This window comes from Sphingomonas sp. M6A6_1c, assembly GCF_053345135.1.
The window spans coordinates 1-56,101 of record NZ_JBKEZO010000003.1; the positions used below are offsets into that span (position 1 = coordinate 1).

The 56,101-nt window shown below is 68.3% G+C and carries 52 protein-coding genes and 1 pseudogene (1 of these 53 cut by a window edge); 22 read left to right on the forward strand and 31 right to left on the reverse strand.

All coding sequences use genetic code 11. The annotated features are described in order from the left end of the window. Together ACLBWH_RS06080 and ACLBWH_RS06085 are read right to left on the reverse strand one after the other, a co-directional pair. Positions 1-1,704 (reverse strand): glycoside hydrolase family 3 protein (locus ACLBWH_RS06080; protein WP_447797509.1); only part of this gene is annotated, 1,704 nt, incomplete at its 3' end. 71 nt (positions 1,705-1,775) lie between these two features. After that, on the reverse strand, positions 1,776-4,130 hold the full coding sequence (locus tag ACLBWH_RS06085; protein ID WP_322850790.1) for a TonB-dependent receptor: 2,355 nt from the start codon (positions 4,128-4,130) through the stop codon (positions 1,776-1,778). 252 nt (positions 4,131-4,382) lie between these two features. Here ACLBWH_RS06085 and ACLBWH_RS06090 point away from each other — a divergent pair, with 252 nt between their 5' ends. The 3 genes and pseudogenes from ACLBWH_RS06090 (at position 4,383) to uxuA (ending at position 9,596) form a co-directional block, all read left to right on the forward strand. Continuing rightward, entirely contained in the window at positions 4,383-7,076 is a 2,694-nt protein-coding gene (locus ACLBWH_RS06090; protein ID WP_447797511.1) for a glycoside hydrolase family 2 TIM barrel-domain containing protein, read from the forward strand. Then, positions 7,073-8,356: an MFS transporter gene (locus ACLBWH_RS06095; protein WP_322850792.1), complete on the forward strand. Its 1,284-nt coding sequence runs from the start codon at positions 7,073-7,075 to the stop codon at positions 8,354-8,356. The genes ACLBWH_RS06090 and ACLBWH_RS06095 overlap by 4 nt, the downstream gene beginning before the upstream one ends. 22 nt (positions 8,357-8,378) lie before the next feature. Beyond that, positions 8,379-9,596 (forward strand): annotated as a pseudogene (gene uxuA / locus ACLBWH_RS06100) (mannonate dehydratase). Here the strand turns inward: uxuA and ACLBWH_RS06105 are convergent. Next, a complete protein-coding gene (locus ACLBWH_RS06105) occupies positions 9,553-11,013 on the reverse strand; it encodes a PAS domain S-box protein (RefSeq protein WP_447797514.1) in 1,461 nt (486 codons plus the stop codon). The pseudogene uxuA and the gene ACLBWH_RS06105 sit on opposite strands and share 44 nt — an antisense overlap. Positions 11,014-11,173: 160 nt before the next feature. On the opposite strand from ACLBWH_RS06105, the gene ACLBWH_RS06110 reads away from it, so the two are divergent. The 3 genes from ACLBWH_RS06110 to ACLBWH_RS06120 all read left to right on the forward strand — a co-directional run bounded on the left by ACLBWH_RS06110 (position 11,174) and on the right by ACLBWH_RS06120 (position 12,543). Then, positions 11,174-11,443, forward strand: a complete 270-nt coding sequence (locus tag ACLBWH_RS06110) for a GlsB/YeaQ/YmgE family stress response membrane protein (protein ID WP_038658230.1) — start codon at positions 11,174-11,176, stop codon at positions 11,441-11,443. Between the two features lie 144 nt (positions 11,444-11,587). Beyond that, positions 11,588-11,890, forward strand: a complete 303-nt coding sequence (locus ACLBWH_RS06115) for a hypothetical protein (RefSeq protein ID WP_447797515.1) — start codon at positions 11,588-11,590, stop codon at positions 11,888-11,890. A gap of 23 nt (positions 11,891-11,913) precedes the next feature. After that, complete coding sequence (locus ACLBWH_RS06120; RefSeq protein WP_322850796.1) at positions 11,914-12,543, forward strand: hypothetical protein; 630 nt, start codon at positions 11,914-11,916, stop codon at positions 12,541-12,543. Between the two features lie 505 nt (positions 12,544-13,048). Here the strand turns inward: ACLBWH_RS06120 and ACLBWH_RS06125 are convergent. From ACLBWH_RS06125 to ACLBWH_RS06135, 3 genes are all read right to left on the reverse strand, one after another. Beyond that, positions 13,049-14,869, reverse strand: a complete 1,821-nt coding sequence (locus ACLBWH_RS06125) for a DUF885 domain-containing protein (RefSeq protein ID WP_447797517.1) — start codon at positions 14,867-14,869, stop codon at positions 13,049-13,051. A gap of 130 nt (positions 14,870-14,999) precedes the next feature. Beyond that, a complete protein-coding gene (locus ACLBWH_RS06130) occupies positions 15,000-16,340 on the reverse strand; it encodes a PQQ-dependent sugar dehydrogenase (protein WP_447797519.1) in 1,341 nt (446 codons plus the stop codon). Then, a complete protein-coding gene (locus ACLBWH_RS06135) occupies positions 16,337-16,819 on the reverse strand; it encodes a DUF2231 domain-containing protein (protein ID WP_447797521.1) in 483 nt (160 codons plus the stop codon). Before ACLBWH_RS06135 ends, ACLBWH_RS06130 begins: the two co-directional genes overlap by 4 nt. A 251-nt stretch (positions 16,820-17,070) precedes the next feature. Here ACLBWH_RS06135 and ACLBWH_RS06140 point away from each other — a divergent pair, with 251 nt between their 5' ends. The 3 genes from ACLBWH_RS06140 (at position 17,071) to ACLBWH_RS06150 (ending at position 21,141) form a co-directional block, all read left to right on the forward strand. Then, complete coding sequence (locus ACLBWH_RS06140) at positions 17,071-17,874, forward strand: hypothetical protein (protein WP_447797523.1); 804 nt, start codon at positions 17,071-17,073, stop codon at positions 17,872-17,874. A gap of 97 nt (positions 17,875-17,971) precedes the next feature. Further along, entirely contained in the window at positions 17,972-18,970 is a 999-nt protein-coding gene (rsgA, locus tag ACLBWH_RS06145; RefSeq protein ID WP_447797525.1) for a ribosome small subunit-dependent GTPase A, read from the forward strand. 560 nt (positions 18,971-19,530) lie between these two features. Continuing rightward, positions 19,531-21,141, forward strand: a complete 1,611-nt coding sequence (locus ACLBWH_RS06150; protein WP_447797526.1) for an FAD-dependent oxidoreductase — start codon at positions 19,531-19,533, stop codon at positions 21,139-21,141. A 225-nt stretch (positions 21,142-21,366) separates the two neighbouring features. On the opposite strand, the gene ACLBWH_RS06155 is transcribed toward ACLBWH_RS06150, so the two are convergent. From ACLBWH_RS06155 to ACLBWH_RS06180, 6 genes are all read right to left on the reverse strand, one after another. Then, a complete protein-coding gene (locus tag ACLBWH_RS06155; protein ID WP_447797528.1) occupies positions 21,367-22,365 on the reverse strand; it encodes an EthD domain-containing protein in 999 nt (332 codons plus the stop codon). Positions 22,366-22,404: 39 nt separating this feature from the next. Next, complete coding sequence (locus ACLBWH_RS06160) at positions 22,405-23,268, reverse strand: NAD(P)-dependent oxidoreductase (RefSeq protein WP_447797530.1); 864 nt, start codon at positions 23,266-23,268, stop codon at positions 22,405-22,407. Continuing rightward, positions 23,265-24,104: an SDR family NAD(P)-dependent oxidoreductase gene (locus ACLBWH_RS06165; RefSeq protein WP_447797531.1), complete on the reverse strand. Its 840-nt coding sequence runs from the start codon at positions 24,102-24,104 to the stop codon at positions 23,265-23,267. The genes ACLBWH_RS06160 and ACLBWH_RS06165 overlap by 4 nt, the downstream gene beginning before the upstream one ends. After that, positions 24,101-25,087, reverse strand: a complete 987-nt coding sequence (locus ACLBWH_RS06170; RefSeq protein WP_447797533.1) for an aldo/keto reductase — start codon at positions 25,085-25,087, stop codon at positions 24,101-24,103. Before ACLBWH_RS06170 ends, ACLBWH_RS06165 begins: the two co-directional genes overlap by 4 nt. A gap of 109 nt (positions 25,088-25,196) precedes the next feature. Beyond that, the gene (locus tag ACLBWH_RS06175; protein ID WP_447797534.1) at positions 25,197-27,737 is read right to left on the reverse strand and encodes an ATP-binding protein; all 2,541 of its coding nucleotides are present in this window, start codon (positions 27,735-27,737) and stop codon (positions 25,197-25,199) included. An 89-nt stretch (positions 27,738-27,826) separates the two neighbouring features. Beyond that, positions 27,827-29,245 carry a M20/M25/M40 family metallo-hydrolase gene (locus ACLBWH_RS06180; protein ID WP_447797535.1) on the reverse strand — a complete coding sequence of 473 codons (1,419 nt, stop codon included), beginning with the start codon at positions 29,243-29,245 and terminating at the stop codon, positions 27,827-27,829. A 176-nt stretch (positions 29,246-29,421) separates the two neighbouring features. Between ACLBWH_RS06180 and ACLBWH_RS06185 the strand changes: the two genes are divergently transcribed. The 6 genes from ACLBWH_RS06185 (at position 29,422) to ACLBWH_RS06210 (ending at position 36,742) form a co-directional block, all read left to right on the forward strand. Further along, a complete protein-coding gene (locus ACLBWH_RS06185) occupies positions 29,422-30,369 on the forward strand; it encodes a DUF6607 family protein (RefSeq protein WP_447797536.1) in 948 nt (315 codons plus the stop codon). 207 nt (positions 30,370-30,576) lie between these two features. Further along, the gene (locus ACLBWH_RS06190; protein ID WP_322850810.1) at positions 30,577-31,026 is read left to right on the forward strand and encodes a DUF2721 domain-containing protein; all 450 of its coding nucleotides are present in this window, start codon (positions 30,577-30,579) and stop codon (positions 31,024-31,026) included. After that, on the forward strand, positions 31,023-31,580 hold the full coding sequence (locus ACLBWH_RS06195) for a DUF4337 domain-containing protein (protein ID WP_447797539.1): 558 nt from the start codon (positions 31,023-31,025) through the stop codon (positions 31,578-31,580). Before ACLBWH_RS06190 ends, ACLBWH_RS06195 begins: the two co-directional genes overlap by 4 nt. A gap of 52 nt (positions 31,581-31,632) precedes the next feature. Next, positions 31,633-35,640, forward strand: a complete 4,008-nt coding sequence (locus tag ACLBWH_RS06200) for a Pls/PosA family non-ribosomal peptide synthetase (protein ID WP_447797541.1) — start codon at positions 31,633-31,635, stop codon at positions 35,638-35,640. After that, on the forward strand, positions 35,637-36,212 hold the full coding sequence (locus tag ACLBWH_RS06205; protein WP_447797542.1) for a 4'-phosphopantetheinyl transferase family protein: 576 nt from the start codon (positions 35,637-35,639) through the stop codon (positions 36,210-36,212). Before ACLBWH_RS06200 ends, ACLBWH_RS06205 begins: the two co-directional genes overlap by 4 nt. Next, positions 36,209-36,742, forward strand: coding sequence for a GNAT family N-acetyltransferase (locus ACLBWH_RS06210; RefSeq protein WP_447797544.1), 534 nt, complete (start codon positions 36,209-36,211; stop codon positions 36,740-36,742). The genes ACLBWH_RS06205 and ACLBWH_RS06210 overlap by 4 nt, the downstream gene beginning before the upstream one ends. Here the strand turns inward: ACLBWH_RS06210 and ACLBWH_RS06215 are convergent. Further along, on the reverse strand, positions 36,739-37,467 hold the full coding sequence (locus ACLBWH_RS06215; RefSeq protein ID WP_447797546.1) for an ion channel: 729 nt from the start codon (positions 37,465-37,467) through the stop codon (positions 36,739-36,741). The two genes, ACLBWH_RS06210 and ACLBWH_RS06215, sit on opposite strands and share 4 nt — an antisense overlap. 280 nt (positions 37,468-37,747) lie before the next feature. Between ACLBWH_RS06215 and ACLBWH_RS06220 the strand changes: the two genes are divergently transcribed. Next, positions 37,748-38,830 carry an XRE family transcriptional regulator gene (locus ACLBWH_RS06220; RefSeq protein WP_447797548.1) on the forward strand — a complete coding sequence of 361 codons (1,083 nt, stop codon included), beginning with the start codon at positions 37,748-37,750 and terminating at the stop codon, positions 38,828-38,830. Positions 38,831-38,879: 49 nt separating this feature from the next. On the opposite strand, the gene ACLBWH_RS06225 is transcribed toward ACLBWH_RS06220, so the two are convergent. The 8 genes from ACLBWH_RS06225 to flgC are packed head-to-tail and all read right to left on the reverse strand — an operon-like array spanning position 38,880 to position 43,652. Beyond that, entirely contained in the window at positions 38,880-39,302 is a 423-nt protein-coding gene (locus tag ACLBWH_RS06225) for a flagellar export chaperone FlgN (protein ID WP_322850817.1), read from the reverse strand. Next, positions 39,299-39,598 (reverse strand): rod-binding protein, encoded by a 300-nt coding sequence (locus tag ACLBWH_RS06230; protein WP_447798192.1) that lies wholly within the window; start codon positions 39,596-39,598, stop codon positions 39,299-39,301. Before ACLBWH_RS06230 ends, ACLBWH_RS06225 begins: the two co-directional genes overlap by 4 nt. Beyond that, positions 39,598-40,719, reverse strand: a complete 1,122-nt coding sequence (locus tag ACLBWH_RS06235; protein ID WP_447797550.1) for a flagellar basal body P-ring protein FlgI — start codon at positions 40,717-40,719, stop codon at positions 39,598-39,600. Before ACLBWH_RS06235 ends, ACLBWH_RS06230 begins: the two co-directional genes overlap by 1 nt. A 44-nt stretch (positions 40,720-40,763) precedes the next feature. Further along, positions 40,764-41,831 carry a flagellar biosynthesis protein FlhB gene (gene flhB, locus ACLBWH_RS06240; protein ID WP_447797552.1) on the reverse strand — a complete coding sequence of 356 codons (1,068 nt, stop codon included), beginning with the start codon at positions 41,829-41,831 and terminating at the stop codon, positions 40,764-40,766. A gap of 1 nt (position 41,832) precedes the next feature. Then, positions 41,833-42,585: a flagellar biosynthetic protein FliR gene (locus ACLBWH_RS06245; RefSeq protein ID WP_447797554.1), complete on the reverse strand. Its 753-nt coding sequence runs from the start codon at positions 42,583-42,585 to the stop codon at positions 41,833-41,835. 7 nt (positions 42,586-42,592) lie between these two features. Beyond that, entirely contained in the window at positions 42,593-42,859 is a 267-nt protein-coding gene (locus tag ACLBWH_RS06250; protein ID WP_447797556.1) for a flagellar biosynthetic protein FliQ, read from the reverse strand. Positions 42,860-42,864: 5 nt separating this feature from the next. Continuing rightward, on the reverse strand, positions 42,865-43,227 hold the full coding sequence (locus ACLBWH_RS06255; RefSeq protein ID WP_447797558.1) for a flagellar hook-basal body complex protein FliE: 363 nt from the start codon (positions 43,225-43,227) through the stop codon (positions 42,865-42,867). A 17-nt stretch (positions 43,228-43,244) separates the two neighbouring features. Then, a complete protein-coding gene (gene flgC / locus ACLBWH_RS06260; RefSeq protein WP_447797560.1) occupies positions 43,245-43,652 on the reverse strand; it encodes a flagellar basal body rod protein FlgC in 408 nt (135 codons plus the stop codon). Positions 43,653-43,780: 128 nt separating this feature from the next. Between flgC and ACLBWH_RS06265 the strand changes: the two genes are divergently transcribed. Genes ACLBWH_RS06265 through fliP form a run of 3 tightly spaced genes read left to right on the forward strand, consistent with a single transcriptional unit; the run spans position 43,781 to position 45,074 of the window. Beyond that, a complete protein-coding gene (locus ACLBWH_RS06265; RefSeq protein WP_447797561.1) occupies positions 43,781-44,014 on the forward strand; it encodes a FliM/FliN family flagellar motor switch protein in 234 nt (77 codons plus the stop codon). A 3-nt stretch (positions 44,015-44,017) separates the two neighbouring features. Next, entirely contained in the window at positions 44,018-44,323 is a 306-nt protein-coding gene (locus ACLBWH_RS06270) for a flagellar biosynthetic protein FliO (RefSeq protein WP_447797563.1), read from the forward strand. Then, on the forward strand, positions 44,316-45,074 hold the full coding sequence (fliP, locus tag ACLBWH_RS06275) for a flagellar type III secretion system pore protein FliP (RefSeq protein WP_447797564.1): 759 nt from the start codon (positions 44,316-44,318) through the stop codon (positions 45,072-45,074). Before ACLBWH_RS06270 ends, fliP begins: the two co-directional genes overlap by 8 nt. On the opposite strand, the gene ACLBWH_RS06280 is transcribed toward fliP, so the two are convergent. The 5 genes from ACLBWH_RS06280 to motA all read right to left on the reverse strand — a co-directional run bounded on the left by ACLBWH_RS06280 (position 45,071) and on the right by motA (position 48,428). Next, positions 45,071-45,703: a PilZ domain-containing protein gene (locus ACLBWH_RS06280; RefSeq protein ID WP_447797566.1), complete on the reverse strand. Its 633-nt coding sequence runs from the start codon at positions 45,701-45,703 to the stop codon at positions 45,071-45,073. The two genes, fliP and ACLBWH_RS06280, sit on opposite strands and share 4 nt — an antisense overlap. A gap of 31 nt (positions 45,704-45,734) precedes the next feature. Continuing rightward, positions 45,735-46,160: a hypothetical protein gene (locus ACLBWH_RS06285; protein WP_447797568.1), complete on the reverse strand. Its 426-nt coding sequence runs from the start codon at positions 46,158-46,160 to the stop codon at positions 45,735-45,737. Positions 46,161-46,173: 13 nt separating this feature from the next. Continuing rightward, positions 46,174-47,034 carry a flagellar motor protein MotB gene (locus ACLBWH_RS06290; RefSeq protein WP_447797570.1) on the reverse strand — a complete coding sequence of 287 codons (861 nt, stop codon included), beginning with the start codon at positions 47,032-47,034 and terminating at the stop codon, positions 46,174-46,176. A 62-nt stretch (positions 47,035-47,096) separates the two neighbouring features. Further along, positions 47,097-47,486, reverse strand: coding sequence for a response regulator (locus ACLBWH_RS06295; protein ID WP_447797572.1), 390 nt, complete (start codon positions 47,484-47,486; stop codon positions 47,097-47,099). Positions 47,487-47,543: 57 nt separating this feature from the next. Beyond that, complete coding sequence (gene motA / locus ACLBWH_RS06300) at positions 47,544-48,428, reverse strand: flagellar motor stator protein MotA (RefSeq protein WP_447797574.1); 885 nt, start codon at positions 48,426-48,428, stop codon at positions 47,544-47,546. Positions 48,429-48,605: 177 nt separating this feature from the next. Between motA and flaF the strand changes: the two genes are divergently transcribed. Next, positions 48,606-48,959 carry a flagellar biosynthesis regulator FlaF gene (gene flaF, locus ACLBWH_RS06305; protein ID WP_447797576.1) on the forward strand — a complete coding sequence of 118 codons (354 nt, stop codon included), beginning with the start codon at positions 48,606-48,608 and terminating at the stop codon, positions 48,957-48,959. Positions 48,960-49,283: 324 nt separating this feature from the next. Here flaF and ACLBWH_RS06310 read toward each other — a convergent pair whose 3' ends face one another. From ACLBWH_RS06310 to ACLBWH_RS06330, 5 genes are all read right to left on the reverse strand, one after another. After that, entirely contained in the window at positions 49,284-50,093 is an 810-nt protein-coding gene (locus ACLBWH_RS06310; RefSeq protein WP_447797578.1) for a sigma-70 family RNA polymerase sigma factor, read from the reverse strand. Positions 50,094-50,248: 155 nt separating this feature from the next. Continuing rightward, on the reverse strand, positions 50,249-51,214 hold the full coding sequence (locus ACLBWH_RS06315) for a peptidoglycan-binding protein (RefSeq protein ID WP_447797580.1): 966 nt from the start codon (positions 51,212-51,214) through the stop codon (positions 50,249-50,251). Then, positions 51,211-51,633: a hypothetical protein gene (locus ACLBWH_RS06320; RefSeq protein WP_447797581.1), complete on the reverse strand. Its 423-nt coding sequence runs from the start codon at positions 51,631-51,633 to the stop codon at positions 51,211-51,213. The genes ACLBWH_RS06315 and ACLBWH_RS06320 overlap by 4 nt, the downstream gene beginning before the upstream one ends. Further along, the gene (gene fliI / locus ACLBWH_RS06325) at positions 51,617-52,963 is read right to left on the reverse strand and encodes a flagellar protein export ATPase FliI (RefSeq protein WP_447797583.1); all 1,347 of its coding nucleotides are present in this window, start codon (positions 52,961-52,963) and stop codon (positions 51,617-51,619) included. The genes ACLBWH_RS06320 and fliI overlap by 17 nt, the downstream gene beginning before the upstream one ends. A gap of 16 nt (positions 52,964-52,979) precedes the next feature. Further along, on the reverse strand, positions 52,980-53,384 hold the full coding sequence (locus ACLBWH_RS06330) for a flagellar biosynthesis repressor FlbT (protein ID WP_447797585.1): 405 nt from the start codon (positions 53,382-53,384) through the stop codon (positions 52,980-52,982). Positions 53,385-53,557: 173 nt separating this feature from the next. On the opposite strand from ACLBWH_RS06330, the gene ACLBWH_RS06335 reads away from it, so the two are divergent. Both ACLBWH_RS06335 and ACLBWH_RS06340 read left to right on the forward strand, forming a co-directional pair. Next, complete coding sequence (locus ACLBWH_RS06335; protein ID WP_447797587.1) at positions 53,558-54,835, forward strand: flagellar hook protein FlgE; 1,278 nt, start codon at positions 53,558-53,560, stop codon at positions 54,833-54,835. 49 nt (positions 54,836-54,884) lie between these two features. Further along, positions 54,885-56,101, forward strand: the 5' portion of a protein-coding gene (locus ACLBWH_RS06340; RefSeq protein WP_447797589.1) for a flagellar hook-associated protein FlgK. It continues 898 nt past the right edge of the window; only the first 1,217 of its 2,115 coding nucleotides appear in the window; its start codon is at positions 54,885-54,887; the stop codon falls past the right edge of the window.

Genomic DNA, 56,101 nt, shown 5'->3' on the forward strand with positions numbered 1-56,101 from the left:
GCCCATCGGGAAGGTGATCGGCAGGCGGCCCGAGGGATTGATCTTGCCGGTCAGCACGTCGGCAATGGCCTGCGCGCCTTCCTGTCCCGGATACCAGGCGGCGAGAATCGCCTTCACCTGGTCGCGCCACGGCATCGCGATGGGATTTCCGGTCTCGAGCACGACGATCGTATTGGGATTGGCCTTGGCGACCGCCGCGACGATCGCATCCTGCCCACGGGGGAGCGCCAGATCGGGCGAATCGAATCCCTCGACCTCATATTTGTTGACGAAGACGATCGCGACATCGGCGCGCGCCGCGACGGCGGCCGCCGCGTGCTGAGAGAGACCGGGATCGAATTCCACCTTCGCCTGCGGTGCGGCGGCGGCGAGCGCGTCGGTCGGGGCGCCGGCGAACCAGCGTGCGATACGCCAGCTACCCATCTGGCCGCTGCCGCCGATCGGATCGCTCGCCGCCCAGCCCTTGGGCGGCAGGCCCTGCGATGAACCGCCGCCGGATAGAACGCCGATCTGCGCCTTCTCGCCGATCACCGCGATCGTTCGTGCGGTCGCCGCGATCGGCAGCACGCCGTCGTTCTTGAGCAATACGATGCCCCGCCGCGCGACCTCGAGCGCGGTGGCGGCGTGCGCGGCCATGTCGACCGGCGCCTGCTGCGACCAGTCGGTGACACCGACCGCCTTCATCGAGCGCAGGATGCGCCGCACCATGTCTGAAAGGCGCGTCCGGTCGAAACTGCCGTCGGCGAGCTTCGCCTTCAGCGGCGCGCCGAACCAGATTTGCTTGTCGAGCTGGTCGCCGGATTGCTGGTCGAGGCCCTTGATCGCGAAATCGGCCGCGGAAACCGCGCCCCAATCGCTCATCACCCAGCCCTTGTAGCGCCAGTCCTGTTTGAGCACGCGATTGAGCAGGAAGTCGTTGCCGCATGCCTTGGCGCCGTTGACGAGGTTGTAGGCGCACATGATCGATCCGGGCTTGCCGGTCTCGATCGCGATCTGGAACGCGAGCAGGTCGGATTCGCGCAATGGCGCCTCATCAATCGTCGCGTTCCAGGTGTGGCGGTTCGTCTCGTTCGAATTGAGGGCGAAATGCTTGGCGGTGGCGATCACCCCGGCCTCTTGCGTGCCGCGGATCGCCGCGCCGCCCATCAGACCGGAGAGCAGCGGGTCTTCGGAGATATATTCGAAATTGCGGCCGTTGCGCGGATCGCGGGTCAAATTGATTCCGCCGCCCAGCAAGACGTTGAATCCGCGCGCACGTGCTTCCTGGGCGACGAGGGTGCCGCCGCGGCGCGCCATTTCCGGGTCGAAGGTCGCGCCCAGCGCCAATCCGGCGGGAAGCGCGGTGGCGGTATCGTCCTTGCGGATCCCGAACGGATTGGTGACGCCGAGGCTCGCGTCGGTTTCGCGCAATGACGGCACGCCGAGCCGCGCAACGCCGGGAACATAGCCCGCGCCGGGTACGACATCGTCGGGCCAGACGAGATTGGGATCGCCGAAGCCGGGGATACGCAACGCCATGAAACCGTGGATCAGCGAGAACCGCTCGTCGTCGGTCATCCGCGCTTCGGTCTCCGCCGCCCAGCGATCCGCCGCCGCTTCGGCGGGCGCGACGGCGCGCGCCGCCGATCTGGCGGACAGGGGGGCGTCGCAGCTTCCGACGACGGCAGCGCATAGCAGCAACAGCGTTCGCATCTTCGTCTTCATCGGGGCACCTGTCTGCGAAACGTGGATCATAAGGGCCGGTCCCGCGACGCCGCCGCGGGACACGGGCGGCATCAGAAGCGCGCGCGCGCGCGAATGCCGGCGTAGCGGCGGGCGTTGCGCGAGAAGGTCTGCGCGACCAGCCCGGCGGTGCCACCCGATGCGATGCCGAGCGCGCTGGCATAATGTTTGTCGAACACGTTGTTGACGAACAGCGCGACGCGCACGCCGCCGCGATCCTTCTGGTCGATGCCGATGCTGCCGTTGACGATCGCATAGGCGCCCTGCACGAGCGCGGGGTTGCTGAAGTCGAACTTCACCGCGCTCTGATAGCTGACGTCGGCCTGGACGAAGCCGTCGAACGGCAATTGCGGCATCGGTACGTCGTAATTGCCGCCGACGTTGAACTTCCAGCGCGGCGCATTGGCCAGGCGCTGTCCCGCCAGATTCTGGAATCCCGTCGCCGATCCTGCCACCGGCAGGCAGCCCTGCGCCGCGGTCTGGCCAGTATAGCATTGCGCGTTGGGATATTCGCGGATCTTGGCATCGGTGAAGCTCGCGCCGCCGTCGATCGTCAGCATCTCGGTCGGTCGTGCCTGCCACTCCGCCTCGATGCCGCGGGTGCGCACCTTGCCGACGTTGTTGAGCTGCAACTGGATCGTCTGATCCGGCAATTGCACGCCGGACTGTGCCTGGAAATCCTTGAAGTCGGTCCAGAAGGCGGCGACGTTGAGCTGGAAGCGATTGTCGAGGAACCGGCTCTTGAGACCAAGCTCATAGGCGTTCGACGTTTCGGGCCGCACCGGCACCGCCGCACGCGCGGCGGTGAAGCCCGTCGAGATATCGTATCCCTGCCCCTTATAGCCGGTGGAATAGGACGCATAGGCCATGATCCGCTCGGCAAGATCCTGACGCAGCGCGATCTTGCCGGTCACGACGCTGTCCTTCGCCTTGCCGAGGCATTGGGCGAGGCAGGTGGCATTGTTCGCCGGCACCGTCGCGGGCGTCACCAGATTGATGAAACGGGCCGAAACATCCTCGTGATTGGCGCGCAGCCCGACATCCAAATGCGTCGCGCGGGCGAGGTCGTAGGAGGCTTGGCCGAACACCGCATAGGTCGTCGTGCCACTGGTCGAATTCCACCGGGCGACGACGGGACCCGAAGGGCCGCGGTCGAAGTTGCGATCGGTCTTGCCGTCGGAATAATAGAAACCGAAGACATAGCTTAGCGGATCGGAGCCCTTGGAGGCGATACGCAGCTCCTGCGCGAACTGGCGGGCATGGAAGCCGCTCTGCGCGACGATGCCGTTGGCGAGGCCCAGCACCGGACTGGCGATATAGTCGAAATCCTCCATGAAGCGGAAGCGCCAGTCCTGATAGCTGGTGATCGAGACCAGGTTCGCCGCGCCGAGATCGACGGTGACGCGGCCGCTGCCGTTGGTCTGCAGGCTCTTGTTGAACAGCGGGCCGTTGAAGGCGGTGCTGAAATTGTCCTCGCCGGGGGTGATCCCGGTCAGCGTCGCGGTGAGCGGCGTGCCGTAGACCGCGGCGCCGGCGGGCACGGTGCGGAACGTCCGCGCCGTGCCACGGCTTTCGGACATCGAATGACCCGCGATCAGGTCGATGGTGAGGCCGGGCAGGGGATCGATCGCCAGGCGGCCACGCAGGCCGTAGCTGCGATCGTTGTTGAGCCGGCGGCCGTCGTAGACGTTCTTGATGAAGCCGTCGCGATCACCGTAGAAGCCGTTGAGGCGGAAGCCGACATGCTCGGCGATCGGCCCGGATATCACCGCATCGACGCGATATTCGTCATCCGTCGTCGCGGTGCCGCTGACCGCGCCGGTCAGCGTGGCGCTCGGGCCCTGCGACACGATGTTGAGCGCGCCGGCCGACGCGTTCTTGCCGAACAGCGTACCCTGCGGACCACGCAACACCTCGATCCGCGCTATGTCGCTGAGGCCCGAGAAGGCCTGCGCTTGCTGCAGCAGGGCGACGTCGTCGACGATGACGGCGACCGATGGCTCGATCGCGGTCGAAAAGGCGACCGTACCGATGCCGCGCAGGTTGATCGAATTGTTGGTCGGCACCGCGCCCGTAGTGACGGTGAGGCTGGGGGCTAGCCGCGTCAGGTCGCTGACCGTCGCGACGTTGCGATTGACCAGAGTATCGGCGGTGATCGCGGTGACCGCGACCGGCACATCCTGCAGATTCTGTTCGCGCTTCTGCGCCGTGACGACGATGTCCTCCAGGGCGCCGGTGTCGGTGGCCGATGTGTTCGAACCCTGCTGGTCGCCGGGCGGCGAGAGCGGGCTGGCCGCGCCGTTACCGGATGGGGTGTTGGCGGGGGCGATGCCGCCCTCCTGGGCCAACGCCGGGTGCGCCAATGCCAGCGTCGCGACGCCACTCAGCCAAACGATACCTTTGCGCATGCTGTCCTCATCCCTGATGTAACGCCGCATGGTTGCGGTCTGGTAAGGCCACATTAGGTGACTGGTCTGTAGAGTCAATATCACCTTATCCGACCACGGGTTGCCCGACGGTGTTCATGGTCACCATGGGCTCGGCAAGAGGTGGTTTAAGGCCGCAGCGGGCAGGCGGAACGCGTATCGCCTGATAAGTGGACGAGCCACTGGTAAGGCCGATATTTTGATGTTATCGCCGATCGGACAGGAGAGACAATCATGATGACTGACCGTTTCATGCGGCTGCTCGTCGCTGGCACGCTGGTATCTGGCGTGCCGATCGCCGCGGCACGGGCGCAGGTATCGACGCCTACCGCGCAGGGCGACGCCCGCGCCAGCCAGCCGCTGACGACCGGCTGGCGTTTCCACCAGGGCGACGCGCCCGCGGACGTCACCGCCGAGAGCTTCGACGATGCGGGCTGGCAGGCGGTCACCGTGCCGCACAGCTGGAACCGCGTCGGCTTCTACCGCCCCGATCCGCAGAACCACATCCACCGTGCCGAAACGGTCGACAAGACGCAGGGGCTCGGCTGGTATCGCCAGCGCTTCGCCGTTCCGGCGGCGATGCGGGGCAAGCGTATCTGGCTGGAGTTCGACGCGGCGAGCCGGACCGCCAGCGTCTGGCTCAACGGCAGGAAGCTCGGCGATCATGCCGGCGGCTTTTCGCGGTTCCGGCTCGATGCCACCGATGTGTTGCGCAAGAGCGGCGACAACGTCCTGGTGGTGCGCACCGACAATAGCGTTCCCGCCGGCAAGGATGCGGCAACCGCCGACATCCTGCCGCTGACCGGCGATTTCTTCGTCCACGGCGGGTTATACCGTCCGGTGCGGCTGATCGCGGTCGATCCCATCCATGTCGATCTCTCCGATTTCGGCGGTTCGGGCGTCTTCGCGACCACCGCCAGCGCCAGCGCGACCGCCGCCCGGATCGATGTCCGGACGCGCGTCGCCAACGCCGACCGTCGCGCCGGTGCCGCCCGGATCACCGCCAGCCTGATCGATGCCGAGGGACGCGTCGCGGCATCGGCCCGGTCGTCGCTGAAGCTCGCCGGCGGCGCCACGCAGGAGGGCGCGCTGGTCCTCGACGTCGCCGATCCTCACCGCTGGCAGGGGACCGACGACCCCTATCTATATACGCTGTCGGTCGATGTCACCGATCCGCGCGGTCGCCTGCTCGATCGCGTCCGCCAGCCGTTCGGCATCCGCACGATCCGCATCGACCCCGATCAGGGTCTGTTCCTCAACGACAGGCACGTGTCGCTGCACGGCGTCGGCTATCATCAGGACCGCGAGGGGAAGGGCTGGGCGATCGACGCCGCCGATGTCGCCGCCGATGTCGCGATCATGCGCGAGATGGGCGTCAACGCGATCCGCCTGACGCATTATCAGCATGGCCAGACGATCCACGATCTCGCCGATCGTTACGGCCTGCTGGTGTGGGACGAGATCCCGCTGGTGTCCGCCTGGACGCGGCGCGGCGAGCTGGAGCCGCGCGCGGCGCTGGTCGACAATGCTCGCCAGCAGATGCGCGAACTGATCCGCCAGAACGGCAACCATCCCTCGGTCGTCACCTGGGGCATCGCCAACGAGGTCGATTTCGGCAATTCCTTCCCGGCCTTCCTGACCGGCTTCGCCGACGGCCGGACGCCCGATCCGATGCCGCTGCTCAAGACGTTGCAGGACGTCGCACATGCCGAGGATCCCAGCCGCCGCACCGCGCTCGCGACCTGTTGCGAAGGGCGGCTGTTCGACGACAAGGTGACCATTCCGACCACCGCCAATGCTGCCGATCTGGGCGGCGCGAACCGCTATTTCGGCTGGTATTTCGGCATTCCAGGCGATCTGGGCCCGCATCTCGACCTGCTCCACGCCAAACGCCCGCAACAACCCTTGTCGGTAACCGAATATGGCGCGGGCGGTGCGACCACCATTCATACCGACGACGTCCACGGCGGCCCGATCGACTCGCGCGGGCGCGTCCAGCCCGAGGAATATGAGAGCTATATCCATGAGGAGGCGTGGAAGACGCTGAAGGCGCGACCTTATCTCTGGGCGACGTTCCTGTGGAATTCGTTCGACTTTGCAACGACGATCCGGGCCGAAGGCGATGCGCAGGACATCAATACCAAGGGGCTGGTCACCTACGACCGGGCGATCCGCAAGGACGCGTATTACTTCTACAAGGCCAATTGGAGCCAGACGCCGACGGTCCATATCAACGGGCGGCGGTATGTGGACCGCGCCTATCCGGTCACCGACGTGCGCGTCTACAGCAACGCGGTCTCGACCGACCTGCTGCTCAATGGGCGCTCGTTGGGAACGCGCAGCGGCTGCCCGGATCGCATCTGCGTCTGGCAGAACGTCGCGCTCGCGGCGGGAAGCAACGCGCTCGTCGCGCGCGGCGGAACCACTGAGGACCGCGTCGACTGGACGCTCTCCGCTGACGCTGCTGCCAACGTCCGCATCGACGCCGGCGCGATCGTCGCTGCGCCCGCGACGCGGCGGTTCGGGTCCGACGCCTTCTTCACCGGCGGGACGGCGGGAACGCTGACCAAGCCCGCCGATTACGGCAAGCCTGCGGTCGCGGCGGTGATCGCGGGCACGGCGGATGCCGCGGTGGCGGCGACCTATCGCGAAGGCCGCTTCGCTTATGCGATCCCGCTGGCCGATGGTCGCTACACGGTGACCCTGACCTTCGTCGAACCGGCGCTGGCGGCGGGCGCACGCGTGTTCGACGTCACCGCCGACGGCAAGCCGATCGTCAAGGCGCTCGACATCGCGCGCCAAGCCGGCGGCACGGCGAAGGCGCTGACCCGCAGCGCTGTGGTCACGGTGCGCGGCGGCAAGCTCGATCTCGCCTTCGTCCCCGCCAAGGGCGACGCGATCGTCTCCGGCATCGAGATCGTGCGATGAGCCAGGCTCGGCGTAGCTGGCGCGACATTCCCTTACGCTGGCGGCTGATCGGGCTGGTGACGTTGGGGACGATCCTCAACTACCTCGCCCGCTCGACGCTGTCGGTCGCGGCGCCGCAGCTCAAGACCGAATTCGGCATGACGACCGAGGATTACAGTTGGGTCGTGCTGGCATTCCAGGCGAGCTATACCGTGATGCAGACCGTCGCGGGCGGGGTGCTCGACGCGCTGGGCACGCGGCTCGGCTTCTTCCTGTTCGCGATCGGTTGGGCGCTCGCCAACATGGCGCATGCGCTGGCGACGGGATGGCCGAGCCTCGCGCTGTTTCGCGCGCTGCTCGGCGCCAGCGAAGCGGCGGCGATCCCGGCAGGCGCCAAGACGGTGTCCGAATGGTTTCCGCCGCGCGAACGCTCGCTGGCGACCAGCGTGTTCCAGATGGGCACCAGCGTCGGCAATATGATCGCGCCGCCGCTCGTCGCTTTCTGCATCCTCGCCTGGAACTGGCAGGCGGCGTTCGTCGTCACCGGGGGGCTCAGCCTCGTCTGGGCCTTGCTCTGGTATTGGGCCTATCGCAGCCCCGCGGATCATCCGGCACTGAGCGTCGCCGAGCGCGATGCGATTTCCGCGGCGCGTGACGAGGACGTCGGTGGCAAGCCGGCGACGCGCCGGGATCTGCTCAAAAGCCGCGCGTTCTGGGGTATCGCGGTCCCGCGGTTCCTCGCCGAACCGGCGTGGCAGACGTTCAACTTCTTCATCCCGCTGTATCTCGTCTCGGTCTGGCAGCTCGATCTGAAGAGCATCGCGCTGTGGGCATGGATGCCGTTCCTCGCAGCCGATTTCGGCAGTCTCGCCGCGGGCGTGCTGCCGAACTGGCTGATGCGGCGCGACGTGTCGCTGGTCGCGTCGCGCAAGATCACTATGACGGTCGGCGCGATCTGCATGATCGGGCCGGCGTGCATCGGTCTCGCCGCCTCGCCGGGGGTCGCGATCCTGCTGTTCTGCATCGGCGGATTTGCGCATCAGATGTTGAGCGGGGCGCTGATCACCTTGTGCGCGGACATGTTCGACAGCCGCACCGTCGGGACGGCGAGCGGCATGGCGGGCACCTCTGCCTGGGTCGGCGGCATGCTGTTCACCTTGCTGATCGGGCAGAGCGCGGATGCCTGGGGCTATGATCCGTTGTTCGCGGCACTGGCCGGCCTCGACCTGCTCGCCGCCGCCGTTCTGTGGAGCCTGCTGCGCGCCAAACCGCGCGCGGCCACGACGATTGTGGAAGACTGATATCGTGTTGATGACACAGACGATGCGCTGGTTCGGGCCGGCCGACCCGGTACGGTTGCGCGATATCCGCCAAGCGGGCGCAGGCGGTGTGGTGACCGCGCTGCACGAGGTGCCGAACGGCGCGGTGTGGCATCGCGACGCGATCGCCGAGCGCAAGGCGATGGTGGCGGCCGCGGGGCTCGACTGGACCGTGGTCGAGAGCCTGCCGGTCGACGAGCGGATCAAGACGCGCTCGGGCGATTGAGACATGCTGATCGACCATTACCGGCAGAGCCTCGTCAACCTCGCCAGCTGCGGGATCGATGTGGTGACGTATAATTTCATGCCGTTGCTCGACTGGACGCGGACCGATCTCGACTGGGAACTGCCCGATGGCGCGCGCGCGTTGCGGTTCGAGGCGGTGGCAGTCGCGGCCTACGACCTGCACATCCTGCAGCGGCCGGGCGCGGAGGACAGCTATGACGCGCCGACGCGCCACGCGGCGGCGGCGCGTTTTGCCGCGATGGACGCGACGGCGCGCGCAAAACTGGAGCGGACGATCATCGCCGGTCTGCCGGGAAGCGAGGAGGGGTTCACCTCCGCCGAATTCCTGCGGGCGATCGGCACCTATGCCGACGTCGATGCGGCGCGGTTGCGCGATCATCACGTTGCCTTTCTCGAGGCGGTGTGTCCGCTGGCGGACGAACTGGGGATCAGGCTGGTCGTCCATCCCGACGATCCGCCCTTTCCGATCTTCGGCTTGCCGCGCGTCGTCAGCACGGAGGCGGATGTCGCCGACCTCTTCGCGCGCGTGCCCAACGCATCGAACGGGCTGTGTCTGTGCACCGGATCGTTCGGGGTGCGGGCCGACAACGATTTGCCGGGCATGGTCGATCGGCTGGGCGATCGCATCGGTTTCCTCCATCTGCGCTCCGTCCAGCGCGAGGCGAACGGCGCGTTTCACGAGGCCGAGCATCTCGGCGGCGACGCCGGCATGACGGCGGTCGTCGCGGCGGTGCATCGCCTCTCGGTCCGCGAGGGGCGCAGCATCCCGATGCGACCCGACCATGGCCATCAGATGCTCGACGATCTCGGCCGGACGACCAATCCCGGCTATTCGCTGCTCGGGCGGATGCGAGGCCTCGCCGAATTGCGCGGACTCGAACGCGGCATCGCGCACGGCGCCGATGACTGTCGATCCGCGCCGGGGCCGCGAGCTACGAGCCGTGCGAGCCCATGCCGCGTTCCCGACCCCAGATAACCGCGCCGCTGCGCCGGCTCACCCCCAATTTGGCGTAGATCCGCGCGACGTGGTTGCGCACGGTGTTGCGTGACAGGCTCAGGCGTTCAGCGATGCCGGTATCGTCCAGATCGTCGCAGATCAGGCCGAGCACCTCCCGCTCGCGGGGGCTGAGGTCTTCGGCGGGAGACTGCGTCTGCGGGCGGCGGAGCGTGGCCAGCTTGTCGAGGATGGAGCGGCTCAACCAGCTCGTATCCTGCATCACCTCGTCGATGGCCTTGGCGAGTTCGAGTTCGTCGCGGCGGCGCTCTGTCACGTCCTGATAGACCCACAACACGCAATCCGTCCCATCGACGTTGATGGCCTCGCCCGACACGAGGCAGTCGATCAATCCGCCCGTGCGCGACCGCAGCCGCGCTTCATAGTGGCGCAGCGTGCCGTGTTCCGCCACGAGCCGGTCCGCTGCGTGATAGGCGTCGCGCACGTCCCACACGCCTTGGCCGTCCGTCGCGGGCCCGGTGAGCTCTGCGCCGTCATATCCCGTCAGTGCCCGGAACGCCGCGTTGACGCGGGTGATCGAACGGTCGGCGCCTTGCGTCACCGCCATGGCGACGGGGGCCATCTCGAACACGGTCAGAAGATGCCGTTCGCTGGCGGCGAGCGCCTGCTCGGCCTCGCGGCGCGGCTGAAGGTCGGCAAAGGTGAGCAGCAGCGCGTCCTCTTGCGTGACGTCGATCGGCTGGCCGGCAAACAAGACCAGCCGCCGCGATCCGTCCGCCGCGAGCAATTCGGCTTCGGCCTGGGGCACGACCCGCCCCTCCTCGATCAACGTCTTGACCTTTTTCGCGTCCGCCAAGCCGCCGAGCAGATCGAGGCCGAACAGCGCCTTGCCCCTCAGGTCGTCTTCATTGAACCCCGTCAGCGACTGGAATCCCCGATTGGCCCGCATCACGCGCAGATCGGACAGGCGCACGACCAGCGCCGGCGCCGGGTTCGCCTGGAACATCGCCTTGAACCGCGCTTCGGCATCGAACCGCGCGGAGACATCGCAGAGAACGAGGGCGAGATAGTCCGGCTCTCCGCCATCCACATCCATCGTGACGTCGCGAACCTGATGCACCCAGCGCACCTCGTCCTCGCCCGCCGGCATCACCTCGACGATCTCGTCCGGAAAGCTGTCCCCGGCGAGCAGCCGGAACAGCGGATAGTCGCGGCGCTTCAGCCGCCGGCCGGTGCCCGAGCGGAGCGTGAAGCGTTCGGCATAGCCTTCGGCGGTCGCACCCAGATCCTCGAGCTCTTCGATGCCGTGCATGCGCAAGGCCGCGGCGTTGGCACTCAGGATCATGCCGGTGGCATCGAGCAGGATCACACCGTCGAGCAACTGCGCCATAAGCTGTTTGAGGTGGCGGAGCGTCGGCGAGGAAGCGGGTGTCGGCATGGTCCTACAAGCGCGCGGGCGGCGCCGACGTTCCCGATCGATACTAGTCCGATTAGTGCTGGTGCACCAATGGTCCCGGCCCGCGATCCGGTGCCGATCTGAACATCATCGTGCCGTCGCCCGTTGAGCGACCACGAATTCATGATGTGAAGGAACCACCATGGGACTGATTGTACTTCTTATCGTCGGCGGATTGATCGGCTGGGTGGCGAGCATGATCATGCGCACCGACGGCCAGCAGGGGATTTTCCTCAACATCGTCGTCGGCATCGTCGGCGCCATGCTGGCGGGCTTCCTGATCACCCCGTTGATCGGCGGCGCACCGATCACCAGCGGCGTGATCAGCATCCAGTCCGTGGTGGTATCGCTGCTGGGCGCGGTGGTGCTGCTGGCGATCATCAACCTCTTTCGCCGCGGCGCGGTGCGCTGAGCGACAGCTCGGCCGTGCGTCCCGCCCGACCGGGCGGGGCGATACGGCCGGGCCGACGCGCGAGCGACATCGCCGGCCGGTCCCGCGAACGCGGGCCGTTCGCAGACCCGGCGAGCACACGACAACATCAACCCAGGAGAGTTTATGGTTCGATATCTGCTGGCCGTCTCGGCCGTCGCCCTGTTCGCCAGCGCCGCGCCGGCGCAGACGCAGGCCGGCTCCCATAACCCGGCGGTAAAGAACGGCGCGCCGCACGGCGTCGCGGCGCCCGCCAAGGGCGCCAATTCGTTCACCGAGGACCAGGCGCGCGGTCGCTTTGCGAAGGCGGGCTACACGCTCGCGTCCAAGCTCACCAAGCAGAACGGCCTTTGGCAGGGTGCGGCGACCAAGGGCGGAAAGCAGCTCACGGTGATGCTGGACTACAAGGGCAACATCACCACGCGCTGATCGAATTCACCAGGAGAGATTTCATGTCACAGACCATCACGCGACTGTTCGACAATTATGCAGATGCCACCACCGCAGTCCGCGATCTGGAACAGCTCGGGATCGCGCATGGCGATCTGAGCATCGTCGCGAGCAATGCCGACGGCCATCACGACGACCGTACCGCGCACGATCATGACGGTGTCAACGATCACGGCGATGTCAGCCGTGGCGTATCGACCGGCGCGATGCTGGGCGGGGCTGGCGGTCTGCTCGCGGGGCTCGGGCTTCTCGCCATCCCCGGGCTCGGACCGATCGTCGCTGCCGGATGGCTTGCGGCGACGGCCGCCGGCGCCGGGATAGGCGCAGCGGGCGGCGCGGCGACGGGCACGATTGTCGGCGCGCTCAAGGACGCCGGGCATGACGAGAACGACGCCCACGTCTATGCCGAGGGTGTCCGTCGCGGCGGGTCGCTGGTGAGCGCCAAGGTGCCCGACGCGTTGGTCGGCGAGGCCGAAGCCGTGCTCGACCGGAACGGTTCGGTGACGGCGGCGACGCGCGGCGCCAGCTATCGCGAGAGCGGCTGGAGCTCGTTCGATCCGGATGCGCCTGCCTATACCGCCGATCAGGTGCGCGAGGAGCGCACCCGCTACGCCCAGCCGGCGCGCTTCTGACCGCAGCCTCCGCTCCCGCCGACCGGCGGGAGCGGAGGGGCGGCGTTGATGTCGCAGGTCTTTGGATCGTCACCCCGGACTTGATCCGGGGTCCCGCTGTGGGCGGGATCGACATTCATCGTCGGAGCGTAAGTCCTCCCCCGCCAGGGGGAGGTGGCATGCCGCAGGCATGTCGGAGGGGGAGGAAAGGGAAACGTCGGTTCCGTGTCCTCCCCCTCCGTCACGGCTTCGCCGCGCCACAGTGCCGGGTCGGTCATGCCCCCGGCATGACCTTGAACGGCCGGGGGCCGTTCAACCCGGCACTCCCTGGCGGGGGAGGAATTACAATAGCCCACAAGCTGAATGGCGATCGGCCTTGGGCTCCGGCCTCGGGAAAAGCGTCACCCCGGCTCAGGGCCGGGGTGACGGTTGAAGTTCCGTTCGGATCAGAGCGATACGGTTTCGGCGCGTAACCCTGACCGTCGATCGGCCATGGCGCGATCGGCAATTCCTTCCCCGCCGCCGCTCATGCGCGGCCGCCGTTGGCGATGAAGGCGTCGACGCGGGTTTCCAGTACCTTGAGCGGCAGTGCGCCGGCCAGCAGGATCGCATCGTGGAAGCGGCCGATCGAGAAGGCGGCGCCGAGGGCCGCTTTCGCTTTTTCGCGCAGGCGCAGGATGGTGATCTTGCCGACCATATAGCTGCTCGCCTGGCCGGGGGAGACCGCATAGCGTTCGATCTCCTGCGTCGACAGCGAGATGGGGTCGCCGTCGATGCCGCTGAGCGTCGCGATCGCTTTCTCGCGGCTCCAGCGCTTGGCGTGGATGCCGGTGTCGACGACGAGCCGGCCGGAGCGGAGCAGCGCGTCGTGGATATAGCCCAGCTCCCACGCCGGCTGATCCCTGTAGAAGTTCATCTCGTCGGCGAGCTGTTCGGCATAGAGCGCCCAGCCTTCGATATAGGCGCCGAAGAACAGGATCTTGCGGTACATCGGCAGCGCCGATTCACGCTGCAGCGTGATCTGGAGATGGTGGCCGGGGACGCCTTCGTGGAAGGTCGTCGTCGGCATGTCCCAGAACGGCGCCTCGGCCGTGTCGCGCAGGTTGAGCCAGTAGATGCCGGGGCGCGTGCCGTCGAGGCTTCCCTCCGTATAATGGGTCGAGGAGGCCGCCTCGGTCGCTGCGGGGATGCGGCGGATTTCGAGCGGCGTCTTGGGCAGCGTCGCGAAATAGGCCGGCAGCCGCAGCTGCATCGCCTGGACCAGCGCGTTGAGGTCGGCGATCTCCTTGGTCTTGCCGGCGTCGGTGTTGGGATAGAGGTAGCGCGGGTCCTTGAAGAGGCCGGCGTACCGTTCGGCGACGGTGCCCTTGGTCATGCCGAGCTTGCCGAACAGCATGTCGGCGCGCGCACTCAATTCGCGCGTGACGTCGAGCCCCATCTGGTGGACCTCGTCGGGCGACAGGTCGCTTGTCGTCGCGGCGCGCAGCGATGCGGCATAATAAGCGTCGCCGTCGGGCAACCGCCAGACGCCCGCGTCGTGCACCGCCTTCGCCCGCAGCGTCGTGAGCAGCGCCATCTGCCGGTCGAGCGCCGGAACCACTTTCTTGTCGTAGATCGCGCTGGCACGGGCCTGCCAGTCGCCGACGATCCCCTTCGCCTGCGCGCGGGTCGCGAGCGAGGTGACGAGCGTCGAGGATGCGGCGGGTTGGCGCAGCACCTTCATCTGCCCCAGCGCGCCGTCGATCGCGAAATCGGGCGGGACGACGCCGAGGCCGGCATCGTGGCGGACGCGCTCGATCTCCTGATCCATGACGACGGCGAAGGCGTCGAGGCGGGACAGATAGGCCTCGCAGTCCGCCGCGGTCGCGATCGTATGCTGGCTGTCGAGGAAGTCGGGCGTACCCGAATAGGCGCCGCTCAGTTGCGACAGGACATACGGGCTGCCCGCACCGGTGCCGCCATACGCGAAGCGGCGATCGGCGGCGTCGGTCGCTTCGGTGTCGTAGAGGACGGCATCATAATTGATCGCGGCAGGGGCGCTCAATTGCGCGCGGTCGATGCGGCGGAGCTGGCCGAGCTGCTCCGTCACCAGGCGCTTGCGCCGCGCGAGCGCGGCCGGCGACGCGTCGTCGAGGCGGCGCTTCGCCGACGCCCGCGTGCCGGTATCGACGCCGAGCGAAGTCGCCAGCGTCGGGCTCTCGTCGAGCGCGGTCTTGTAGAAATCGTCAAGCAGGCGCGCCAATGCCGCATCGGCAGGTCCGGCCGCCGTGGTCGCCGCGGCAGACGCGCCCCGCGACAGGGCCAGGGTCGCGGCGGAGCCCAGACAGAACAGACGGCGATCGAGCATCCCTGATTTCCTTTGTCGCGCAACGGCTTCGGCCAGAATGCCGGGCGTTTCGCAGGCGCCGCTATATCGAGCGGACCCAGGATAGAACAGTCGCGTAAGACCTATCGTCGCACCCCGGCATGTCGCCTGTTCATCGCGCCGCGGACACCCGCCACACGACGTTGCCCGCATCGTCGGCGACGAGCACGGCACCGGTGCGATCGACGGCCACGCCGACCGGACGGCCGCGCACCTTGCTGCCGTCCGCGGTCAGGAAGCCGGACAGGAAATCCTGTGGCTTGGCGGAGGGGCGGGCATTGGCGAAGGGGACGAAGATCACCTTGTAGCCGTTGAGCTCGTCGCGGTCCCAACTGCCGTGTTCGCCGATCAACGCGCCGCCGCGGTATTTCGCGGGCAGGCTGCTGCCGGTGTAGAAGGTGAGGCCGAGCGCGGCGACATGGCTGCTCAACGCGTAATCGGGCGGGATCGCGCGCGCGACGAGATCGGGGCGCTGAGGCATGACGCGGGGATCGACGTGCTGGCCGTAATAACTGTACGGCCAACCATAGAAGCCGCCATCGCGCACCGAGGTCAGATAATCGGGGACGAGGTTCGGGCCCAGTTCGTCCCGCTCGTTGGCGACGACCCACAAGGTGCTGGTGCCGGGATAGAAACTCGGGCTGTTCGGATTGCGCAACCCCGAGGCGAAGACCCGCGACCGGCCGGTCGCGCGATCAATCTCCCAGACTGCAGCGCGGTTCTTTTCCGCCTCCATGCCGTTTTCGGTGATGTTGCTGTTCGAACCGACCGTTGCGTACAACAGGGTGCCGTCGGGGCTGAGCGTCAGGCTCTTGGTCCAGTGATGGTCGATCGGGCCGCCGGGCAATTCGGTAAGGCGCACCGGCGCCGCGGTGATCCGGGTCTGGCCGAGTGCATAGGGATAGCGCAGCACCGCGTCCGTCGCCGCGACGTACAGATAGCCATCGGCGAAGACGACGCCGAACGGCGAGTTGAGATGGCCGAGCAGGACGGTGCGCAGTTCGGGTACGCCGTCGCCGTCGGCATCGCGCAACAGGGTGATCTGGTTGGTCGCGCCCTTGGGCTTGGCGCCGCTCTGGCCGGTCGCACGCTTCTGCACCCAGGAGACGATCGGGTTCTTGGGTCGGGTGATCGGATCGAGATTGGGACCCTGCGATTCGACGACGAGCACATCGCCATTGGGCAGCGCGAGCATGTTGCGGGGATGGTTGAGATCGCGCGCCAGCGCCTGCACGCGCAGCCCGGCCGGTGCGATCGGCGTCTCGTTCGCGCCCCAGCCGACGACTTCGGCGACATGGATCGGTGGCACGAGATATTGCTGCGGGGCGGGCAGGACCGGATTGGGGCCGATCTGGCTGTTGCGATCGAATTTGGCACCGCCGTCGTTACAGCCGGCGAGGGCCAGCACCAGCGCGGAGGCGGCGCCGGCGAGGATCTTACGGGTCACGGTCATGACCGAACCCCGACGCGATGCTTGTAGACGAGCGAACCGCCGAGCCACGCGCTGACGCCAAGCAGCAGCACCGAGATCGCCGACAGCGTCAGCCCGGTCGGCACCACGGCGGTCCAGCCGTCGCGGCTGTGGACGAAGGCGTTGACGATCTCGATCACGAAGACGCTGAGGTTGATGATCATATGCGGGGTCGCCGGGCGCGCGGCACGGACGCGGCGATCGCCGGCGTAATCGATGATCCCGGTCAGCGCGGCGAGGCCGCCCATCACCAGTCCGGCGGTGATCAGCCAGATCGAGAAATTGCTCCACTGGACGTTGGCCGAGCCGAGATAGGCGAGATCGGTGATCAACGCGCCGATGAAGCAGACGATCGGGAACGGCACCAGCATCGGATGCAGGGGGTGACCGAACAGCTTCGCCGTCGATCGCGGGTTGCCCTCGTCGCGCGCGGCGCGATCTGACGGTGTGTTGGCGCTCATCGCATTAGAGCGCAACGTACGCCGATCCGTTCCCTGATCGCGAAAGATATGGCCGCGACGTTCTTCTGTATAAACGTCGATCAAGAGTGTCGGGGGCAGGCGACGAATAGTCCGGATTATTTGCCGCCGGCGCAACGGACCCCGATCCTGCTTGTTACGAGCCGATGATGAGACGGATATCCCGAGGGGCAGGCCGCTGTGCCTGGATCGTCTGCGCCGGGCTGGCGGGTACCGGAGCGAGCGCGCAGTCGGTGCCGACGATCGATACCGAAGATGCCACGCTGGGCAGCGCCGATGTCGGCGACGGCCGGGTCCACCCGATGCTCGCATTCGATGCGCGCAACGGCGATTTCGCGCGCGGCAATTACGACGACGATCGCGCCGATCTCGCGCGCCTGCCCGTGCACGCGCAGATCGGCGCAGCGATCGACCTGTCGCACGGCGCGGACGGCGAGACGACGAGCTGGCTGGTGCTGCGCTCGTCCAACGGCGTCCACGCGCCGGGCCGAAGCGAGAGGCGCGCGCCGCGCGCCTGGTACGAGAGCAACACCCTCGCCGCTTTGGTCTTCGCACCGTTGAAGGGGCTGCGGACCGCCGCGGTCTATACGATCAAGACAAGCCCCAACCACGTATCGGGCACGACGCACGAAGCCAGCGTGTCGCTCGCCTATGCCGGGAAGGACGGCTTCGGCAGGATCGCGCCGACCTTCGTCGTCACGACGCGGACCAGGGGGGACGGCGGCGTCTATGCGCAGGCGGCGATCGAGCCGGGCGTCGACCTCGGCAAGAGCGAACGCGCGCCGCGGTTCAGCCTGCCGCTCGCGATCGGGACGGGTTGGCACGGCTTCTACGGCACACGCAGCGGCAACCGATCATTCGCCAGCGCCGGCGCGGCGCTGGAGGCGCCGTTCCTGCTCGGCGCGACGCATGGGACGATGCGCTGGGAGGCGCTGGCGCTGGTCCGCGACGACCGTCTCGCCGCGCTCAGCGGGCCGGGCGGCGAGACCGCGACGGTGATCCCGCTGGTGACCTGGTCGCTGTCGGTGGCCTATTGATCGCCGGGTCGCGACGACGATGGCGCATGACGGCCCGGGCAAGATCGTGCATGACCGGCGACGGGTCCGTGCTCAGAAAGATGCTGCTGCGAACATTATGAATTCGACCGACCAGACATTGCGCGACCTCGGCTGGGACGATCATTTCGCCGCCCAGTTGACGCCCGAGGAGGCGACGCAGACCCATGCCGTGCGGGTGATGGCGGTGCATCGCGGTCAGGTCGAAGTCGTCGGAGCGGGCGTCGACAGGCTCGTCTCGCCTTATGTGCAGGGCGCCAGACCGACCGACGATCATCCGACCGTCGGCGACTGGCTGCTGATCGCCGACGACACGCTGCTGCCCGTCCGCGTGCTCGCCCGCAAGAACCTGTTCAAGCGGCGCGCGCCCGGTGATGCCCGCAAGGAGCAGATGATCGCGGCGAACGTCGACACCGTCTTCATCGTCGCCTCGTGCAACCAGGATTTCAGCGTCGCGCGGCTGGAGCGCTATCTCGTCCTCGCCCGCGAAGCCGGGGTGCAGGCGGTCGTGGTGCTCACCAAGATCGACCTGACCGAGACGCCGGCGGACTACGTCGCCGCGATCCGCGCGATCGAGCCCGATCTGGCGATCGAGACGGTCGACGGGCGCGAACCGGCGCAGGTCGCGCGGCTCGCCGGCTGGTGCGGCGTCGGCCAGACGGTGGCGTTCCTCGGTTCGTCGGGGGTCGGCAAGTCGACCCTGGTCAACAGCCTGCGCGGATCGGACAGTATCGCCACCCAGGCGGTTCGCGCGAACGACGACACCGGCCGGCACACGACGACGGTACGCCGGATGCATCGGCTCGACCACGGTGGCTGGCTGCTCGATCTGCCCGGCATGCGCGAGCTGCAATTGTCCGAAGCGGCGGAGGGCATCGCCGACGTCTTCGACGATTTCGCGCTGGCGGCGGCGGATTGCCGCTTCTCCAATTGTTCGCACGGCAACGAGCCGGGGTGCGCGGTACGTGCGGCGATCGAGGCGGGAACGCTGACCCGCGAGCGGTTCGACCGCTGGCGCCTGCTCGCCGCCGCCGAGAGCGCCAACGCGGCGCCGGTCTACAAGCGACGGCCGCGCTAGGCCGGGTCGACATTCAAGTTGTGGAAGATGACAATTCCTCCCCCGCCAGGGAGTGCCGGGTTGAACGGTCCCCAGCCGTTCAAGGTCATGCCGGGGGCATGACCGACCCGGCACTGTGGCGCGGCGCAGCCGTGACGGAGGGGGAGGACACGGAACCGATGTTTCCCTTTCCTCCCCATCCGTCATGCCTGCGGCATGCCACCTCCCCCTGGCGGGCAGGGCGATCGCATATGGCCATTGGGGTGTTGCAACGGCTTTCCCATCCCCGTCATGCCGGACTTGATCCGGCATCCCGCTTCTTCGCGCCGTCCAAAGAAGCGGGACCCCGGCGCAAGGCCGGGGTGACGAAGTGGATTTGGAGGGCGAACGACTTACCGTGAGGGCCATATGCGATAGCCCTGCCCTGGCGGGGGAGGAATTCGGCTGATTATCGATCCCGCCTAGCGAGGCGTCGAGCGGGGGCGATACGGTAACGAACCGGCGTTCCGCGCCACGGACGACGACGGCGTTGCGGTGCGGTGATCGCGTCCTTAGCTTGGGCGCGATTGGGGAATGGGTCGATGGAAACGATTGGACGCGATCTCAACGAGATGCAGCGCATTCCGTTGGAGCCGGCGCATGTCCGCGCGATTCGCGCGACCAGCAGCGAGAGATGCTACCGCAAAGGTGAGCTGCTCGCCAAGATCGGCGATCCGGCGGACCGGTTCGTCTATGTCGAGACCGGCGAGATCGAGGTGGTCGATCCGTTCACCGGCGACCGTCTGGTCCCGTCGACGCTGGGACCGACGCAGTTCATGGCCGAAATCTCGCTGCTGTCGGGCGGCAGCTGGTCGATGACGATGCGCGCCGCCGCCGACACCCGCGTCGTCGAAGTGCCGCGCGGGGACATGCTGCGGCTGATGTCCGAAATCCCCGAAATGTCCGACATCGTCATTACCGTGCTGGCGGCGCGGCGGCGGCGGCAGCTGGACGAGGGCACGGGCATGCTAGTGCTGGTCGGCGAGGAGGTCGACCGCGACGTGCGGCGGGTGGCCGAGTTCGCCGCGCGCAACCGCATGCCCTACCGCTCCTATCCGCTTGGCAGCGCGGATGCCGCGCGGGTGGCGGTGAGCTGCGGGACGCCGGACGACACGCCGGTGGTGCTTTACGGGCGCGACCTCATCGTCACCGATCCGACGCCGGAAAAGGTCGCGCGGCTGCTCGGGCTCGATCGCGACCTGCCCGAGCACGAGGCGTTCGACCTGCTGATCGTCGGTGCCGGCCCCGCCGGCGTCGCGGCGGCGGTCTATGCCGGCGCGGAAGGGCTGCGCGCGCTCGTCGTCGACGAGACCGCGATCGGCGGCCAGGCGGGCACGTCGAGCCGGATCGAGAATTACATGGGTTTCCCGACCGGGATATCCGGTGCCGATCTGGTCTGGCGGGGCGAGGTGCAGGCGATGAAATTCGGCACGCGCTTCGTCATGCCGCGGCGGGTCGCATCGCTGGAAACACTGCCCGACGACCAGTTCTGCGCGACCTTCGCCAATGGCGAGCGGGTGCGCGCCAATGCGGTGGTGGTCGCGACCGGGGTGCAATACCGCCGGCTGCCGCTCGAAAGGCTCGCCGAATTCGAGGGCGTCGGCGTCTATTATGCCGCGACCGAGACCGAGGCGCGCTATTGCCGCGAGGCGGAGGTGGTGGTGATCGGCGGCGGCAATTCGGCCGGGCAGGCGGCGATGTTCCTCAGCCGCAGCGCGCGACACGTCCGGCTGCTGGTGCGCGGCGACAGTCTGGCGACGTCGATGTCGGACTATCTGTCGAGCCGGTTGCAGGCCGATCCGGGAATCACGATCGAATATGGCGCGCATGTCGCCGCCTTGCACGGCGCCGACCGGCTGGAGGCGGTGACAATCCGCGACAAGGCCGGCGACCGGCGGGTGGAAACCTGCGCGATGTTCGTGATGGTCGGCGCCGCGCCCAACACCGGCTGGCTGGCGCAGCTGGTCGCGCTCGACGACAAGGGGTTCGTGCTGACCGGCGCGGACGCCGGTGCCGCCTCGCCCTATGCGACGTCGCGCCACGGCATCTATGCCGTCGGCGACGTGCGCGCAGGGTCGGTCAAGCGGGTCGCCTCGTCGGTCGGCGAAGGCTCGGTCGTCATCTCCAAGGTGTGGGAATACGTCCGCCGCTGATCCGCCGCCGGTGGAGGGTTATCGGCTGTAGCTGCTCCACAGTGTTCCTGCGAAAGCAGGAACCCAAGGCCAGGCAGAACGATGATCTGCGGCGTTCCGGGCTCCTGCGTTCGCAGGCGCATCGGTGGGTTTACAGACGTCTCGGATCAGCCGGGGCTGGCAGGTTCGATTCGGAGGGCGCCGGCAGGGGCGCGCATATGCGTACCCCTGCTCGCCGACGGAGGGTCAGAACTCCGTCGCGCGCTCCGGGTGGAGGCGGTTGATGACGCTGTAGTTGATCGCCGTCCAATATTCCGAGCCTTCGCCGAGCAGATCGGCCTCCGCCGCGGCGATCGTCGCGCCATCCTTGCTCATCAGGAAATCCTCGACGTCGTTCATCGAGGCGAAGGCGAAGATCGACACCGCATCGATCTTGCTGCCCTCCGGGTCCTTCTGCGTCGAGCCGATATTGTGGAGCTGCGCATAGCGGCGGACGAATTCGCCCGTCGCCGGCTGCGCCATCACCAGCCGCGCATGCTCGCGCAACAGCCGCTCCTGGAACGCCTCGCGCGACAGATCGGGGCGGCGCATGTGGATCTTGACCAGGCTGACCGCGTCGCGGTGCCGCTCGCTGGGGATCAGGATATATTCGCGGGTGATCTCGCGCGTCACCATGCGGAAGGCGGTTTGTTCGTCGGCGATGATCCGCTTGGCGAATTTGTCCTGACTGAGCGTGCGCTCGATGTCGGCTTCCTCAGCATAAGCGATATAGGCGAGGCCGTCCCAGCGCGGGCGGACGAAGGCGGGCACCCGCTGCCAGGGATCGGCGGGCAGCAGACCGTGCTCGTCGACCATCGCGCGATAGGGCGGCGGGAAGGCGGAGGAGGGACCGCTCGCGACGCGGTGGATCTGGTCGTAGCGCACGACCCGCTCCGACGAGCTGCCCGGCTCGTCCCAGGCGAATTTCGGGCCGTGGACCTTGCGCCAATATTCGTCCCAATGTTCGAACGCGAGATTGGGGTCGCTCTCCAGCGCCAGTGCGTGCGGGCGCCAATTGGGCAGATGCACCTCATGCCCGTGACGGCTCTTCGCGGAGCCCGAATCCTGCGGGCGGTCGCCGCGCGCAGTATCGTCGACGCGGCTGACGAACGTCGGGGTGACGATCAGCGGCTTGCCGGTGGGGGTGTGCGTCTGGCCGAGGGGCGGGCGGTGAAGCGCGTCGCTGCGGTCGAAATCGATGGACATGAACGTCTCCGGATCGGGATAGGGGTGAAGTCGGTGGCGTCAGGGCAGGCCGGCGGCGCGGCGCACCGCCAGCCCGGCGGCGGCCCAGTCGATATCCTCGCCCTCGGTGGCGATCGCGCTGCGCAGATGGTCGCGGACGATGCCGAGCAGCGGCATCGGCACGCGCGACGCGGTCGCCGCGGCATCGACCAGCCCCATGTCCTTGAGGCCGAGCGGCGCGGTGAAGCCGGCGGGGCGGAAGCGATCCTCGACCAGGAAGTCGCCATAGGTCTTGTAGATCGGCGCATTGAACAACGTGCCGGTCAGCACGTCGAGCAGGGTACGCCGATCGACGCCGCCCTTGTCAGCCAGCGTCATCGCCTCCGCCATCGCCTCGACCGCGGCCATGATCATGAAGTTGCCCGAGAGTTTGACGAGGTTGGCGGCGGACGGCGTATCCCCGACGCGGAAGGTGCGCTGGCCGATCGCCTCGAACAATGGCGCGCAGCGGTCGAGATGCGCCGCCGCGCCGGCGGCGACGACGAACAGCTGCGCGGCCTCGGCGGCGGCGGGACGGCCGAAGACGGGCGCCGAGACGAAGCCGCCGGCGCCCGCCTCCGCGGCGAGCCGCTCGGCCATCGCGACGCCGATCGTGCTGTGCGAGACGTGCAGCGCCGGGCCGCCGGCGATCCCGTCGGGACCGAAGGTCACCGCCGCCAGCGCATCGTCGTCGGCGAGCATCGACATCACCACCTCGCCCTGCGCCGCATCCCGCGGGCTGGCGGCCAGCGTCGCGCCCGCGGCGACCAGCGGACCGGCCTTGTCGGGCGAGCGGTTCCACACCGCGACCTCGTGTCCGGCGGTGACGAGGTTCTGCGCCATGGCAGCGCCCATCCTGCCGAGCCCGATGAAACCGACCTTCATCGTCCGTCCTCCATATATGCGGCGAAGGCCGCGGCGTGATCGGGGTGCCAGCGCGACAGCGCCGGTCGGTTTTCGATCAGGTCACCCGCCGCCCAGGCGATCCGGCGGCGGTCCTGTTCGGATGTCGTCTCATTGTCCGGGCAGATCAGGTAGAAATCGCCGGCGGCGATGCCGGTCATCATGAAGTCCACCACCTGATCCGGCGACCAGGCGCCCGGCGGCTGTTCGCTGCGGCCGCGCGCGGTCATGCCGGTCCAGGTGAAGCCGGGGACGAGCAGATGCGCGGCGACACGGTCGCCGGTCTGCGTGCGCAACGTATGCGCGAGGCCTTCGGTGAGCGCCTTCACCGCCGATTTGCTGACGTTATAGGCGGTGTCGCCCGGCGGCTGCGTGATGCCCTGTTTCGAGCCGGTGTTGATCACCACCGCCGGTCCGCCGTGCGCGATCATCGCCGGCACGAACGCCTGCACGCCGTTGAGCACGCCGAACAGATTGACGCCGAGCAACCGGTCCCAGCCGTCGCGACTGGACAGCGCATCGCCGCCGCCGCCGACGCCGGCATTGTTCATCAGGACCGACACCGCACCGAACCGCGTCGCGACATCCGCCGCCAACGCCTCGACCGCTTGCTGGTCGGACACGTCGCAGGCCATGCCGATCGCATCGCCCGCGATCGTCGCCACCGCCGCGTCGAGCGCATCCTGTTCGCGGTCGACGAGGCATAGCCGCATGCCCTCGCGGGCGAAGCGCCGGGCGGCGGCGAGGCCGATCCCGCCCGCCGCGCCGGTGATCACCGCGACCGCACCGGGTGCGAAGGCGCCTGCCGCGGCGCTCATCGGCCCAGCGACGCCATCTGCGGCGCGGCATAGCGCGTGCCGGTCGCCGCGCCCGGCGGCAGGATGCGATCGATCCGCGCGCGGTCGTCGTCGGTCAGCGTCACGTCGAGCGCGCCGATATTGTCCTCCAGATAGCGGCGCCGCTTGGTGCCGGGGATCGGCACGATATCGTCGCCCTGCGCCAGCACCCAGGCGAGCGCGAGCTGCGCGGAGGTGCAGCCCTTCTCCTGCGCCATCGCTTCGATCTCCTGCACCAGCGAAAGGTTCTTGGCGAAGGCCTCGCCCTGGAAGCGCGGATTGTCGCGGCGGTAATCGTCGGCGGGGATATCCTCGGGGCGGCGGAACTGGCCGGTCAGGAAGCCGCGGCCGAGCGGGCTGTAGGGCACGAAGCCGATGCCGAGCTCGCGCACCGTCGGCAGGATCGCGTCCTCGGGATCGCGCGTCCACAGCGAATATTCGGTTTGCAGCGCGGTGATCGGATGCACCGCATGCGCGCGGCGGATCGTCTCGGGCGCGGCTTCCGACAGGCCGAGATACTTGACCTTGCCCGCGCGCACCAGCTCGGCCATCGCGCCGACCGTCTCCTCGATCGGCACCTCGGGATCGACACGGTGCTGGTAATAGAGGTCGATCACGTCGAGTCCGGTGCGTTGCAAGCTCGCGTCGCAGGCCTGACGGACGTAATCGGGGCGCCCGCTGATCCCCCGGAAGCTGCCGTCGGCGCCGCGCACCTTGCCGAACTTGGTCGCGACCACGACCCATTCGCGCCGTTCGCGCACGACGCGGCCGACCAGTTCCTCGTTGCGGCCGACGCCATACATGTCCGCGGTGTCGAGGAAGGTGAGGCCGAGGTCGATCGCGCGGTGGATCGTCGCCGCCGATTCGGCGTCGTCGCGACCGGCGTAGAATTCGGACATGCCCATGCAGCCGAGGCCGAGGGCGGAGACTTCGAGCCCTTGCGAGCCGAGCTTGCGCATTTCCATTGCCGAACATCCTATCTGGGGGTGCCCCCAAAGCGGATGAGGCGCGGCCATGTTCCCCGCGCCATGCGATCGGGCGACAGACAGACGCCGCCGCGATGCGTGCCGTCGATCAGCCGCCGAGCGCGGAGGCGGTCAGCGCCGACATGCTGGCGGCCAGCTCGGCGTTGCGGAACGGCTTGGTCAGCCGGGGAATGTCGGCATCGATCCCGTCCTCTTCGGCATAGCCCGAGACGATCAGCACCGGCAGGCCGGGATGGCTGTGCTTGAGCGCGCGGGCGAGCTGCGCCCCGCTCATCCCGGGCATCAGGTGATCGGTGACGACGATGTCGGGGGTGAGGCCGGCGTCCAGCAACTGCAACGCCTCCTCGGCGGAGGCCGCCTCGACCACCGTGTAGCTCATGTCGGCGAGCATGTCGGCGGTGCTGAGGCGGACCAGTTCCTCGTCGTCGATCAGCAGCGCGGTGCCAAGACCCTGGATGGCGGGCAGGGGCTCGGCGGTCGCATCCTCCTGGCTGACCGCGATCGCGCTGATCGGCAGCCACAGGCTCATCGTCGTGCCGCGACCCGGCGCGCTCTCGATGGTCAGCGCGCCGCCGAGCTGCGCGGCGAGGCCGTGGACCATCGACAGTCCGAGGCCGGTGCCCTTGCCGACGCCCTTGGTCGAGAAGAACGGCTCGATCGCGCGCCGCTGCGTCTCGGCATCCATGCCGACGCCGGTATCGCGGACGCTGAGCCGCACATAATGACCGCGCGCCAGCCCGCGCGCATCGCGCTCGCGTACGCTCTCCCGCCGCGCGGAAATGGTTAGAACGCCGCCATCCGGCATCGCATCGCGCGCGTTCACCGCGAGATTGAGCAGCGCCATTTCGAGCTGGTTCAAATCGGCCCTCGCCGGCGGCAGGTCGGCGAGATCGACGCGGACCTCGATCATCGGACCGATCGTCGAGCCGATCAGCCCGGTCATGCTGCCCACCACCCGCGCGACGTCGACCGCGGTCGGCTGCAACGGCTGGCGGCGCGCGAAGGCGAGCAGGCGCTGCACCAACGTCTTGGCGCGTTCCGCCGATTGCAGCGCGCCCCCGATCAGCCGCTGCTCGCGATCGCTGCCGATGCCCTTGCGCACCAGCATGTCGAGCGACCCGACGATCGGGGTGAGCAGATTGTTGAAATCATGCGCGACACCGCCGGTCAGGCTGCCCATCGCCTCCATCTTCTGGCTCTGCCGCAGCGCCTCACGCGCGACCTCCAGATCGGCCTCGCGTGCCTTGCTGTCGCTGAGGTCGCGGCCGACCGCGACGAAATTGACGCCGTCCGCCTCGGGCGCGACGGTCCATTCGATGTCCTTCCAGCCGCCCTCGCGCGTCGCGATGCGGTTCTCGAAGCGCGTCGGCTGCCGCGTCTCGGCCATCCGGCCGATCGCCGCGAGCGTTTGCGGTTCGTCGTCGGGATGCATGAAGCTGGCATAGCCGCGCGCGAGCAGCTCCGCCTCGCTCCAGCCGAGCACCCGCGACCAGGCCGGGCTGACCGCCGACATCATCCCGCCGTAATCGGCGCGCGCCAGCATGTCCTGCGACAGGTTCCACAACCGATCGCGCTCCGCCGAGCGCAGCGCGATCTGCTCCTCGAGCGTCTCGTTGAGCCGGCGCAGGCCTTCCTCGGCGCGGGCGCGCTCGACCGCGGTCTTGACCCGCTCGCCGACCTCCTGGACCAGGCTTTCCTCGGCGGGCGTCCAGACGCGCGGCGTCGCCGACTGGACGGCGAGCATCCCGACCCGGCCCGTCCCCTCGAACAGAATGACGTCGACGAACGCACCGACCTGCCGCTCGGTCAGCCCGGTACGTGCCTCCTCGCTCAGCCGCTGGTCGCTGCCGACGTCGCGCACGACGACCGGCGTTCCGATCCTATAGGCGCCGAGCAGTTCGGGCCCGAAGGCCTGGAGCGAATGCTCGCCGACGATCGAGGCGACGCCGCGCGTATGATCGAAGGCGACCGTCATCCGGCCGCCGGCGATCTCGGCATAGAAGACGCGGCTGGCGTCGAGCCGCTCGCCGAGCCGTTCGGCGGCGAGGCGGGTGATCGCATCGGGCGTGTCGAGCGGGCGCAGCGCGTCGGCCAGCGCCAGCAGGAAGGCGGTGCGCCGCTCGCTCGCGACGCGCTCGGTGGTTTCGGCGAGGATGCAGATGACGCCGCCGGGCGTGCCGCTCTCGTCGAGCACCGGCGAATAATCGAGGTCCATCCAGACCTGTTCGGGCCGGCCGTGCCGGTACAATGTCAGTTCCTGGTCGTGATAGTGGAGCGTGCCGCCGGCGAGCCCGACCTTCATGACATTGTCGTTGAAGTCGGCGACCTCCGGCCAGCCCAGCCGCACCTCCGAGCCGAGCAATTCGGGATGGCGCCCGCCGGCGAACGCCGAATAGGCGTCGTTGTAGAGCATGACGCCGGCCTCGCCCCACAGCATCACGATCGGCACCGGCGAACGCAGCAGGATGGCGGTGGCGGTGCGCAGGCTCTGCCGCCACGTCGCGATCGGGCCGAGCGGCGTCGCCGACCAATCGCGTGCCCCGATCAGCTCCGCGCACTCGCCGCCACCGGTCAGGAAGTCGAGCCCGGCGGCGTCGGGGGTGCGGTGCATCGCGATTAGGGCCGACATCGGGGCGGTAGGATCCTGCAGACTCTCGTGATCGGCCAGACCTTTACCCGCGCCCTCACACGATGGAAGAGGCAATGTCGCGCCGCGGTTCAGCCCGCATAGGCCTTCACCAGATCGTAGAGATAGTCGCGCCCGGTGTAGACGGCCTTGACGATCGCGCGTTCGTTGAGCCCGTGCGCGCCATTGCCGTCGGGATCGCCATACAGGCCCGGCGGGCCGTAGGAGGGGATGCCGATCGCGCCGAGATAGATGCCGTCGGTGGCGCCGGTCGACATCATCGGTGCGAGCGGGACGCCCGGATAATAACGCGCGAGCAGCCGTTCGGCGGGCTGGACGATCTTGGCGTCGAGCGGCGGCGGCACCGCGGCGGGGCCGCGATCGTCGACCTGCTTCACCGTCATCTTCGGGTCGGCGACGGCCGTCTGCAGCGTGACGCGGACGCTCTCCGCCGACACGCCGGGGAAGATGCGGCAGTTGACGTTGGCGCCGGCGCGTTGCGGCAGCGCGTTGTTGGCGTGGCCGCCGTCGAGCAGCGTCGCGACGCAGGTGGTGCGCAGCATCGAATGATAGCTCTTGTCGGTATCGACCACAGCGAGCGCCGCCTTGTCGGTCGGGTCGGCGGCGACCCGCATCATCGCCGCGCCCATCGCATCGCCGCGCGCCTTGCCGGCGATGCGGAAATAAGCGCGGGTGGTGTCGGTCATCTGCACCGGAAACTCGTAGTCGCGCACCTTGCCGATCGCATCGGCCAGCTCGTAGATCGCATTGTCGCGCACCGGCGCCGAGCTGTGGCCGCCCGGATTGGTCGCCTCGATCCGGTAATTGACCGCCGCCTTCTCGCCGACATGGATGTTGGCGATGACCAGATTGCCCTTGCCGTCGGAGCGGCCGCCGCCGCCTTCGTTGAGCGCGAATTCCGCCGCGATCAGGTCGGGCTTGTTCTGCGCCAGCCATTTCGCCCCGTTGAACGCCCAACTCGTCTCCTCGCCGCAGGTCAGCGCCAGCTTGATCGTGCGCTTGGGGCGATAGCCGTCCTGCTTGAAGCGGATCAGCGTATCGATCCAGATCGCGTCCATCGCCTTCATGTCCGAGGTGCCGCGGCCGTAGAAATAGCCGTTCTCCTCGACCATCTTGTACGGATCGCGCGTCCAATCCTCCGCCTTGGCGACGACGACGTCGATATGGCCGAGCAGCAGCATCGGCTTGGCGGTGCGCGACGACCCCGGCAGCACCACGACGAGGCCACCCTCCTTGGGATGGTCCGGCACGGCGAAGCGGGTGATCGCGCTATCCAGATAGCCCGCTGCCTTCAGCCGCGTCTCGACCTTGTCGGCGAGCGCGGTGCAGCTGCCTGTCGTGATGCTCGTGTCGGTCTCGACCAGCTCCTGGTACAAAGCGCGGAACCGCTGCTGGTCGGGACGCAGGCTTTGCGCGGCGACCTGCGCTTCCGCGGCAATCGGGACGCTGAGCGCCGCGATGGTGAGCACGATCCGGTTGCGCAGCGTCATGACGATCCCCCTGTGTCTATAGGGCTTACTATGCACGATCCCGATCCGGCGGGAACAGGCAAAGCGACCGCGCGCCCATCTTGATGACGCTATTGATTCGCATTAACGAGCGTCCATCGGATTGGGGGATTGAGATGATCGGTTTCGGTGGGCGGCGGGGCATCCATATCGCGGCCATGCTGGTCGCGCTCGCGGCGTCGGCGGGCACCGCCGCAGCGCGGCCGGCGGCGGCGGCGGTGCAGGCGGACTATGGCGACCAGGCGCGCGATCATGCCGCGATCCTGGCGATGGCCGGCACCTTCAAGGTGACGTTCGACATGCGCGAGACGACACCGCTCGTCGCCGGCTACACTCCCTATCCCGCCAAGATCAGCGGCGGGCACGAACTGGTCCGCGCGATCGTCGATACGCCGGATCATATCGTCCTCCAGCATCTGCTGGTCGTCGCGGACGGCAACGGCAAGACGATGGTGATCAAGCATTGGCGGCAGGACTGGACCTATCAGCCGCGCAGCGTGCTGACCTATGTCGCGCCCGGCCGCTGGACGCTGCGTCCCGTGCCGGAGGCGGAGCGGCGCGGCACGTGGTCGCAGACGGTATGGCAGACCGACGACAGCCCGCGCTACGGCGGCCTCGGCCGCTGGCGCTACGACGACGGCGCGACCCGCTGGACCAGCGACGAGACGCGCCGGCCGCTCGCGCGTCGCGATGCGACGCGCGGCGTGCCCTACGACCATTATCTCGGCACCAACCGCCATGTCCTGACGCCGAACGGCTGGGTGCACGAACAGGACAATGCCAAGATCGGCAGCAGGGACGGCCGATCCGCGACCTTCGTCCACGAATATGTCGTCAACAGCTATGTCCCCGCGCGCGCCTTCCCCGTCGCGGCGGCGGAGGATTATTGGGCGAAGACGAAGGATTATTGGGCGATCGTCCGCGGCGAATGGGATGCGGCGATCGCGCGCGAGGGCGGGCTGGCGCTCGGCGAGGTCGCCGACAGCGGATCGGTGACCGGCCACCAACTCATGCTGCTCGCCGACGATATCGCGCACGGCGACGCCACGACCGCCGCCGCCGGTGAGGAGGCGCGCGACCTGATCCGCGGGGCGACGCGACGCTGACGGTTCATGCGGCAGAAACCGCGGTGGTTCCAAAGCCGGCGGCGGCAAGAAAATCGCCTGCCGATCGACGTTCTCTGCGGGACCAATAGACATCAGGGTCGTTATGTCCGTTATGACAAGGCCGGGGAGGATCGGGATGAGGGTAAGCGTCGCGTCGCGCGATGACCGGCGCGATGGTCCCGCTCGCGCCGGGACGATGCCGCGATGATGTCGCAGCCGTTGAACGATGCCGCGCATGTCATCCAGCTCGCACTCACGCCGATTTTCCTGCTGACCGCGGTCGGATCGTTGCTCAACGTCTTCGCGACGCGGCTCGGGCGGGTGCTCGATCGCATCCATGTGCTGAAGGCGAGGGGGGAGAGCGCACCGGTCGAACTCGACCGGCTGCGGCTGCGCTCGAAGGTGCTCGATGCGGCGGTGCTGAGCGCGGCGCTGGCGGGTGGGCTCACCTGTTGTGCGGCTGCGACGATCTTCTTCGGCGTGCTGCGCGAGACGGGTACCGCGACGTTGCTGTTCGGCCTGTTCGGGGCGGCGCTGGTCGCCGCGATCGCCGCGCTCGCCTGTTTCGCCACCGAGGTCTTCCTGTCGGGACGGGCCGTGCGCGAGCATATCGACGAGGCCGCCGCGACTGCGGCGCAGACGGCGGACCGGGCATGAGCGAGGAGGAATGGGAAATGCGCGGCGCGCACGAGGACGCGGTCGAGGAGCGCGCGCATCACGAACCGCTCGGCCAGAAGATCGCGCTATTCTCGGCGATCCTCGCGACGCTCGGCGCGATCATCAGCTTCCTCGGCGGGCACGAACAGAATGACGCGCTCTATTACAAGAACGAGGCGGTGCTGATGAAGGCGCGGGCGTCCGATAATTGGGCTTATTATCAGGCGGAGGATCTCAAGCGTCACCTCGCCGAGATTGCCGCCTTGGTGCCGACTGCGACGCACGATTATGCCGCCGACGCCGCCCGTTACGCCAAACGCGGCAAGGCACTGCGCGCGGCGGCGGAAGCGTATGACCGTCGGTCGGAAGAGGCGGATGCCGAATCCCGGCGTGCGCTGCGCCCGCATACCAAGCTGGCGATCGCGATGACCTTCCTCCAGGTCGGCATCGCGCTCGCGTCGATCAGCGCATTGACCCGGCGGCGCTGGCTGCTCGGCGGGGCGGGACTGTTCGCGGCGGTCGGCGTCGCGCTCAGCATCGCCGCCTGGTTCTGACCCCGATACGATCGTAACGAAGGATTGAGACGTTGGGATGCACGCAGATTCTATGACGACTCTCGACCTCGCGCCGGCGGATCACACCATCCAGGCGTCGATCGCACCCGCGCCGGCGCTGCGCCCCGAAGAACCCTATGCGCGCGACGAATTGCTGCACGAGCTGTTCGACGCGACCTGCCGGCGCAGCGGCGGCGTGGTCGCGCTGGAGCTGATCGGCGCCAGCGAGGAATATGGCCGCAGCACCAGCTGGAGCTATGACATGCTGGCGCGGCGCAGCCTCGCGCTGGCGCAGCGGCTGCGCGCGATGGGCATCGGCCGCGGCGACCGGGTGGTGCTCTGCCTGCCGCGGGGGCTCGACCAATATATGGCGATCCTCGGCGTGCTGCGAGCCGGCGCCGCCTACGTGCCGGTCGACTGGGGCTATCCGCAGGACCGGATCGACTACATCATCGAAGACAGCGGCGCCGCGCTGACGCTCACCGTCACCGGTCGTGCCGAGACGATCACCGGCGCGACGCTGGCGATCGACGCCGAGCTCGGCGACCTCGCCGCCGAGCCGATCGTCCCGCTCGGTCGCGACCAGTCCGGCAGCGCGCCCGACGACCTCGCCTATATCATCTATACCTCGGGCACGACCGGCCGGCCCAAGGGGGTGATGATCACCCATGCCAACGCCTGCCACCTCGTCCGCTCGGAAAGCGCGATTCTGGCGCTCGATCCCGCCGATGTGGTGTTCGGCGGGTTCAGCCTTGCCTTCGACATGTCGGTCGAGACGATGTGGAGCGCCTTCTTCGTCGGCGCGCGGCTGCTCGTCGCGACCGAGGCGCTGGCGACGAGCGGCCCCGACGTCGCGATCGCGCTGGCCGCGGCGGGGGCGACGATCTGGCATGTCGTGCCGTCGCTGATCGCTCTGGTCGAGCATCCGGTGCCGACGCTGCGGCTCATCAACATGGGCGGCGAGGCCTGTCCGCCCGATCTGCCGCGGCGGCTCGCCCGGCCGGGGCTGCGGCTGCTCAACACCTACGGCCCGACCGAAACCTCGGTCACCGCGACCTGGACCGAGGTGCAGCCCGGCCAGCGCATCACGATCGGCAAGCCGCTGCCCGGCTATACCGCGTGGATCGTCGATGAGGCGTTGCAGCCGGTGCCGGCGGGGCAGGAGGGTGAATTGGTCATCGGCGGCCCCGGCGTCGGCGTCGGCTACGTCAACCGGCCCGACCTCACCGCCGAGAAGTTCACGATGACGCCGTTCGACACGGTGTCGGGCGGTCCCGAGCGGATCTACCGTTCGGGCGATCTCGTCCGGCTCGACGCGGCGGGCGACATCGATTTCGTCGGACGCATCGACACGCAGGTGAAGATCCGCGGCTTCCGCGTCGAACTCGCCGAGATCGAGGCGGTGATCGGCGAATGGCCCGGGGTCGCGCAGGTCGTCGTGCAATTGTTCAACGACGACGACGGCTCCGCATTCCTCGCCGCCCTCCTCGTCGCGCGGGCGAACGAGACGATCGATCTTGCCGGCCTGCGTACACTCGTCGCCGAACGTCTGCCCAATTACATGCGCCCCGCGGCCTATCAGACGCTCGCCGCGCTGCCGACCTTGCCCGCGTCGGGCAAGGTCGACCGCAAGGCGCTGGTCAAGCCGGCGATCACCGTCACCACCGATCGCGCGATCGTCGCGCCCGCGACGCCGATGGAGGAGACGTTGCACCGCGTCTGGGCAGAGGCGTTCGCGCCGCAGCCCGTCTCCGTGCTCGACGATCTGTTCGAGGATCTCGGCGGCCATTCGCTCAAGGCCGCACGGCTGGTGTCCGCCGCGCGCAAGGTGCCGGGGTTGCAGGGCCTGTCGCTCGAGGACGTCTATGCCGCGCCGACGATCCGCGCGCTGGCGCTGCGCGTCGGCGGCAGCGCGGCGGTTTCGGTGCAGCAGGCGGATAGCTTCCACCATATCGCGGCGTGGAAGCGGCGGCTGTGCGTCGCGGCGCAGACGGTGGCGCTCCTGCCGATCTACACGCTCGCCGGGCTGCAATGGTTTTCGCCCTATATCGCCTATACGCATCTCGCCGGGCGGGTCGACCGGATCAGCGCGCTCGTGCTCAGCGCCTTGTTCTTCACAATCGTGCCGGTCGCGTCGATGTTCCTGTCGATCGCGCTCAAATGGCTGATCGTCGGCCGCTTCAAGGCGGGCGATTATCCGTTGTGGGGTTTCTATTATTTCCGCTGGTGGCTGATCCGGCGGATCATCGGCGTCACCGCGACGCCCTATCTGGCGGGCACGCCGATGATCCGCGGCTATTACCGGCTGCTCGGCGCCAGGATCGGTGCGCGCGTGCATATCGGCACCGGGATCATCGATACCGCCGATCTGCTCGACGTCGGCGACGATGCGATCATCAGCGACCAGGCGGTGCTCGCCACCAGCTCGGTCGAGCGCGGGCTACTGCGCCTCGGCACCGTGACGCTGGCGCCGGGATCGTTCGTCGGGTCGCAGGCGGTGGTCGGGCGCAACGCGACGCTCGGCGAGGATGCGGTGCTCGACGATATGTCGGCTTTGCCGACCGATGCGGCGATCCCCGCGCGACAGCGCTGGACCGGATCGCCCGCGGCCTTCGCCGGCGACGCCCCGGCACGGCCGCAGCGTCATGGCCGCGAGCCGCTCGGGCCGCTGCTCGGGCTGCTGCTCGGCGCGTTCATGCTGCCGATCATTGCCATCCTGCCGATCGCACCGGGCCTGATCGCGCTGATCGAGCTGGACTGGGCGACCACCGGTTATGCCTATGTGCTCGTCTCGCCGTTCCTCGCGACCACCTATGTCGTGATGATGTGCGTGCTGACCGTCGCGGCCAAGCGGCTGATCCTCGGCAAGGTCGCGCCCGCCACCTATGCGCTCGATAGCTGGTTCTACGTGCGCTATTGGCTGGTCAAGCAGATCAACGATCTGGCGTTGCGGCTGCTGCATCCGATCTTCGCGACGCTCTACGTCATCCCCTGGTATCGCGCATTGGGCGTCAAGGTCGGGCGGCGGGCGGAGATCTCCACCGCCAGCGCGATCGTCCCCGACCTCGTCGAGATCGGCGCGGAGAGCTTCATCGCCGATTCGGTCATCTTCGGCGCGGCGCGGATCGGCCACGGCACGATCGAACTCGCCCACACCCGTATCGGGCGGCGCAGCTTCATCGGCAATTCGGCGTTGCTGCCCAGCGGCGCGCAGATCGGCGACGAGGTGCTGATCGGCGTGCTCTCCAAGCCGCCCGAGGATCCGGCGCTGGCAATGGAGAGCGGCAGCACCTGGTTCGGCTCGCCCGCGTTCAAGCTGCCGGTGCGGCAGGTCGCGACGATGTTCGACGAGGGCGCGCGCTTCAATCCGTCGCGCGGGCTGATCGCGACGCGCCTGTCGATCGAGGCGGTGCGCACCACGCTGTCGCTCACCGCCTTCCTCGTCTTTTTCAGCCTGTTGCTGTCGGTGGTCGGCGATCTCGACGATCTCGAACGCGGTGGGCTGGTGATCGGCCTGGCCTTTCCGTTCCTCTACGTCGGCTTCTGCCTTGCCTGCGGCGGCTTCGTGCTGGCGCTGAAATGGCTGGTCGCCGGCCGCTACAAGGCGACGACCGCGCCGCTGTGGAGCACCTTCGTCTGGCGCAGCGAATTGGTCACCGCGACCTACGAGAATCTGGCAGTCGCCAATCTGCTCGAACCGTTGCGCGGGACGCCGTGGATCGCCGTCTATCTGCGGCTGATGGGGGCGAAGATCGGCAAGCGCTGCTATATCGACACCACCGATCTCACCGAGCACGATCTGGTGACGATCGGCGACGACGTCGCGCTCAACGACTTTGCGGGGCTTCAGACGCATCTGTTCGAGGACCGGGTGATGAAGGTCGGCCCGATCCGCGTCGGCGATCGCGCCACGATCGGTTCGCTGGCGATTGTGCTGTACGATGCGGAGATCGGCGCGGATGCGCAGCTCGGCGACCTCTCCGTGGTGATGAAGGGCGAGACGTTGCCCGACGGCACCAATTGGGAGGGCAGTCCCGCCCGGATCGCGACCGGCGCATGACGCCGCAATGGCACGACGGGCCGCTGGCGGCGCTGGACTGGAACGGGGAGGCGCCGGTGGTATGGCGCGCCGTCGCGGACGATGCGGCGGCACGGCGGGACCTCACGCGGGCCTTGGTCGCGCGGCTCGCACGGCGGCGCGTCGAGGACGTGCGGCTGGCGCGCACCGCCGCAGGGGCGCCGCGCGTCGCGGGGCCGGCTGGCTGGTACATCGGCCTGTCGCACCGCGGCACGCAGTGCCTGATCGGTGCCGCCACCCGACCGATCGCGGTCGATCGCGAATTGGTCGATGACGCGCCGCCGCTATGGGATATGCTGACCGAGCGGGAGGGGCGTGACCTTCGCTGCCTCGATCCGCTTGTTCAGCCGCGTGCCTGGCTGCGGCGCTGGACGATCAAGGAAGCGCACGCCAAGCTGGTCGGCGAGCCGCGCCGCATCGCCCCGGAGACGATCGAGACCGAGGTGATCGACCCCGTGCACGCCACCGCCCGCTACGAGGGTGTGTCGCGCTGCTGGACGCGCGACGATGCCGAGGCGATCGAGACGGTCGCGTTGTGGCAGGCGGCGGCATGAGCCGGGTCGCGGTCCGCCCCTATGACACCGCGGATCGCGCGGCGGTGCTGGCGCTCTTCGATTCCAACCTGCCCGAATATTTCGGTGCCGGCGATCGCGGCTGGCTGGAGGAGACGCTCGACGAGCCCGACGGCCCGGCGTTCGTCGTCACCGTCGATGGCGTCCCGGCGGCGTTCGGCGGGTATGAGATCTGGGACCATTACAACAAGGCGCTGCTCTACTGGGGCATGGCGGCGCGGCGCTTCCATCGCTGCGGGCTCGGCCGGCTGCTGCTGTTCGAGCGGCTGGTGCATGTCGCGCGCCATGCCGAGCCGCCGACCCGCTATGTCACCGTCGATACCTCGCCGTTGGTCGCGCCGTTCTTCCGCCGCTGCGGCTTCGCGTCGACCGCGGTTTGGCCGGAGGGCTATCGTTCCGGCATGGATATGCACGAGCTGCATTTCGATCTCGCCGCGACGACGCTCGACGCGCTCGACGAGCAGCGGCGTGCCGCGCTGATTGCGGTGGAGGCGGCGGTCGCGTCGGTCTAGCCGCGCTCCTCATGCGCGAGATGCAGCGCGACCAGCCGCGCAAGCAAAGTCGCCGGGAAGAGCTGGCCGATCACCGATTCCAGATTGGCGAGGCTGCGCGCCAGCGGTGCCACCGGGACGATGTCGCCGAAGCCGGTGGTGGTGATCGTCGCCAGGCTGAAATAGGTGAAGGCGGCATTCGCGCTGGTCGCCGTGTGCGGATCGAACCCGCTGCCACCGAACGCGCCCGGTGCATGCATCTGGATCGCGCCATAGGCGATCGCGAACAGGGCGGAGACGTTGAGGTAGAGCAGCACCGCGCCGCGGATGCGATGCGCGGTCACCCGCCCGGCGGCGAAGACGTGCGGCGCGACCACCGCGGTCACCGCCACGTTGAACAGGAAGGCGACCAGCGCGATCGCCTCATGCTGCTCGGTGGCGTCAAGCTGGAGCGAGGCGGAGACGACGCGGCCGAATGCCGGCCACGCCGTCAGCAGCGCGATCGACACGATCAGCAGCACCCGCCACAGCCGGTTCCGGGTGAAGACGGTGACGCAGATGAAGGCGAAGGCGAGGTGGCAGGCGTCGAGCAGGCTGCGGCCAGACGTCCAGCCCTGTGCCAGTGGCACGACCACGAACAAGGTGACGCCTTGCAGGACGAGCAGCGCCGACAGGCTGTGGTCGATCCGCCGGTCGCGGTCCGCCGCGGCGGACGGCAACGCGGCGTGCTTCGGCATCGTCGGCATGATCGCGCGCATCCTCGTTCCCGGCAGCATCGTCGCGCTAGGCGCGGCCGGCTGAACGACGGGTTGATGAGCCGGCACCGCGGTTCGACGGGCCCGATCACGCGGGAATCGCACCGGAATGGCCACGAGCGCTGATCGACAGACCGCGCACATTCGGGCACAAGCTGCGCCGATGAGCCACGCAGACAGTGTCCGAGAGCAAGAAGGAGCGACCGAACAAGGGGTTAGCGCCGATGGCCCGGATATAGACCGCTTTCGCTCGATCGTCTTCCCCAATGCCGTGCGCGAATTACGCAAGCAACAGGGCTTCGCCAGGCTGCTCGGATTGTCGGCTGTATTGCCCGACATCCCCTATGTCCGCCTCTCCAAGATCGAACGCGGCGAAGTGGTCGCCAAGGCGAGCGAATTGCGCAGCATCGCGATGGCGATGCGGGTCGCGCCCGAGGATCTGCTGCTCGACATCGCCGATCCCGCCTTCGACATCGCCGCATGGGCGACCGAATTGCAGGACCTGACCGACGAGGAGATCGCCGAGGATCGCTTTGCGGTGCTGCTCGCCGCGGCGATCCGTGCGCGGCGCGATGCCGACCGCTCGCTGTCGATCGTCAACGTCGAACGCCGCTTCGGCATCGCGCCGGTGATCCTGTCGCGGCTGGAGAACGGCTACAAGCCGCTCGGCCGCTGGAACGCGCAGACCGTGGGCGCGGTCTGCCGATTGCTCGGCGTCGCGGATGCGCAAGCCCTGCGCGATCACGTCGCCCGGGCGGATGCCGATGGCATTTTGCGCGCGCATCTGCCCGCCGCGGCGAGCAGCGCGGCACGGATCGAGAAGACGCGTGCGCGCGTCGCATTGTTGCGCGAGGAATTGCACGATCCCAGCCAGCCGACGGCGATCCGCGCCAAAGCAGCGCAACCGCCGCGCGTCACGCCCGGCGCGACGCCGCCGAACGGGGTGGATGCCGCCGTCCTTGCCGCGATCGAACGGTCCGAGACCGCGACCGTCCGGCTGGTGCCGGTGTTCGGCGCGCCGCTCGCCGACGGGCTGGTCGATCGCGTGCCGATCGGCCGTACCGTCGAGGCGCCGCGCCATGCCCAGCCCAACAGCTACGGCCTGCGCGTCTGCCGTGCGACGCTGGGGCCTGCGCTGCCTGCGCATGCAATCGTGGTAGTCGATCCGGATCGCTTTCCGTCCTCGGGCGGCCTTGCCGTCGTGCGCGAGGCGGGCGGGTTGCGCCTGCTCGTCGTCACCTTCGATCGCCAGGGCCGGATGATCGGCTATAGCGTCAATCCCGATCGCGAGATCGACCTCGACACGCTCGATGCCGCCGACGTCGGCACCATCGTCGCGGTGCTGCTTGACTGACGCTGCCGCGGTCCGGTGCGGGTTACGCGGGGTGGGCATCGGTGACGGGTCAATAGCTCGAATTGACCGCGATCGGCATCGTCGGATCGAACCGCGACAGATTGCCCTGCGCGCCATAGGTCGAGGTGGCGCGCCCCGCGAGCCGCTTCGCCTCGCTGGTGATCGCACCGATCATCTCCACCGACAGGTCGATCTGCCGCTCCAGCGCGGCGGCATTGGCGGCGGAGATCGGCTCCAGCCGCGCGAGCAGCTCTTCGAGCCGCGCGCGCTGCGCCTCGTCGAGCGAGCGGTTCCAGTCGACCGTGCTGCGCCCGTAGGCGGCGGTCATCTGTTCGAGCTGCCCGACGAGCCGCACCTTGGTCGCCGCCAGTTCGGGCAACCCCGCGCCGAATGGACTCTCCTGCAGGTGCCGCGTCTCCTCCTCCATCAGCATCAGCAGCGATTCGAGCACGTCCGTCAGTCGTTCGATCACGCGCCGCCCTCCTGCAATTTGATGATCTGGTTGAGCACCGCCGGCGCGATGCCGAAGCCGCCGCGCCGCGCGATCGCATCGCCCATCTTCTCGGCGAGCACGCCGCGGAACATCTCCTCACCATGGCCGCCGCTGAACGGGCCGTCCGCTGGCGCGGTGTCCATCATGATCCGCACCATCTGGCCGACGAACACCGCCTCGAACGATTGCGCGGTCGCGGCGGGATCGTTGGCTTTGCGCGTCGGCTGCGGCGCCGGCGTCGCGGCAAGCAGAGGGGCGGAAAGGCTGCTGTCCATCATTGTACCTCGATTTCCGCCTGGAGCGCACCGGCGGTGCGCAGCGCCTGAAGCACGGTGATCAGATCGCGGGGCGTGACCCCGAAGGCGTTCAATCCGGCGACCAGCGATACCAGGGACGTCGCATTGTGCAGGATGCCGAGCCCTCGCCCGTTGCCGTCGCTCACCCCGATCTGGGTGCGCGGCAGCACTTCGGTGGTGCCGTTGGAGAAGGGGCCGGGTTGTGACGCGATCGGCGTCTCGGCGATGCTGATCGTCAGCCCGCCCTGTGCGATCGCGACCGGGCTGATCCGCACGTCCGCACCCATCACCACCGTTCCCGACGATTCGTTGATCACGACGCGCGCGGGCAAATCGACCTCAACCGGCAGTTCCTCGATTCCGGCAATCAGATCGATGACGTGATCGGTCGAGCCCGCCGGCGGCGCGACTTCGATCGTGCCGGGGTCGAGCACGTGCGCGACGCGGTCGAAGCGGCGGTTGATCACCTCGGCGATGCGGGAGGCGGTGGTGAAATCTGGGTTCTTGAGCGCGAGCTTCAGCGTCGTCGCGGTGCGCAGCGTATAGGGCACCTCGCGTTCGACGATCGCCCCGCCCGAGATTCGCGCCGCGGTGGTCACGCCGCGGCTGATCGACGCGGCGGCGCCCTGCGCCCGGAAGCCGGACACCGACAGCGGCCCCTGCGCGACCGCATAGATTTCCCCGTCCAGCCCGCGCAGCGAGGTGACGAGCAACAGGCCGCCCTGCAGACTGGTGGCGTCGCCCATCGCGGCGATCTGCACGTCGATCGCGCTGCCGGCCCGCGCGAAGGCGGGCAAGGTGGCGGTCACCGACACGGCGGCGACGTTCTGCGTCCGCATCGTGTCGCCGCGGATGTTGACCCCCATCCGCTCCAGCATCGACTGGATCGTCTCGACGGTGAAGGGGACGTTCTGCGTCCGGTCGCCGGTGCCCTGCAACCCGACCACCAGCCCATAGCCGACGAGCTGGTTGGGCCGGACGTTCTCGACATCGACGATGTCCTTGATCCGCGAGACGGGGCCGGCGATCGCCGGTCCGCCCGCGATCAGCGCGGCGAGGGCGGCCAGAGCGGCGGCGATGAGGCGGAATGGGCGTGGCATCACAATACTTATAGGATGAAGCGGTCGCCGGCGGACGCGATGCGTCACGCAAGTCGTTGCGCGAGGCGCATGACGTAGGTGATCACCTCCGCGACCGCGGCATAATGTTCGACCGGGATCGGCCGGTCGAGATCGGCCGAGGCATAGAGCGCACGGGCGAGCGGCGGACTCTCGACGATCGGCACGTGCGCGCCCGTGGCGATTTCGCGGATGCGCAGCGCCATCGTGTCCATGCCCTTGGCGACCACCACCGGGGCGGCCATCGCGCCGTGGTCGTATTTGAGCGCGACGGCATAATGCGTCGGGTTGGTGACGACGACGCTGGCGGTCGGCACCGCCGCCATCATCCGCTTGCGGCTGCGCGCCATGCGGATCGCGCGGATCCGCGCCTTGATCTTGGGATCGCCGTCGCTCTGGCGGTGCTCGTCCTGCACCTCCTGCCGGCTCATCCGCATCCGGCTCATGAACGCCTGCCGCTGGTACATGAAATCCGCCGCGGCGAGGACGATCACCGCCAGCCCGACGGTGCGCACGAGGTCGAAGGCGAGCGTGCCCGCCGCGGTGCCGATCGCCTGCGGCGAGGCGCCGATCAACTGGTCGAGCGCGACGAGATGCGGCTTGAGCAATGTGACCGAGATGAAGATGATGACGACGAACTTCGCCAACGTCTTGGTGAATTCGACCAGCGCCGGCTTGCCGAACATCCGGCCCAGGCCCGCGGCCGGCGACAGTTTCGACCATTTGAGGCCCACCCGGCTCCACACCAGCGACGGGCGGCTCTGCAGGAACAGGGGCAGCATCGCGAGCGCGAACAATGTCGCGAACAGCGGCCAGACCGCGCGCAGGAATTCGAGCAGGATGGCGGTGACGATGTCGCGCGCGTCGTCGCTGGTCAGCGCGTAATCGTCCGCCCGGCCCCAGAGTTTGACGCACATCGTGCCGAGCCGCGCCAGCGTCCACGACCCCAGGCCGCCGGTGACGATCATCGCGCCGACGAACATCACCGCATGCCGCACCTCCGGCGCGTTGGCGACCTCGCCCTTCTTCGCCGCGTCGCGCAGCCGCTTGTCGGTCGGCTGTTCGGTCTTCTGGTCCTTGTCGCCGCCCGCCATGTCAGAGCAGCTGCCGGTGCAGGAAGGCGATCATCGCCTGGCAGAAGCCGGTCAGCGCGACGCCGAAGGTCACGCCGAACAAGGTCAGGCCGAACAGGATGTTGAGCGGCTGCGCGACGAAGAACACCTGCAGCGTCGGCGCCATCCGAGCGGCGAGCCCCAGCGCGGTGTTGAACAGGATCGCATAGACCAGCAGCGGCGCTGCCATGTTGACCGCCAGTTCCATCGCCCGCCCGGTCGCGACGATCGCGATATGCGCGAGATCGGGGGCGGGCGGCAGCGCGCCGACCGGGAATTGGTCGTAGGAATGAACGATCGCGGCGATCCAGAGATGATGGATGCCCATCGCCATGCAGGCGACGGCAGCGGTGACCGCGATGAAGCGCGACAGCAACGGCACCTGTCCGCCCAGCGCCGCGTCGGGCACCAGGACCGAGGACAGGCCGATCTGCAGGCTGATCAGCGATCCCGCCATCGTCGCCGCGCTGAACAGGATGCGGACGAGCAGCCCGATCCCCAGCCCGACGACGACCTGCGTGACGACTGCGGCGATCAGCGCGCCGCCGCCGTCGGCGGGCACCTTCACCCGCTGGTCGAGCAGGCCGTAGAGGCCCAGCGTCAGCCCCAGCGCGAGCAGCAGCCGGATCTGCGGCGGCACGCTGTCTTCGGCGAAGACGGGCAGCGCCATGACCACCGCGCCGATCCGTGCGAACAGGATCAGGAAGACGGTGACCTGGATCGACAGGTCGGCCATCGGATCGTCAGCCGCCGATCACGATCGCGTCGGCGATCCGCGCCATGAAGCCGGCCATCGCGCGGGCGATCATCGGCAGGCTGACGACCAGCACCGCGCCGATCGCGAGCAGCTTGGGCACGAAGGTGATCGTGCCCTCCTGCAATTGGGTGAGCGCCTGGAACAGGCTGATCGCGACGCCGACGATCAGGCCGGTGAGCAGCATCGGGCCGGCGACGGTGAGCACCAGCATCATGGCCGCACGACCGAATTCGGCGGCCTGATAGGCATCCATCGCGATCAGATCTGCATGCGCATGATTTCGGAATAGGCGCCGACCATCCGGTCGCGCACCGCGACGATCGTGCTCAGTGCCGATTCCGCCGCGCCGACGGCGGTGACGACGTCGATCAGATCGCCCTTGCCGGCGACCTGCTTGGCGCTCTCGGTCTCGGCGGTGCGCAGCGTCGCGGCGGTGTCGCCGATCATCGACTGGACCATGCCGCCGAAGCTGGTCGCGCCGGTGGCGGCGGCCTCGGTCGGGACGGCGACGGCGCCGACCGCGTCGGTCGCTGTCGCATCGTCTGCGGCCGCGCTGGGGCCGGGCAAAGCGGTTAGGGCGCGGCCATAAGCGGCCGCGGCGTCGAGGGCGCCGATCGACATGGCTGACGTATCCTTTCTTACTTGATGAGATCGAGCGTGTGCAGCGTCATGTTGCGCGCCGCCTCGATGGCGTTGAGATTGGCCTGATAGGAGCGCTGGGCGGCGCGCATGTCGGCCATTTCGATCGGCCCGTTGACGTTGGGCATCTGCACGTAGCCGGCGGTATCCGCGGCGGGATTGCCCGGTTGATAGACGCGGCCGAAGTCCGATTTGTCGGGGGTGATCGAGGCGACCTGCACCGTCGTGCCGCCGATCGCGCGATCGACATGCGCCTTGAAGGTCGCGACGCGGCGCCGATACGGATCGCCGCCCGGCGTCTTCGCGACCGAATCGGCGTTGGCGAGATTCTCGGCGATCACCCGCATGCGCAGCGCCTGCGCGTGCAGGCCCGATGCGGAGACGTCGATCGACGTGTGCAGGTCCATGGGTCCCCCGGATGGCGTGCGGCGACGGGTCATCCGCCGCCGGGCTCGCTTCAGCTTATAGGAAGATTTTGCCGGCCGGCCGCCGAACCCCGCCAAATATTCCTATAAAATCCGTGAAGGAGAGCCGAATGTCCGTGCTTGAAGCCATTCCGGTCGAACTGTCGATCGTGCTGGGATCGACGCAGTTGCCCGTCTACCAGATCCTCAAGATGAGCCGCGGCGCGATGATCCCGCTCGACTGCGGGCAGGACGATCCGACCCTCGTATACGTCAACGACGAACTCGTCGCGCGCGGCCGCATCCTGGTCGAGGACGAGCGCATGTCGCTCGAGATCACCGATATCATCCAGAAGGCCTCCTGATCGATGGACCTGCTGTCCGCGCTGCGCGCCGTCGGCGCGCTGGGGCTGATTCTCGGCCTGCTCGCCGGCGCGTTATGGGTGGTGCGCCGCTACGGCATCAAGCTGCCGGCGCAATGGCTCGGTGGCGGCGGTGCGGAACGCCGGCTCGCGCTGGTCGAGCGGCTGGCGCTCGACGGGCGGCGCTCGGTCGCGCTGATCCGCTGCGACGGCCGCGAGCATCTGGTGGTGATCGCGCCGGAAGGCGTCGTCGCGCTGGGTGACGGCATGCCGGTGCGCGCGCCACTGATCCGGCGGGGCTCCTATGCGTAGGGCGGTGTGGCTCTTGCCGGTGCTGGCGCTGGTCGCGCTGCCGGTGCCGGCGCTCGCCCAGTCGCTCGGCCAGGCCGCCGATCAGGCGCAGGGCGCCGCCGCGAGCCTCGGCCAGGGCTCGATCTCGGGGCGTGCGCTGCAGATCCTGCTGACGCTCACCGTGCTCAGCCTGGCGCCGGGCATCCTGATGACGGTGACGTCGTTCACGCGGATCATCGTCGCGCTGTCGCTGCTCCGCTCGGGGCTCGGCGCGCCGGGCACGCCGCCCAATCCGGTGCTGATCAGTTTCGCGCTGTTCCTGTCGTTCTTCGTGATGGCGCCGACCTTCACCGCGGCGTGGCACAATGGCGTCGATCCCTACAACCACGGCAAGATCACCGAGGCGCAGGCGCTCGACGAGACGTCGCGGCCGTTCAAGACGTTCATGCTCCAGCACGTCCGTCGCGACGATCTGCATATGTTCGTCGAACTGTCGCACGCGCCGGCGGTGCCGACCGCGCAACTGCCGCTGCCGACGATCATGCCCGCCTTCATGATCTCCGAACTGCGCCGCGCGTTCGAGATCGGCTTCCTGCTGCTGTTGCCGTTCCTGGTGATCGATCTGGCAGTGGCGGCGGTGTTGATGGCGATGGGCATGATGATGCTGCCGCCGACGACGATCTCGCTGCCGCTCAAGATCATCTTCTTCGTGCTGGTCGATGGCTGGGCGCTCGTCGCGGGCTCGCTGGTGCGCAGCTTCGGGCACGGCTAGCCCGTCGCGCGCCCCGCGAACCGCTGCGCCGGCACGTCGAGCCACGGCGCGAGCGTGTCGAACGCCAGCCGCTGCGCAAAGGCGACGCCGACATGCCCACCGGCGGTCCAGCGGCACTCGGCCGCGAGCAGCGGCGGCAGACCGGGGATCGAGAGGAGCAGGGGGTGGTCGGGGTGCAACGCGCTCGCCGCCGTCGCGAACCGTGCACCGCCGTCCGAGACATCGAGCATCGTGGCGGGGAAGGCCGTGCTTCCTTGCCAGATGACGACCGGACAGTTGGTGAGGAAGCGCGGCGCCCGCGGCGGCAGCGCCGGCGGTTCGATCTCGTCGGCGGAGCAGCGGGCGAGAAACTGGTCGATATCCACGATCGGAACGGCGAGCGTCACGCCGACATGGTGATGCGCGGCCCATTCGACCTGGCCGGACGCGGATTGCCGATTGGGCAGGTCGACGCGCACCCAGTCCGCGCGGCCGAGCAGCATGACGGTGCGGACACTCAATGTTCGACCGGCAATGGCTTGGATCCGGCACAGGCCGTCGCCGCCGGGGCCGACGAGCCGCGCGTCGATCGGGTTCGCCCGGCGCCGCGCCGCCACCGCGTCACCGTCGCTGATCCCCGAAAATGGCATGGCGCGCCTTTGTCTGCCGCTGCACGGCCGATCAGTTCGGCTGAACCTGCAACACCACCGCGCGGCGCACATTGTCGCGTCCGAAGGTCGCCATGGCGGCGTCGAGCACCAGCTTCCGGAACGTCTCGATACGTGGAATCTGGCCGTCCGCGCCGCTCGCCAAGGGCGTGCGAAAGGCCCGCATGTTGATCGCATCGAGCAGCAGCGGCATGTTCGCGCTCACCTTCTCCTGCGCGGCGACGGTCACCTCGATCTGGGTGGTGATGTTGACATAGCCCGTCAGCCGCCCGTCGGGCAGCACCAGCGGCAGCAGGATCGTGCCGGCGGGCACGAATGCGGTCGTCCGCAGCGCGGCACTCTCCTGCGCGACCAGGGCGATATGGACGGCGAAGGCCCCTGCGACGCCGAGCGCGAAGCCGGCCACCGGGATGAGCAGAAGTTGCAGGAACCGGTTCATCGCGCTGCCCTCGTCAGAATTTGAAGCTGCTGTCGCGGGGCAGCGCCGCCGGCTCGGCCAAGGCGATGATCGTGATCCGCCGGTTTTCCGACCGTTCGGGCTGGTCGGGATAGATCGGCTCGGTTCCCGCTTTGGCGACGACCTCGGAGAAGCGCGACGCGGGCAGGCCGGCGTCGATCATCGCCTTGCGCGCCGCAAGTGCGCGCGCGCTCGACAATTGCCAATTGGCCTCGCTGTTGCCGCCGGTCGAATCGGTATGCCCCTCGATCGCGATCTGCGCGTTCGAGCGGACCAGATGCTGCGCCACCTTGGCGAGCAGATCGCGGGCGAAGCTGTTGAGCGTCGCGGTCGGACCCTGGAACATCGGCCGGTTGGCGGTGTCGACGAGGTTGACGCGCACGCCATCGCGCGACGGCTTGATCTGTACGCTATGCTGCGCCTCGGGCTGTGCCTGCAGCGCGACGCGCATCTCGTCGGCGAACACGCGCAGCATCGCATCGGGAATGTCCGCCGATCCGCCCCGCGCCGCGCCCTCGGGGCCGTCGTTCGGCGTCCGCAGGCCGATGATCGCGCTGTCGTTGCTCGGCGCGTGCCGCGCGTGGCCGCTCTGGCCGGATTGCATGCCGACCTGATCGGTGATCGAACTCGGCGGCACCGTGGAGACCGTCGGCGAGAAATAATCGGCGAGCCCCTTGAGCTGGCTCTTGTTGGCATTGGAGAGCAGCCACAACAGCATGAAAAAGGCCATCATCGCCGTCACGAAATCGGCATACGCGACCTTCCACGCGCCACCGTGATGCGTGCCGCCATGCTTCTTGCGACGGGCGCGGCGTGGCCGGACGACCAGTTCTTCGGAATCGGGGACGCTCGCCACGATGGATCAGCGCCAAGTCGCAGCGGCACGGCGCGCGAACAGGGTCGGGCATCCGCACATAATCAGCTCAACTCCCCGAACACGCGCTCGATCTTGTCCTTGAGCGCGGCGGGCGCGAACGGCTTCACCACGTAATTGTTGACGCCGAGCGCGGCCGCTTGCTGGACGATGTCTTTTTCTGAGGAGCCGGTGAGCATGATGAAGGCGGTCTTGCCGATCACCGGATCGGCGCGCACCGCGCGCAGGAAGTCCATGCCGTTCATGCCCGGCATGTTATAATCGGACAGGATCAGGTGGACGCGATCCGTCTTGACCGCCTCCAGCGCCTCGGTCGCCTCCGCCTTGTCGCGGATGTCGCGGAAGCCGAGGTCCTGCAGGGCGCGGCGGATCATCGCCCGCATGCTGGCCTGGTCGTCGACCACCATGACCCTGATTGCTGAAGCCGCCGGCATGTTACGTGTCTCCGAGAAAATGGTCGTCGTCGGGGTGGGAAGAAGCGTGGGCGTGGGTCACGCCTGCGCTGCGGCGAGCTGGTCGCGCGTTTCGTCGAGTGCGGCTTCCAGCTCCTCGAACGTCGGCGCATAGCCCGACGGCGTCATGCGCCGGGCGAGTTCGACCGCGACCTGCACGGGCAGCCCCTGCGCGTAGGCGATCACCGCGGTCTTCACGAGCGTGTAGGGCTTCTGTTCCGCTTCCAGCGTCTGCTGCAGCTTGGACGCGATCGGCCCGACCAGCCCGTAGGCGAGCAACACGCCGAGGAAGGTGCCGACCAGCGCGCTGCCGATCATGCCGCCCAGGATCTGCGTCGGCTGGTCGATCGAGCCCATCGTGTTGATGACGCCGAGCACCGCGGCGACGATGCCGAGCGCGGGCAGCGCGTCCGCCATTAGCTGCATCGCATGCTGCGGCACCATCTCCTCGGCATGGTGACGCTCGATGTCGTTCTCCATCGCCTCGGCGATCTGATAGGGATCTTCGAGGTTGACGGTCATCATCCGCAGATAGTCGCAGATGAACAGGATCAGCGACCGATCGGCGAGCAGCCGCGGATAGCGCGAGAAGATCGGGCTCTCCTCGGGACGGTCGATATGCTTTTCGATCGCCATACCGCCGCCGTTGCGGAAGGTGGTCAGCAGCGCGAACAGCATCGCCAGCAGGTCGCGATAGTCGCTTTCCTTCCAGCGCGGTCCCTTGAAGATATGGACGACACCGGCGAGCGCCTTCTTCACCACCGGCATCGAATTGCCGAGGATGAACGCGCCGATCGCCGCGCCGGCGATCGTCAGCATCTCGTGCGGCAGGGCTTCGAAGACGACGGAAAGATTGCCGCCGGCCATCAGAAAACCGCCGAAGACGCATAGCAGTGTGACGACGACACCGATGCCGCTCAGCATGAACCACTCCAGGATACGGGCAAACCAAAGGGGCGAAGGCCCCGTCTGATTATAGGATCGCACCGGCGCCGGGTGGCGCGCGACGCGAAATATTCCCGCATGGCCGCTGCCGAACCCGTGGATGTTCCTAGAATAAGCTCGAACCAGAACGCACGAATTGAGCTTTAGGAGGACACCATGCTCGACGCCTATCGTCGTGTGCAGTCGCTGTCGGCGACGCCGCGAGCCACCGAATATCGGCTGATCAGCGGGGTGACCCAGCAGTTGATCGAGGCCAAGGAACAGGGCTGGCAAGGCGCCGAGCTGATGCCGCCGCTACATCAGAACCGCAAGATCTGGTCGATGCTCGCGATCCTGTGCGGGTCGCCGGGCAACAAGCTGCCGACCGATCTGCGTGCGAGCATCATCTCGCTGTCGCTGTGGGTCGACCGGCATACCAGCGACGTGATGCGCCAGCGCGATTCGATCGACGCGCTGATCAGCGTCAATTGCGCGATCATGGAAGGTCTGTCGGCCGAAAACCCCGCATGATCCGCGCCGCCGGCCCGCCTGCATGCCCCCGACGACGGGGCACATGCAGGAAGGCCGGAAGACGCCGCCCGACCGTCACCGTGGCCGATGACGCAGGTCAGTGACGGGTCGGCGTGGCGGCGGCGCCGTCGATGCCGCGCCGGCGGCGCAGCAGGAGCGGGGCCGGGCGCGACGGGTCGTCACGCGTGCCGGGAAGAGGAGCATGAAGCTTCGGCCGACCGGCCGGTGCGACCGGTGCCGGCATCGGCGCGGCACCGGCCCGGATCGTCATCGCCGCGGCACCCCGGCGCCAGCGAAGCGGGCCCGCGCAATGCATCTCCCGGCTCATTTCATGTCGCGTACGGCGATTTCGCCGATCTTGCGGATCGCGCGCTTGGAGATCTGTCGCGCGCGCTCCTTGGAGATGCCGGCGGCCTCTGCGGCGGCATCGGGATCGGGGTCCAGCAGGCGCTGCTCGATGATCCTGCGGTCGCGCTCCAGCCGCTGCGAGAGCGCTTCGATCTCGGGCTCGGCACCATGGCCCCAACCGGTGACCTGGCGGCCGCATTGTTCGGTGGCGCGGCGCTTCGGACGCGGCCGACGCAGGATCTGCTCCTCGCCGACGCTGCGCAACTGGCCGATATAGCCGTCGACCAGCGCGTTGAGCGTCTTGCGCGCGAGATAGTCGGAGGCACGCGTCTCGACCTCGACGTGCGCAGCCTCGTCCTGGATCAGCGATTCGAGCGTCGTCTCCTCGCCTTCGGGGCCGGTGGTGCTCAGATGCAGCGAGACGGTGGTCGCCTGCACCTTCTGCGCGGACACCCGCTGATCGGTCATCAGCCGGAACCGCAGGCTCTGCAATTCGCCGCGGATCTGCCAGTTTACGAAGGTGGTGAACTGCGCCTTCGTCGGATCATAGGCCTGGATGGCGCGATGGACGCCGATCGCGCAGGCCTGTTCGGCATCGTCCCAATAACTGACCAGACCGTATTGCCGAATGAAATGGCGTACCCGCGGCGCGATCAACTTCATGACCCGCACGAACGCCTTGTTCTCCTCATGACGCTGACGGGGACTGATCCGCGCGCCATCCACCGGACGGCTGGCGATAACGGCCGCCACCGCGCTTTCTAGCGCAAGTGTGGTCTTCGACATTGCAATTCCCTCCCGCTCGGAAACGAGAGGGCCCCACCCGCCTCGTTGACGGCAGAGCTAGATCGCGAGTCTTAACGGAATAATAATCCCGCATCGCACAATCCTATATCACGTATAGGATTTCAGGGACTTAGCGATTTTCATATTGATCGGGGTTAGGACAATGTTTTGACGCTGCGCTCGACATAAGCGGTCAGCCACTGCCGATGCGCCTGTACGGAATCGCCGGCGACCGCGATCCGCTGGTTGGCGGCGGCGACGCCGATCTGCGCCTTCAGCAGCATCCGGGCGCGATCCGGGGCGAGTCCGCCGGTCAAAAACCGGATCGCGTCGCGCGCGCCGAGATGGTGGCCGATATAGGCGCCGCGGGCGAGATCCCGCACGCTGCCGTCCAGTCGGATGCCGGCGGCGCGGAGCTGCGAGAGATTGTGGCCGGCATAATCGGCGATCGCGTGGATCGCGGCGGCGCCGTCGTAGCGCATCGCCAGCAACGGCGCGCGCGCCGCCGCCAGCAGGCGCCCGCCCTGGTCGATCCAGCCGCGCTCATGCGCCGCGGCGTTCAGCCAGGTGCCGGCGCGCTCGGTTTCGGAGATCCACGTGCCGGTCAGGAACTGGCCGAGGCCCGCGGCGCTGGAATGGGGATTGCGCGACATCGTCTGCCAGCGGCCATCGGCGCCGGTCGCGGCCTCGGCATGGATGATCGCGGTCAGCACCGGCGCGGGCAGGCCGGTGCGCGACGCCGCGGCATCGATCGTGCCGGCATAATCCGCATTCGCCGCCAGCCCGCGCGCGGCGCCGTCCGGGTCGCGCTCGCCGTCGTGGCGACGATCCCGCCGATCGCCGCGATCGTGCTGCGGCGCGACCGCGGGCGGCATCCACGCCGGTGCCGGTTGCAGCCGCGCCGCGGCGTCGGCGGCATCGCCGCCCAGCATCACCATCAGCGAGCGCAGGCTCGCGTCGGCCGCCGCCGGCCGGCGGTCGCCGCGCGGTTCGCGCACGCCGCTGTCGCCCAGCACCGCCTGCCACAATTGGTCGCTCAGCTCGGCGCGGGCCTGATCGTAGATCAGCTCGGCACGCTGGCGCGGGTCGAGCGCCGCGATGTCGATACGCCCGATCGTCACCGCGTCGCCGACCAGCCTTCGGCCGAGCGGCGGCCGGCGAGATCGTCGAGGTCGCGCTGTTCGGCGGCGGCGAGCATCCGGTTCGCCTCCTTGCGATGCTGTTCCACCGCCAGCTCGATCACCCGCGCCTTGCCATAGGCCTGCACCGCGCGCTCCTGCAGCCGTTCGAGCCGCGCGTCGGCATCGGCGGTCGCGGCGGCGAGATCCTGCTGCGTCGCGCGCATCCGCGTCAGATAGCTCTGCGTCGGCAACAAGGGTGAGTCCGCCGCGATCGCGCGCTCGTCGGCGACCGTCGTGCGCGCCTCGATGCAGGCGGCATGCGCCAGCGTCGCGCGCTCGACCTCGACCGCGATGGTGACGCGGATCGCCTCCACCTCGCGCTGCTGGACGCGGAGCGCGCCATCAAGCGGCGTCGTCATCGCGATCCTCCTGCATGTCGAGCAACGCCGCCAGCGCGGCGAAGCTCTGCGCCGCGCCGCCGCGATCGTGGCGGCGCTGGCTGAGCAATCCCTCGATCGCCGGGGCGAGGCGGATCGCGGTATCGACCTCGGCGTTGCTGCCCGGACGATAGGCGCCGAGCCGCACCATCTCCTCCATGTCGGCATAGGTCGCCAGCACCTGCCGCGCCGCGTCGCGCAGCCGGTTCTGCTCGGCGTCATGCGCCTGGGGCAGCGTGCGCGAGACCGATTTGAGCACGTCGATCGCCGGATAGCGGCCGCGTTCGGCGATGCGGCGGGTGATGACGACATGGCCGTCGAGGATGCCGCGCACCGCATCGGCGATCGGCTCGTTATGGTCGTCGCCGTCGACCAGCACGGTGAACAGCCCGGTGATCGATCCCTGACCCGGAAGGCCGGGACCGGCGCGTTCGAGCAGCCGCGGCAGCTCGGCGAAGACGGTCGGCGTATAGCCCTTGGTCGTCGGCGGTTCGCCGCTCGCCAGCCCGATCTCGCGCTGCGCCATCGCGAAGCGGGTGACCGAATCCATCATGCACAGCACGTTGCGGCCCTGCGCGCGGAAATGCTCGGCGACCGCCAGCGTCGTCCACGCGGCCTGGCGGCGCATCAGCGCGGGCTCGTCGGAGGTCGCGACGACGACGACGCTGCGCGCGAGTCCCTCGACGCCGAGATCGTCCTCGACGAATTCCTGCACCTCGCGCCCGCGCTCGCCGATCAGCCCGATCACCGCGACGTCGCATTCGGTCCAGCGCGCCAGCATCGCCAGCAGCGTCGACTTGCCGACGCCCGATCCGGCGAACAGCCCCAGCCGCTGGCCGCTGCACAGGGGCGCGAAGACGTCGAGCGCGTTGACCCCCGTCTCCAGCTTGCCGCCGATCCGCGCCCGCGACGCGGCGGGCGGCGGCGAGGCCTTGACCGGCACCGCCTGCGCCCCCTGCGTCAGCGCGGGGCCTTCGTCGATCGGGCGGCCAAGCCCGTCGATGACGCGGCCGAGCCAGCTGTCGGACGGACGCAGCGTGAACTGTCCCGCGGCGAGATCGGCCTGCGCGCCGGAGGCGATGCCCTGCGGATCGCTGAACGGCAGGCAGTGGACGATGCCGCGATCGAGCCCGGTCACCTCCGCCTCGACCAGCCCGCCGGCCGCGTGGATGCGCAGCCGCGACCCGATCTGCGCGGCGCCGGCGAGGCCCTCCGCCGCGATCAGCGCGCCGCGCACCGCGACGACGCGGCCGTAGCGGCCGTCGGGCACGATGCCGCGCAACCCGGCGGCGACGGCGGACAGATCGGTCATCGCGCTGCGGCCCTCGTCACGCCACCGCGCCGGGCAGCCGCGCCATCGCCTCGGCTTCGTAGGAGATCAGCCAGCGGCAGTCGGTCAGCCCCGCATAGAAATCCATCCGCGCCACCTTCTCGGCGAAGGCGGCGCAGATCGCCTTGGCCTCCATCCACTCGAAGGCGTTGAGCAGGTCGCCGATCAGCGCGAGCAGCGCGTCGCGATGGCGGTCGATCTGGTCGGGATCGATATAGGCCATCATACAGGCGAAATAGAGCCGCTTGGCGGGCGTATCCGCCTCCTCCGGCGTCATCACGTCGCGCCCGCGCAGGATCGACGCGGCATTTTCCACGCAGATCTGCGTGCGGCCGACGGCGCGGATCACCGCCCCGTTGACGATCATTTTCTCGCTGTCCTTGAGCGTGATGTACAATGCCATGGCGACCCCGCCTCCTCGCCGTCATTATAGGATGACATTGGCGTGACCGATGCGATCCGGGAAAGCGCGACATCGTTTTGGCCGGACGATGCGTCCTCCTACAATGACAGGGAAGCGGGGCGGCGTTCCCGCGCTCTTGATGCACGGAGAATGACGTGGGCCTTTATTCCGCAATGTCCGCCGGTGTTTCCGGCCTGAAAGCACAATCGAGTGCGATGAGCACCGTCGCCGACAACATCACCAACGTGAACACCGTCGGCTACAAGGCGACCTCGGCCGACTTCAAGACGATGGTGGGCGGCGGTTCCAACGGCGGCGACTATTCGGCCGGCGGCGTCAATGCGGTGACGCACGCGCTGGTCTCGAACGCCGGCGTGTCGCAGCCGACCAACAGCAATGCCGATCTCGCGATCGGCGGCCATGGCTTCTTCGTCGTCGGCGCCGATCCCAGCGCCACCACGATCGCCTACACGCGCGCCGGATCGTTCAGCAAGGACAAGAGCGGGTATCTGCAGAACACCAGCGGCTATTATTTGCTCGGCTGGCCGCTCGACGCCAAGGGCGGGTATTCGAACACGGGCAGCACCAAGGATCTGCAGCCGATCAACTACGAGAGCCTGTCGGGCGCCGCGCTGCCGACGACCAAGCTCACCTTCCGGGCCAATCTGCAGAGCACGACGACCGCGCACACCGGCTATACCGCGGGCGACATGCAGTCGGGCAAGGCCACGCCCGATTTCGTCAAGCCGGTGTCGGTCTATGACGCGCAAGGCGGCGCGCATCAGCTGACGCTCGCCTTCATCAAGACCGCGCCCAACACCTGGCAGTCGGAAATCTATGCGGTGCCGGCGAGCGACGTCAGCGCGACGAACGGCATCGTCGCGAGCGGCACGATCAAGTTCAACAGCAACGGCACGCTCAATCAGGCGGGATCGACCGCGGCGCTGTTCGGGTCGATCTCCCCGGCGTGGACCAACGGCGCCGGCTCGTCGCCGATCGCGCTGGCGCTGGGGTCCGACGGCGGACTCGACGGGCTGAGCCAGTCGAGCGACGTGTCGGAACTCACCTTCTCGGGCGCCGACGGCGGCCTGATGGGCAAGGTGAGCGACGTCAACGTCAGCGAATCCGGCGTGGTCAGCGCGGTGTTCGACAACGGCACGATGCGCGCCATGTATCAATTGCCGCTCGCCACCTTCGCCAATCCGGACGGGCTGACCGCGATCCAGGGCAACGCCTATCAGGTGTCGGACACGTCGGGCACGGCGGCGATCAATCCCGCGGGCGCGCGCGGTGGCGGCAAGATCGCGGGCAAGATGCTCGAAGGGTCGACGGCCGATCTTGCGACCGAATTCACCAACATGATCCGCTTCCAGCGCGCCTACAGCGCCTCGTCCAAGATCATCACCACGGTCGACCAGATGCTGCAGGAACTCAGCGAGATGAAGCGCTGATCTCCGCGGCGGCGCGCCTTCTTTCCATCCACGATAAGGATCTCCAGCCGTGTCCCTGAGCGACATCCTCGGCGCCGCGGCCTCGGGCCTTTCCGCCTCCCAGGCGGGGCTGGGCGCCGTGTCCAACAACATCGCCAACGTCGATACGCCGGGCTATGCCCGGCAACGCGTGACGATGTCGACCAACGTCGGCCTCGGCCAGATGAGCGGCGTCACCGCATCGGAGCCGAGCCGCGTCGCCGACCGCTATCTGGAAAGCGCGGTCTATCGGCGCGGCGGCGACGCTGGCCGGTCGGACGTGGTGTATCGCTTCCTCGACCGGGTGCAATCCTATCTCGGCGCGCCGGCGGGCAGCAGCAGCGACAGCCTGGGTTACGGCATACCGACGCAGCTCAACACGCTGATCAGCAAGGCGACGCTGATGACCGGGTCGTCGGACCCGCATCAATATAGCAACGCCTTCCTGCTCAGTGCCGGCGAGTTCCTCGACGGCGTCGGCCATCTGTCGAACGACATCAAGACGACGCGCTCCGACGTCGCCTCCGAGGTCGGCGACACGGTGTCCCGTGCCAATATCCTGCTGAAGCAGATCTATGGCTACAACGCCGATATCTCGCGTCAGCAACTGTCCGGACGCAGCGTCTCCGGACTCGCCGACCAGCGCCTGTCGGCGTTGCAGGAATTGAGCGGGCTGATGGACCTCCACACCATCACGCAACCCGACGGCAAGGTGATGATCGAGACGACCTCGGGCCAGACGCTGCTCGACAGCCGGCTGCGCCAGTTCGACTATCCCACCGGCGGCGATACCGCGTCGTCGCAATATGCCCCGATCAAGATCCGCTTCGCCGACGCATCGGGCACGCCCGGTGCCGCGACCGGCCAGACGGTCGACGGCGCCGCGGTCGGCGGCAAGCTCGGCGGCCTGCTGCAACTCCGTGACGCGGTGCTGCCGGCCTATTCGGACAAGATCGCCGGGCTCATGAGTGAGGCCGGCAAGTCGCTGAACGCGGCGTCCAACGCCAGCACCGCGGCACCGGCACCGCAAAGCCTGATCGGTCGGCCCAGCGGATTGGTCAGCGGCGACCGGCTCGGCTTCACCGGCGCCGCGGTCTTCGCCGTCACCGCGCGAGACGGCACCATACTGGCGAAGACCAAGGTCGATTTCGGCGTGCTCGGCGCCAATGCGACGGTCAACGATGCCGTCGCCGCGATCAACGCCGGTCTCGGCGGCAAGGGCAGCGCGACGCTGGCGAGCGACGGAAC

What these genes read in the sequence shown, in the direction of transcription:
- ACLBWH_RS06085 (WP_322850790.1), bottom strand. Translation starts at nt 4,130, where the DNA reads ATGCGCAAAGGTATCGTTTGGCTGAGTGGCGTCGCGACGCTGGCATTG.
- ACLBWH_RS06090 (WP_447797511.1), top strand. Translation starts at nt 4,383, where the DNA reads ATGATGACTGACCGTTTCATGCGGCTGCTCGTCGCTGGCACGCTGGTA.
- ACLBWH_RS06095 (WP_322850792.1), top strand. Translation starts at nt 7,073, where the DNA reads ATGAGCCAGGCTCGGCGTAGCTGGCGCGACATTCCCTTACGCTGGCGG.
- ACLBWH_RS06105 (WP_447797514.1), bottom strand. Translation starts at nt 11,013, where the DNA reads ATGCCGACACCCGCTTCCTCGCCGACGCTCCGCCACCTCAAACAGCTT.
- ACLBWH_RS06110 (WP_038658230.1), top strand. Translation starts at nt 11,174, where the DNA reads ATGGGACTGATTGTACTTCTTATCGTCGGCGGATTGATCGGCTGGGTG.
- ACLBWH_RS06115 (WP_447797515.1), top strand. Translation starts at nt 11,588, where the DNA reads ATGGTTCGATATCTGCTGGCCGTCTCGGCCGTCGCCCTGTTCGCCAGC.
- ACLBWH_RS06120 (WP_322850796.1), top strand. Translation starts at nt 11,914, where the DNA reads ATGTCACAGACCATCACGCGACTGTTCGACAATTATGCAGATGCCACC.
- ACLBWH_RS06125 (WP_447797517.1), bottom strand. Translation starts at nt 14,869, where the DNA reads ATGCTCGATCGCCGTCTGTTCTGTCTGGGCTCCGCCGCGACCCTGGCC.
- ACLBWH_RS06130 (WP_447797519.1), bottom strand. Translation starts at nt 16,340, where the DNA reads ATGACCGTGACCCGTAAGATCCTCGCCGGCGCCGCCTCCGCGCTGGTG.
- ACLBWH_RS06135 (WP_447797521.1), bottom strand. Translation starts at nt 16,819, where the DNA reads ATGAGCGCCAACACACCGTCAGATCGCGCCGCGCGCGACGAGGGCAAC.
- rsgA (WP_447797525.1), top strand. Translation starts at nt 17,972, where the DNA reads ATGAATTCGACCGACCAGACATTGCGCGACCTCGGCTGGGACGATCAT.
- ACLBWH_RS06150 (WP_447797526.1), top strand. Translation starts at nt 19,531, where the DNA reads ATGGAAACGATTGGACGCGATCTCAACGAGATGCAGCGCATTCCGTTG.
- ACLBWH_RS06155 (WP_447797528.1), bottom strand. Translation starts at nt 22,365, where the DNA reads ATGTCCATCGATTTCGACCGCAGCGACGCGCTTCACCGCCCGCCCCTC.
- ACLBWH_RS06160 (WP_447797530.1), bottom strand. Translation starts at nt 23,268, where the DNA reads ATGAAGGTCGGTTTCATCGGGCTCGGCAGGATGGGCGCTGCCATGGCG.
- ACLBWH_RS06165 (WP_447797531.1), bottom strand. Translation starts at nt 24,104, where the DNA reads ATGAGCGCCGCGGCAGGCGCCTTCGCACCCGGTGCGGTCGCGGTGATC.
- ACLBWH_RS06170 (WP_447797533.1), bottom strand. Translation starts at nt 25,087, where the DNA reads ATGGAAATGCGCAAGCTCGGCTCGCAAGGGCTCGAAGTCTCCGCCCTC.
- ACLBWH_RS06175 (WP_447797534.1), bottom strand. Translation starts at nt 27,737, where the DNA reads ATGTCGGCCCTAATCGCGATGCACCGCACCCCCGACGCCGCCGGGCTC.
- ACLBWH_RS06180 (WP_447797535.1), bottom strand. Translation starts at nt 29,245, where the DNA reads ATGACGCTGCGCAACCGGATCGTGCTCACCATCGCGGCGCTCAGCGTC.
- ACLBWH_RS06185 (WP_447797536.1), top strand. Translation starts at nt 29,422, where the DNA reads ATGCTGGTCGCGCTCGCGGCGTCGGCGGGCACCGCCGCAGCGCGGCCG.
- ACLBWH_RS06190 (WP_322850810.1), top strand. Translation starts at nt 30,577, where the DNA reads ATGTCGCAGCCGTTGAACGATGCCGCGCATGTCATCCAGCTCGCACTC.
- ACLBWH_RS06195 (WP_447797539.1), top strand. Translation starts at nt 31,023, where the DNA reads ATGAGCGAGGAGGAATGGGAAATGCGCGGCGCGCACGAGGACGCGGTC.
- ACLBWH_RS06200 (WP_447797541.1), top strand. Translation starts at nt 31,633, where the DNA reads ATGACGACTCTCGACCTCGCGCCGGCGGATCACACCATCCAGGCGTCG.
- ACLBWH_RS06205 (WP_447797542.1), top strand. Translation starts at nt 35,637, where the DNA reads ATGACGCCGCAATGGCACGACGGGCCGCTGGCGGCGCTGGACTGGAAC.
- ACLBWH_RS06210 (WP_447797544.1), top strand. Translation starts at nt 36,209, where the DNA reads ATGAGCCGGGTCGCGGTCCGCCCCTATGACACCGCGGATCGCGCGGCG.
- ACLBWH_RS06215 (WP_447797546.1), bottom strand. Translation starts at nt 37,467, where the DNA reads ATGCCGACGATGCCGAAGCACGCCGCGTTGCCGTCCGCCGCGGCGGAC.
- ACLBWH_RS06230 (WP_447798192.1), bottom strand. Translation starts at nt 39,598, where the DNA reads ATGGACAGCAGCCTTTCCGCCCCTCTGCTTGCCGCGACGCCGGCGCCG.
- ACLBWH_RS06235 (WP_447797550.1), bottom strand. Translation starts at nt 40,719, where the DNA reads ATGCCACGCCCATTCCGCCTCATCGCCGCCGCTCTGGCCGCCCTCGCC.
- flhB (WP_447797552.1), bottom strand. Translation starts at nt 41,831, where the DNA reads ATGGCGGGCGGCGACAAGGACCAGAAGACCGAACAGCCGACCGACAAG.
- ACLBWH_RS06245 (WP_447797554.1), bottom strand. Translation starts at nt 42,585, where the DNA reads ATGGCCGACCTGTCGATCCAGGTCACCGTCTTCCTGATCCTGTTCGCA.
- ACLBWH_RS06250 (WP_447797556.1), bottom strand. Translation starts at nt 42,859, where the DNA reads ATGGATGCCTATCAGGCCGCCGAATTCGGTCGTGCGGCCATGATGCTG.
- ACLBWH_RS06255 (WP_447797558.1), bottom strand. Translation starts at nt 43,227, where the DNA reads ATGTCGATCGGCGCCCTCGACGCCGCGGCCGCTTATGGCCGCGCCCTA.
- flgC (WP_447797560.1), bottom strand. Translation starts at nt 43,652, where the DNA reads ATGGACCTGCACACGTCGATCGACGTCTCCGCATCGGGCCTGCACGCG.
- ACLBWH_RS06265 (WP_447797561.1), top strand. Translation starts at nt 43,781, where the DNA reads ATGTCCGTGCTTGAAGCCATTCCGGTCGAACTGTCGATCGTGCTGGGA.
- ACLBWH_RS06270 (WP_447797563.1), top strand. Translation starts at nt 44,018, where the DNA reads ATGGACCTGCTGTCCGCGCTGCGCGCCGTCGGCGCGCTGGGGCTGATT.
- fliP (WP_447797564.1), top strand. Translation starts at nt 44,316, where the DNA reads ATGCGTAGGGCGGTGTGGCTCTTGCCGGTGCTGGCGCTGGTCGCGCTG.
- ACLBWH_RS06280 (WP_447797566.1), bottom strand. Translation starts at nt 45,703, where the DNA reads ATGCCATTTTCGGGGATCAGCGACGGTGACGCGGTGGCGGCGCGGCGC.
- ACLBWH_RS06285 (WP_447797568.1), bottom strand. Translation starts at nt 46,160, where the DNA reads ATGAACCGGTTCCTGCAACTTCTGCTCATCCCGGTGGCCGGCTTCGCG.
- ACLBWH_RS06295 (WP_447797572.1), bottom strand. Translation starts at nt 47,486, where the DNA reads ATGCCGGCGGCTTCAGCAATCAGGGTCATGGTGGTCGACGACCAGGCC.
- motA (WP_447797574.1), bottom strand. Translation starts at nt 48,428, where the DNA reads ATGCTGAGCGGCATCGGTGTCGTCGTCACACTGCTATGCGTCTTCGGC.
- flaF (WP_447797576.1), top strand. Translation starts at nt 48,606, where the DNA reads ATGCTCGACGCCTATCGTCGTGTGCAGTCGCTGTCGGCGACGCCGCGA.
- ACLBWH_RS06310 (WP_447797578.1), bottom strand. Translation starts at nt 50,093, where the DNA reads ATGTCGAAGACCACACTTGCGCTAGAAAGCGCGGTGGCGGCCGTTATC.
- ACLBWH_RS06320 (WP_447797581.1), bottom strand. Translation starts at nt 51,633, where the DNA reads ATGACGACGCCGCTTGATGGCGCGCTCCGCGTCCAGCAGCGCGAGGTG.
- fliI (WP_447797583.1), bottom strand. Translation starts at nt 52,963, where the DNA reads ATGACCGATCTGTCCGCCGTCGCCGCCGGGTTGCGCGGCATCGTGCCC.
- ACLBWH_RS06330 (WP_447797585.1), bottom strand. Translation starts at nt 53,384, where the DNA reads ATGGCATTGTACATCACGCTCAAGGACAGCGAGAAAATGATCGTCAAC.
- ACLBWH_RS06335 (WP_447797587.1), top strand. Translation starts at nt 53,558, where the DNA reads ATGTCCGCCGGTGTTTCCGGCCTGAAAGCACAATCGAGTGCGATGAGC.